Origin of the sequence: Bacillus cereus group sp. BceL291, from assembly GCF_051776705.1 — a bacterium.
GTDB lineage: Bacteria > Bacillota > Bacilli > Bacillales > Bacillaceae_G > Bacillus_A > Bacillus_A cereus.
Map to the genome: position 1 here is coordinate 1 of NZ_JBPWAP010000049.1, position 40,601 is coordinate 40,601.

Here is a 40,601-nt window from a genome sequence, read left to right on the forward strand (position 1 = left end):
ATACAGAAAGATTCCAAGAAAAACTTCACGGCCTTTCCCCGATAGAATATCGGGAAAAGGCCGTGGCATAATACTCTTTTTATTACTGTCTACTTGACAGGGAGATGACCAATGGGCATCTTTTTTTAGGCTAACGCAATATAAATATCCAATTGAACGTTGTTTGGATCTAACGCTCTTTCATCGTAAAGCTCAAAGTCTGTTGTGAAGGCACGTTTATTTTCTTTCGACCATTTCCAAATATATTCCCAAGCTTCACAAACGACTTCAGCAACTTGTCCCTTTCTTGTTGTAAATACCGCATATGTAGCGGCAGGTATTGTTAAAGTTGTCATATTTTCAGGAACGTCTTCTAATGAAGAAACAGGCATACCGATTGTAAATTGATATGTACCGGTTTCATCTGATTCGTAGTTTGAGTAGAAAGCGAATGTTTCTTTCGTTTGTTGATTTGGGATGTGATGCATCATTTGTTCTTGAAAGTATCGGTTCCAAAGTTGTGGAATGTTTCCTTCAGTAGATGCCTCTTTTTCATTAGTCGTCGTAACCGAAACGCCGATTGCGTGGAAAGCTTCTTTTTTTACGATAATAGGTTCGTGTAGCATAAAAAATTCCTCCTTTTTTTTAAAAAAAGAACGTTTGTTCTTGTTTAATATAACATATTTTTACATGTAACGGTTGTTATTTTTAGAAAATTTTAATCATAAAAAACAAACTGAAAATAACTAAAAAATGGTAAATTTTCTATTGTATGTATAAATAGGATGAGGAGTATGTTAAAATTTTTAAGTATCCTTTAACTGTTATATAAACCTATACAGCACGGTGTTTTTACTATATTAAAAGTATGGTAAAGGTTTGTATAAGTGTCCGGTATATATGTTATTTTTGATAAATTAAAATAGTAATATTCTATGAGATTTATATTGTTGACATTGGGATTTCAACGATACATTTTCGTAGGTCGGATTGTTGCGAGTGGATATATATTGCTATGTATTCGGCTACTAAATGAAAGGGTTACTGAAATGAAGTAGGCGGATAGCAAGTATATAGAAAGGAGAAAGGTAGAAAATATGAAGCAAGTATTGAAGTGTTTTAATGTCGTAACAATGATCACACTTCTTCTATCCATCATATTGCCTTCGCCCAGTGCTTTTGCTACAGAGATAAATAAAAAAAGCTGGGATGAGTTACAAGGAAATGATGTGAAAATTAAGGCAGATCAAGTGAATGCTGAAATGTATAAGGGAGAAGTAGCGGAGAGGGAGCACGTATTTCAATATAAGATTGAAAATACGGGAGATACACCAATCCGAGAATTAGTAATTAAACAAAATAATGACAATGGAATTGAGTTTCTTTCGCAATCTGTGAAAGTAAACGGAGAGAAGTTACTTGAAAATAAGGTAGCGGATTTCTATGTAGAGGAAAAAGATAATGGAGGAAAGGTTCTTTCTTCTAATCTTAAAATTCAAGATTTAAAATCACATGAAAAAATGACTGTATTAATAAAAGCTCGTCGTGCGCAACATTTTAATAAAGAGTATAAGCAAAAAATTAGTGTGCAAAAGGATCAACTACAAATAGGAAACATGTCTGTAGATGTTGAAGGGCTTCCTTCTGAAGAGAAGTTAGAAGCTAATACCGATGATGAGGCTGACAGTAGTAAGAAAGCTATCGGATCAACAACTGATTCAAAAACTAAAGAAGTGGATGGAAAATTAAAAGTATCTGTAGAAGATAAAAATACATCTGCACAAAAAACAGAAATAGAGAAGATAAAACAACCTGAGGCTGAGAAGCAACTAGAAAAAGAGAAAAAGCAATCACCTTTAGCAGTAAAGCAGAGTGATGCAGAAGTACAAGCTGCATCAGAAAATGCTTCGAAGGTTCAAATCCAAACAGGAGATAAACAAGGATTTGGAGACCCGTTGTATTCTACAATTGCTCCTGGTAATTTAGTACAGACTGGTAATGTGACGCTTGGTTTGACATCTGATCATTATGGCAGACAAAGTATGGGTTATAAAACGAATAAAATGACGGTTGATGTTGATAACGATGATAGTACTTTTAATTCGTCAACAGGTGCATTTCCTAACATTCCTGCTGGAAGTAAAGTGAAAAAGGTTTACTTATTCTGGACAGCAGCAATGGGGTTACCAGGAAATATCGCTGATAGAAAGGTTACCGAGGATCAAGTAAGGCAACCAGTCAAAATGAGAATGGGAAATAAAGAATATGCAGAGGTAACTGCTGATAGCATAAGAAAAGCTGATTATCTACCTTATATTTCTAATTACTCAGGTAGTGGCGCAGGATATGTAGCGTATGCAGATGTAACAAATATAATTGCACAGCAAGGTATTTCTCAAACGTTGACAGTTGCAAATGTGCCACAAATTAAAGATGTAACAGGTGGCGGCTATTACTGGGGTAACTGGAATCTTATATTAGTTTATGAAAACTATAAAGAAACAGTAAAAGACATGAAGATTTGGGAAGGGCTAGTCTCTCAAAAAAGTACAGCCTGGACAGATATTAGTGTTAATAAAATAAACACACCAAAAGAAGGCGCTTTTAAGGCGAAATTTAGTTATTTTTCATCGCAAGGTGATCCAGCTGATAATGATGGATATGCCTATGATTATGGAGAGTATGATTTTGGGTTAGGGTATCAAAAGTTTAAAAATATTAAAGGTAAAGATAATGATGTTAATGACTCATCTATGACAGAAGTACAAGTAGATGGCACTAACGAATTTGTTACGAAAAAATACCCAGGATATAATCCAGATTGGACAAATTCTTTCAGTACAGATATTCATACGTATCACCTTGAAGGACCCACTCAAGTAAAGAATGATTTGAAAGAAGGAAAAATACGTTTTAGAGCATATGGTGGTGGCGGTGATATTTACGTATTAAATAACGCCACATTCGTTACAGAACATAATGCTCCAAACTTACAAGTTGATAAAAAGGCATTAGATAGTACCGGTAAAGAAGTTAAGGAAATTAAAGCTGGTGAAGAGTTTACGTATCAAATTGAAGTGAAAAATGATACGAAAAATAATCAAGCGCCGGTATCGAATGTAAAAGGTTTTGATAAATTAGATGACCGTTTAGAGTATGTTCCAGGGTCTATTCAATATGTTTCTGGAAGTAATAAAGGAAATAAAACAGATGATGCAAGCGATGATGAAGCGGAGTTTGTAAATAATCAAATTGATTTCCGTGTTGGTGAAGGTGCTAATGCTAAAGACGGCGGTGTTTTAAAGCCGGGTGAAAGTACCGTTATTACATTCAAAGTAAAAGTGAAAGATTCTGTACAATCAGATACAACAGTAAAAAATGTCGTTGTTGTAAAGGGACAAGATAGTGCCGAGATAAAGTATGAAACTGAGGACGATGCAAATGTTACGGTTACTACCCCAAAAGAAGTTCCAGGGGAAATAGAGGCGAGAAAAATGGCTTCTAATAAAACACCGAAGTTAGGTGAAGAGGTAGAGTATCGTATTACATTTAAAAATAAGACAAAAGATGGACGTCTAGATGTATTGACCATTGAAGATGAATTACCAAGTAGTCTTGAATACGTGAAAGATAGTTTGAAAGCCGAAGGTGCAAAACCAGAGCCAGTAGAGCTGAAGTTTGAAAATGGAAAAGTAATTGCAAAGTATCCAGAAATTATGGATATGGAAGAAAGAAGTATCGTCTTTAAAACAAAAGTAAAAGAAACTGCAAAAATTGGTGAAGAAATTGTTAATAAAGCAACCGTTAGAGATAAAACAAATCCACCAAAGAATCTAGAAGAGAAGATTACACCACAGCATAAGGCCGGTAAAATTGCTGCAAAGAAAAAAGCAACAAATAAGAAGCCGAGGCTAGGAGAAGAAGTTGAATATCAAATTAGCTTCAAAAATACGGTGGAAAACGGAAAACTAGATGCAGTTACAATAGAAGATGAAATTCCAGCTAACTTAGAATTTGTTCAAGGCAGTGTGAGAGCTGAAGGTGCTGCACCAAATCCAGTAGAGTTAAAAGTAGAAAATGGTAAGATAATCGCAAAATATCCAGAGATTACGGATACAAAAGAGCGAAGCATTGCCTTTAAAGTGAAAGTAAAAGAAGAGGCAAAAGCGGGAGAAACGATTGTTAATAAAGCGGTTGTGAGTGAGCCAAATGGACAAACTGAGCATCCAGAGGAAAAGATTACGCCGGATTATAAATACGGTAAAGTGGATGTAGAAAAAAGCGTAACGAATCAAACACCAAAACTAGGAGAAGAAGTGGAATACCGAATTACATTTTATAATACGGTAGAAAACGGAAAACTAGAAAAGGTGCTAGTAGAAGATACACTACCTAAAGGTGTTGAATACGTGAAAGATAGTTTGAAAGCTGAAGGTATAAAACCAGAGCCAGTAGAACTAAAAGTGGAAGATGGCAAAGTAATGGCCAAGTATCCAGAAATTACGGATACAGAAAAAAGAAGTATTGTTTTTAAAGTGAAAGTAAAAGATTCGGCAAAAGTAGGGGAGGCAATCGTAAATAAAGCAATTGCAAAAGATCCGAAAAATGAGCCTGTTGAATCGAAGGTTGTTATTACACCGCAAAGTAAAAAAGGTGAAATTGCTGCTACAAAGGTAGTTAATAATAAGAAGCCGAAGTTAGGTGAAGAAATCGAGTACCGCATTAGTTTTCATAATACGGTTGAGAACGGAAAACTAGAAACGGTGCGAGTGGAAGATACAATTCCAAAAGGTCTTGAATATGTAGAAAATAGCATCAAGGCCGAAGGAGAAGCACCTGAACCAGTAGAATGAGCTGTTGAAAATGGGATAGTCAAAGCTAAGTATATCGATATTATGGATATGAAAGAAAGAAGTATCGTCTTTAAAGTAAAGGTGAAGGAAGAAGTAAAAGTAGATAAAGAGATTGTCAATAAAGCAATTGTTGATGATACGAAAAATCCACCGATTGAACCGGAGGAAAGAATTACTCCGCAACATAAGGATGGAATAATTGATTCAAAGAAGACAGTAGATAATCCATCACCAAAACTAGGAGAAGAAGTAGAATACCGAATTAGCTTTAAGAACACGGTAGAAAATGGAAAACTAGAAAAGGTAATAATAGAGGATACAATTCCTAACGGTTTAGAGTATGTAAAAGGCAGTGAAAAGGCTGAAGGTGATAAACCAGCTCCATTAAAGTTAAGTGTGAAAGATGGAAAAGTTATTGCTGAATACGACAATATTACGGATATGAAAGAAAGAAGTATTGTCTTTAAGGTAAAGGTGAAGGAAGAAGCGGAAGTGGGGAAGGAAATCATCAATAAGGCAATTGTTGATGATATGAAAGATCCGAAAGAACCAGAAGCGAAAATTACACCATTACACAAAGATGGAAAAATTAAAGCGAAGAAAATCGTAAATAATGAAACACCGAAGTTAGGAGAAGAAGTAGAATACCGAATTAGTATGAAAAATACGGTAAAGAACGGAAAGCTAACAGACGTGACAGTAGAGGATACTTTACCAGAAGGTTTAGAGTATGTAGAAAATAGTTTGAAAGCAGAAGGTGCCGGAATAGATTCAGTAGAGCTGAAATTTGAAAACGGTAAAGTAATGGCAAAATATCCAGAAATTACGGATACAGAAGAAAGAAGTATCGTTTTTAAAGTGAAAGTAAAAGAAGAAGTAAAAGTCGGTAAAAAAATCATTAATAAAGCAACTATTGATGATTCGCAAAATAAGCCAGTTAATCCGACAGCGGAAATTACTCCTCAGTATAAAGATGGAAAACTTGAAGCAAAAAAGATAGTAAATAATGAAACGCCGAAGTTAGGAGAAGAAGTGGAATACCGAATTAGCTTTAAAAATACGGTAGAACATGGAAAGCTAACAGAGGTAAAAATAGAAGATGATTTACCAAATGGATTAGAGTATGTGAAAGATAGTTTAAAAGTAGAAGGTTCTAAGCCAGATCCAGTGGAATTAAAATTTGAAAACGGTAAGGTAATGGCAAAGTATCCTGAGATTACAGATACAAAAGAGAGAAGTATTACCTTTAAAGTGAAAGTAAAAGGTAAAGTGAGCGATTCAATTGTTAATGAAGCGATTGTGAGCGATACGAAACATCCGCCAGAAACACCGACAGCAGAAATTATTCCGCAACATAAAGACGGAAAAGTGAAAGCGAAGAAGACGGTAAATAATGAAACGCCGAAGTTAGGAGAAGAAGTAGAATACCGAATTAGTTTTAAAAACACGGTAGAAGACGGAAAACTAGCAGAGGTGAAAATAGAAGATACTTTACCAGAAGGTTTAGAGTATGTAGAAAACAGTGTGAAAGCAGAAGGTACTAAGCCGGATCCAGTAGAATTGAAAATGGAAAATGGTAAGGTAATGGCGAAGTATCCAGAGATTACGGACACAGAAGAAAGAAGTATCACTTTTAAAGTGAAAGTAAAGGAAGAAGTGAAAGTCGGTAAAAAAATCGTTAACAAAGCAATTGTTGATGATACGAAAAATGAACCAGAAACACCGACGGCAGAAATTACTCCGCAGCATAAAGACGGAAAAGTGGAAGCGAAGAAGACGGTAAATAATGAAACGCCGAAGTTAGGAGAAGAAGTAGAATACCGAATTAGTTTTAAAAACACGGTAGAAAACGGAAAGCTAGCAGAGGTAAAAATAGAAGACAATTTACCAAATGGATTAGAGTATGTGAAAGATAGTTTACGAGCGGAAGGTACTAAGCCGGATCCAGTAGAACTGAAAGTGAAAGATGGAAAAGTAATCGCCAAATATCCAGAGATTACGGATACAGAAGAAAGAAGTATCGTCTTTAAAGCGAAAGTAAAAGAAGAATTTAAAGTTGGTGAAGGCCTTGTCAATAAAGTAGTTGTTGATGATACAAAAGATCCAACAACTTCAGAAGTAACAATTACGCCAGAATATAAAGACGGTAAGCTTAAAGCAGAGAAATTTGTAAACAATAAAAAACCGAAATTAGGAGAAGAAGTAGAATACCGAATTAGTTTTAAAAACACGGTAGAAAACGGAAAACTAGTAGAGGTTACAGTAGAAGATGAAATTCCAGCTGGATTAGAGTACGTGGAGAACAGTTTACAAGCAGAAGGTTCTAAACCAAGTCCGGTAGAATTGAAATTTGAAAACGGCAAGGTAATGGCAAAGTATCTAGAAATTACGGATACAAAAGAAAGAAGTATTATCTTTAAAGTGAGAGTAAAAGAAGAGGCAGAAGTAGGCAAGGAGATTGTTAATAAAGCAATCGTAGTAGATACAAAAAATGAGCCCGAAGAGCCTCATGTGGAAATTACTCCGCAATATAAAGATGGTAAAATTGCTGCGCAGAAAGTGGCGAATAATCATAAACCGAAACTAGGAGAAGAAGTAGAATACCGAATTAGTTTTAAAAACACGGTAGAAAACGGAAAACTAGCAGAGGTAAATATAAAGGATGCATTACCAAATGGTTTAGAGTATGTGGAAGGCAGTATCACGGCAGAAGGTTCTAAACCGAAACCAGTAGAGCTACATGTGAAAAATAATAAGGTAATGGCAAAGTATCCAGAAATTACAGATACAGAGGAAAGAAGCATTGTCTTTAAAGCGAAGGTAAAAGAAAGCGTAAAAGTGGGAGAAGAAATCGTAAATGAGGCAATTGTAGATGATACAAAGAATCTGCCCGAAGAGCCTTATGTACCGATTACACCACAATATAAAGATGGGAAAATTGAGGCAAGAAAAGAAGTAAGTAACCATGAACCGAAGTTAGGTGAGGAAATCGAATATCGAATTATTTTTAATAACACGGTGAAAGATGGAAAACTAGCAGAGGTAAAAATAGAAGATAAAATTCCAGCTGGATTAGAGTTTGTAGAAGGAAGCGAAAAAGCTGAAGGTGAAGAGCCAAAACCAGTGGAGTTGAAAGTAGAAAATGGTAAGGTAATGGCAAAGTATTCAGAGATTATGGATACGCAAGAAAGAAGTATTGTCTTTAAAGTGAAGGTAAAAGATTCGGTTACAATAGGGAAGGACATTACAAATAAAGCGATTATCCATGTTGATGATCCGAACCATCCAGTAATTGATCCGACAGCAAAAATTACACCACAATATAAAGATGGTAAAATTGCTGCTCATAAAAAGGTGAATAATCATAAACCGAAGCTAGGTGAAGAAATCGAATATCGAATTTCATTTAATAATACGGTGAAAGATGGAAAACTGGCAGAGGTTAAAATTGAGGATGAAATTCCGTTTGGTTTAGAGTATGTGAAAGATAGTCTAAAAGCAGAAGGTGATAAGCCGGCCCCAGTAGAGTTGAAAGAAGAAGCTGGTAAGGTTAGTGCGAAGTATGAAAATATCACTGACATGAAAGAAAGAAGCATTATCTTTAAAGTGAAGGTGAAAGATTCCGTTGAAGTGGACAAGGCAATTGTAAATAAAGCAATTGTTGATGATACAAAAAATCCACCAGAGCGACCAGAAGTAGATATTACAACGCAGCATAAAGATGGTAAATTTAAAGCTAATAAAAAGGTAAGTAAAAAAGATCCAAAGCTAGGAGAAGAAGTAGAGTACCGAATTAGTTTTAAAAATACGGTAGAAAACGGAAAACTAGCAGAAGTGAAAATTGAGGATCAACTACCAAATGGATTAGAGTATGTGAAGGATAGTTTAAAAGCAGAAGGTAATGAACCAAATCCGGTAGAGTTAAAAGAAGAAGCTGGAAAAATTACAGCGAAGTATGAAAATATTACTGATACAGCTGAGCGTAGCATTATCTTTAAGGTAAAAGTAACAGAAGCAGTAAAAGTCGGGAAGAAAATCGTGAATACGGCAATTGTGGATGATGATAATCCGAAGAATCCTCCGCAAAAACCAGAAGCGATTATTACACCGGAGTATAAGAATGGAAAAATAAAAGCTGAGAAAACAGTAAATAACCCAGCTCCAAAATTAGGAGAAGAAGTAGAGTATCGAATTACGTTCCGTAACGTAGTTGAGCACGGAAAATTAGCGAAGGTGAAAATTAAGGATGAATTACCAAACAGTTTAGAGTTTGTAGAAGGTAGCGGAAGAGCTGAGGGGGATAATCCAAAACCGTTGCATGTAAAAGTGAAAAACGGCATAGTAATCGCAGAATATCCAGAAATTACGGATACGAAAGAAAGAAGTATCGTCTTTAAAGCAAAAGTGAAAGAAAAAGCTAAAATTGGCGAAGCGATTGTGAATACGGCGGTTGTGGAAGATACTATAAATCCACCAGAGAAACCGAATGTCGCGATACAACCTCAACATAAAGAGGGTGTATTACAAGCTGAAAAGACAGTGAGTAACCATGAACCGAAGTTAGGAGAAGAAGTAGAATATCGAATTAGTTTTGAAAATACAGTAGAAAACGGCAAACTAACTGAGGTAAAAGTAGAGGACGAAATTCCAGCTGGTTTAGAATACGTACAGGATAGTATAAAGTCTGATGGGCCGGAACCAAATCCAGTAGAACTTAAAGTTGAGAATGGAAAAGTAACAGCAAAGTATCCAGAAATTACGGATACGAAAAAAAGAAGTATCATCTTTAAAGTGAAAGTACAAGAAACGGTACAAGTAGGAAAAGAAATTATAAACAAGGCGGTTGTGGATGATAATAATCCGACAAATCCACCAGTTGAGTCACTTATACCAATTACACCTCAATATAAAGATGGGAAACTAGAGGCAAGGAAAGAAGTAAGTAACCATGAACCAAAGCTAGGGGAAGAAATCGAATATCGAATTACTTTTAACGGCACAGTAGATGGCGGGAAGTTAGTTGATGTAAAGATTGAAGATGAAATTCCGTCTGGTTTAGAGTATGTGAAAGAAAGTCTGGAGGCCGTAGGTGATAAGCCTGTGCCAACAGAACTTAAAGTCGAGAATGGAAAAGTAACAGTGAAGTATCCAGAAATTACGGATACGAAAGAAAGAAGTATCATCTTTAAAGTAAAGGTAAAAGAATCAGTAAAAGTTGGAGAGGAAATAACAAATAAAGCGATCATTCATGTAGATGATCCAGATCATCCAGTTATGGAACCGACAGCGACAATAAAGCCAGAATATAAAGATGGTAAGTTAAAAGCGACGAAGACAGTAAATAATAAAGAACCGAAGCTAGGAGAAGAAGTAGAATACCGAATTAGTTTCAAAAATACGGTAGAAAACGGCAAACTAGCAGAGGTAAAGGTAGAAGATGAAATTCCAGCCGGTTTAGAGTACGTGCAAGATAGCATTAGATTTGAAGGGGCTGAACCAAATCCAATAGAGTTAAAAATGGAGTTTGGAAAAGTAATAGCAAAGTATCTAGAAATTACAGATACGAAAGAACGTAGTATTATTTTTAAAGTGAAGGTAAAAGCAGCACCAAGTAAAGGGATAACAAATAGAGCGGTAGTGGACGATAAAATAAATCCACCACTTGAGCCTACAGTTACAATTTTACCGAAAACAAAAGAAGATCTTAAGATACCAGAAGAGCCGAAAGAACCAGAAGTGAAACCGGAGGAACCGAAAGAACCAAAAGAACCAGAAGTGAAACCAGAGGATCCGAAAGAGCCGAAGGAACCAGAAGTGAAACCGGAAGAGCCGAAAGAACCGAAAGAACCAGAAGTGAAGCCGGAAGAGCCGAAAGAACCAGAAGTGAAGCCGGAAGAGCCGAAAGAACCGAAGGAACCAGAAGTGAAGCCGGAAGAGCCGAAAGAACCGAAGGAACCAGAAGTGAAGCCGGAAGAGCCGAAAGAGCCGAAAGAACCGAAAGAACCGAAAGAACCGAAAGAACCGAAAGAACCGAAAGAACCGAAAGAACCGAAAGAACCAGAAGTGAAGCCAGAAGAGCCGAAAGAATCGAAGGAACCAGAAGTGAAACCGGAGGATCCGAAAGAGCCGAAGGAACCAGAAGTGAAACCGGAGGAACCGAAAGAACCAAAAGAACCAGAAGTGAAGCCAGAAGATCCGAAAGAGCCGAAGGAACCAGAAGTGAAACCGGAAGAGCCGAAAGAACCAGAAGTGAAACCGGAGGAACCGAAAGAGCCGAAGGAACCAGAAGTGAAACCGGAGGAACCGAAAGAACCAAAAGAACCAGAAGTAAAGCCAGAAGATCCGAAAGAGCCGAAGGAACCAGAAGTGAAACCGGAGAAACCGGAAGTAAGACTGGAAAAGTTAATTAAAGAACCGCAAGTAAAAGTAGAAAAAGAATTACCGAAAACAGGGGCAGCACATTCATGGATGATGTCAGTTGGTGCGGGAATTTCATTCTTAGTTGGCGGAGTATTATTCGTATTAGGTAGAAGAAGAAAACAATAATTTTTTAGACGAAAAGCACACTGAGTTCGATAGTTTATTGGACTCAGTGTGCTTTTATGTTATATAAAAGGAAAGCTCCTTCCACGTATGGAAGGAGCTTTATTTTTGCATATTAAAACATACTTGAGCTATGCATCGGTTGAAGTTTTGCATTTGGATCGAAGTAAGCTTTTGCATTGTTTACTGCTGTCGGTGCTTCGCCAAATCCACAAGCGATAAGTTTTACTTTTCCTTCATATGTACAAATGTCACCAGCAGCGTAAATGCCAGGAATATTTGTTTCCATTTTTGAATTTACAAGGATGCTGTTTTTTTGTATATCTAAGCCCCAGTTTTTAATTGGGCCAAGAGAAGAAACGAAGCCGTAGTTTACGATTACGTCATCAACATCGATGATAATTTTTTCCTCCGTTTTTACATGTTGAAGAACGACTTGTTCAATCTTTTCATCACCAATGAGTTCTACTGGAACGTATGGTGTACTTACTTCTGCACGAGAATTCATTAAGCTTTCTACGCTATGTTCATGCGCACGGAATTTATCACGACGATGAACGATTGTAACTTTTTCAGCAATCGGTTCTAACATCATTGTCCAGTCTACTGCTGAGTCGCCACCGCCAAATACTACGACGCGCTTACCAGCAAATTTATTCATATCATCAACGAAATAATGTAAGTTTTTCTTTTCGTATTTCGCTGTACCTTCTAATTCTAAGCGGCGTGGTTGGAAAGCACCATTGCCAGCAGTAATAATAACTGATTTAGAATAGTGAGTTTGCTTATTCGTAACAAGTTTAAATATACCGTCAGCTTGTTTCTCAAGCGTATCGACAGCTTCTTCTAAACAAACAGTTGGGTCAAATTTCTTCATTTGCTCTTTTAAGTTATCAACTAATTCTTGTGCGCGCACTTTTGGAAATCCAGCCACATCATAAATGTATTTTTCAGGGTAGAGTGCGGATAATTGTCCGCCAAGTTGAGGTAAGCTTTCAATGATTTTTACACTTGCTTGTCTCATACCGCCATAAAATGCTGTGAACAGTCCCGTTGGACCACCACCAATAATTGTTATGTCGTAAACTTTTTGATTTTCTGCCACTTTCATTCCCCCTATAGATGGAATTTTGATATTGATTTCATATATTGTTCATATGTACACGAAAATCCTGCAAATGATGACACTTTCAAATAAATGATAGCATATTTGAGTTCATAATACTTCTGAAAACGACTGAATTGTGTGTAAGTTTTCGCATAGGTTCTTTTTTATTGTATAAAATATACAGAAAGGAAAATACATGAAAAAAAGGCTAAAAAACCCTTGAAAACGCTATGTTATTTTAAAATATTGATAATTCTCCAGACGCTTGAATTCTGGAATAAAACCGACTAATATAGGGAAGTATTATGTTAAATTTCTATGACAAAATTCGTACGATTTTTTGACTGCGTTTTGTTATGATATAGAATGTGATAAATTCCACATTCTTGACAAATAGAGTTTTTAGTACTTGGTATTATTTTTTATTACTATTATATAAAGAAAAGGGTTGTGATTTGGTGAAGACTCCAAAAATCGTAGTTTTAGGTGCAGGTTATGGCGGGATGATTACGACTGTTCGTCTGCAAAAAGCATTATCTGTAAATGAAGCTGAAATTACGCTAGTAAACAACAACAGCTATCACTACCAAGCGACTTGGTTACATGAGAGCGCAGCTGGTACATTACAAGATGAAAAAATCTGTCTAGATATTCAAGACGTTATTGATACAAATAAAGTGAACTTTGTACAAGACACAGTAGTAGAAATTAAAGCTGCTGAAAAACGCATTATCTTAAAAGATGGTGAGTTAGAGTATGATTACTTAGTAATTGGTCTTGGTTTCGAATCAGAAACATTCGGAATTACAGGATTAAAAGAGCATGCATTCTCAATCGCTAACATTAATGCAACTCGTGAAATTCGTGAGCATATGGAAGCTAGTTTCTCTAAATATGCAACTGAACAACGCGATGAGTTAGTAACAATCGTTGTTGGTGGTGCTGGATTTACTGGTATCGAGTACGTAGGTGAGCTTGCAAACCGTGTTCCTGAACTTTGCAAAGAGTATAATGTACCACGTGAAAAAGCACGTATCATCTGTGTAGAAGCTGCTCCAACAGCACTTCCAGGTTTCGATCCAGCGTTAGTAGAATACGCTGTAAAACAGCTTGAGAAAAAAGGTGTAGAATTCCGCATCGGTACAGCAATTAAAGAAGCAACTGAAGAAGGTATTATCGTTGCGAATGGCGATGACACTGAATTAATTAAGTCTGAAACAGTAGTTTGGGCTGCAGGTGTTCGTGGTAATGGTATTGTGGAAGAGTCTGGCTTTGAAGCAATGCGCGGACGTGTAAAAGTTGATGAGTACATGCACGCTCCAGGATACGAAGATGTATTCATGGTTGGTGACGCAGCGTTAATCATTAATGAAGAAATTAACCGTCCTTACCCACCAACAGCACAAATTGCAATTCAACAAGGTTACAATATTGCACACAACTTAACTGTATTAGTTCGTGGCAAGGGCGAAATGAAGAAATTCGCATTCGATAATAAAGGATCTGTATGTTCTTTAGGTCATGACGATGCAATGGGCGTTGTTATGGGTAAAAAGTTAACAGGTTGGAAAGCTTCCTTCATGAAGAAAGTAATCGATAACCGTTACCTATTCTTATTAGGTGGACCTTTATTAGTTCTTAAAAAAGGTAAATTAAAGTTCTTTTAATATATAGTAGAAAAAGCAGAAACGGCTAAGAGCTGTTTCTGCTTTTTTCATATTAAAAATATAGTATAATATATAAAAAAGAAAGAATATTCTGTCCATTCTGATGGAGGAGGTTATTACATCATGGAGAAACGAGGGAAGGTATGGCTAGCTGTTAGTGGTTTAGTAGCTACAAAAGATGGTAGGTGGCTATTTGTTAAGAAGAAATACAGTGGATTAAAAGGGAAATGGTCTTTACCGGCTGGTTTTGTAAATGAAGGTGAGACGGTTGATGAAGCTGTGAAACGCGAAGTGTTAGAAGAGACAGGCATTGTCGCTCATGTGAAGGGGATTATTGGTGTTCGATCGGGTGTTATTCGTAATGAGATTAGTGATAATATGATTATTTTCCTTTTGGAACCTGAAGGAGAAAATATTATTGTACAGGAGAAAGAATTGTCTGAAGTGGCGTTCTTACATCCGGATAAGATTGTAGACGATCCGAATACGTCTGTGCTTATTAAATATTTGTTAGAAGGAAGATCAGAACTACATCTTGAAGTGGACAAAACATTAAATCCAGGTGAACCATTTGGTTATACAGCTTATCACGTATTTACGGCACGTGCGAAGGAGAGGGGAAAAGAGTGAGTATACCGGTACTACTTATTTCAATGATGTTATTCTTTATTTTGTTCTTTGGAATTGGATTTTTACTCAACATGATTTTGCGAGCTACTTGGGTAATGGTTATTGTGTATCCGATTGTTTGTATGCTTATTATTAATAAAGCGAGTATGTGGGATTATTTTTCAAAACCGAAAGAAACATTTTCTTCATTTGGGACAAGTGTATCGCACTTAGGACAAGCAGACGTATTTATTCTATCTACTGGATTAGTAGGGGCTGCTTTAGCAGGAGTCGTAATCAAGAAACTTCGGAAAAGCGGATATCAAATGTTTTAATCTCCAATTAAGTTGGAGATTATTTTTTTGCATATTCCTTCATCGTATAGGGAATGATTAACGATGAAGGAGTGTGGAATATAAAAATGTTAAAACGATATTGTATTCGCATTATGATGACTTGTTTACTTGCAATTGCATTATGCGTAACATGGAATGCTTTCACAGGAGTTTCTTTATTAGAGATTGTAAAGATATATGAAGGAATGAGTGCAAAAGAAGTACATGCAGCAGAAGTTAAGAGAAATGTTGCTCCGAGTAAAGAAGTGATAAATGCTTTAGAGCAGGCAAACGACTGGTCTAAATATCGTTCAATTGAAATGACTGCAACAGGTTATACATCGGGGATTGAGTCAACTGGTAAGAGGCCAGGGCATCCAGAGTATGGTATTACATATTCAGGTGTCAAAGTGAAAAGGGATTTATATTCCACAATTGCTGCGGACTTACGCGTATTCCCGATTGGAACGATTCTCTTCGTGCCAGGTTACGGGTATGGTGTAGTAGCTGATAAGGGCGGTGCAATAAAAGGAAACCGTCTTGATCTATATTATGATACGGTGAAAGATGTTTATAGCCAATGGGGTAAGAAAAAAGTAAATGTGTACGTAGTAAAAGTAGGAAATGGTAAATTTACAGAAGAAGAGTTAACGATGTTAAATCAAGACGAAACGATGCAAGTGTTTCGTGGTCAATATTTAAAACAAAGATAGTCTAGTCGTAATTACGCTAGACTTTTTTTCTTGGCTTATTTCATGATAGAGGAGATTTTGGATCTGCGATTTTACACGCCATATAACTGTAGTTAGAATTATCGCATTTTATCGAAAATAAAGTTATAATGGTGGTAGAGAAATTTAGGGGGTCTGAACATGTTTCAAGTACAAAAAGAATTAGCAGGTCATGAAGCGGTAATTGTTGCTTTATTTGAAGAAGAGAAAATGAGTAGTTTTGTACAAGAACTGGACAAAGCGTTTGAAGGGCAATTACAAGTTTTACTAGAAGAGAAAGAATTATCTACGAAGAAAAAGGCCATTTCGAAAGTACATAGCTTAGGGAAAATAAATGTGAAACGTTATTACTTTGTTGGTTTAGGAAAGAAAGAATCTTACACGACAGAAACGTTACGTGCGGCTCTTGGTAAGGCGTTTAAAACACTGCAAGCAGCAAAAGTACGAGATGCAGCAATCTTACTTGATTCTTTCGTAACAGAGAAATTAGACGCGATTGATGTCGCTCATATTGCGGCAGAGGTACAAGGCCTTGGTACATATGAGTTACAAACGTATAAATCAGATAAAAAGGATCGTGTAGAGTTAGAGAAGTTCACGGCTATTACAGCGGAAGATGCACAAGAAATTGAAGCAGCATTAACAGTTGGCTACGTACATGGACGTGCAACAAATTCAGCTCGTACACTTGTAAATATGCCGCCAAACGTATTAACAGCGACAAAGCTTGCTGAGTATGCTGTTGAATTAGCGGAGAAATATGATATGGACTATAAAGTTCTTGAGAAAGAAGAGATGGAAGACCTTGGTATGGGTGCGTTACTTGCAGTAAACCAAGGTAGTGTAGAGCCACCAAAAATGATTGCTCTTATTTATAAAGGAAAAGAAGAGTGGACAGATGTCATTGGGTTCGTTGGAAAAGGTATTACATACGATACTGGTGGTTATTCTTTAAAACCACGTGAAGGCATGGTTGGTATGAAAGGTGATATGGGCGGTGCAGCTGCTGTATTAGGTGCGATGGAAATTATCGGTGAACTTCGCCCAGAACAAAATGTGATCGCTGTTATTCCTTCAACTGATAACGTTGTAAGTGGTACGGCATTTAAGCCAGACGATGTAATCACATCTATGAGCGGAAAAACAATTGAAGTATTAAATACGGATGCAGAAGGTCGTCTAGCTTTAGCTGACGGTATTACGTATGCGAAAAAACTTGGTGCAAACTACCTTGTTGATGTTGCAACATTAACAGGCGGTGTAATTGTTGCACTTGGAAACTATACGACAGGCGCAATGACAAATAATGAAGAGTTATTTGAGCAAGTGCTAGAGGCTTCTATGGAAACAGATGAGCCAATTTGGCAACTACCGATTTTTGATCGTGATAAAGAACGTGTGAGAAACAGTAAGTTTGCTGATTTAAATAACTCACCAGGCCGTGAAGGACATGCGGTTATGGCAGGTACATTCTTAGGCGAATTCGCTGAAGATACACCATGGGTACACTTAGATATCGCTGGAACATCAGAAACAAAAGGTGCGCACGACTTAGGTCCAGCTGGAGCAACTGGCGCAATGGTACGTACACTTGCAACACTTGTGGAGCGTTTTGGAGAAGAATAAGAGTATAAGTGAAGACTGTTCCGATATTTTGGAACAGTCTTCTTTTTTATAGGTTTGTTTATCCCACTATTTGCCGGGTAGTAAGACCCATAACTCAAAATTCAGCGAAAGGAAAGCAGTTAGGTCGGATTGCCGGTAAACGCTCGATTGGTGAGGGCTGATTAAAGTTTCACTTTATAAAGAAATCGTATACAAAACCCCATTTAAAGCAAAAGAAGTACGGCCCGTTTCTTCAGAGACAACTAATATAAGTGCATCACTCTTTTCAGATAAGCCAATTGCAGCTCTGTGACGTGTTCCTAGCTCAGGATCAACTTCTGTACTTTTCGTTAAAGGAAGAATATTAGCAGCTGAGACAATATGATTATTTTTTACGAGAACGGCACCGTCATGAAGAGGGTTACCTGGATAAAATATTGATTCGAGTAATGGTGCAGTTAAATGAGCGTTTAATGTCGTTCCAGTTTGAATGAGAGCTTCAAGCGTCTCGTTTCGTTCCACAACGATAAGAGCACCATGTTTTCTGGCGCTTAAATGTTGGATAGCTGTCGTAATAAAAGATGAACTTTCCGTATAAGGTGATAAATATGCCTGAATATAGTATGTAGCTGCCAATGTTTGTACATTTGCTAACATATGATGAATATCTTCCATTTTGCATAAAATACATTCGTCTTCTTTATCGATTGCGTTCTTCATAATCGATAGTTCTTTTTCAGCAATTTCAATCATTTGCTTTGTTTGTATTTTGAGCTCTTCTGACAAGCCCCATTCGTGCATAATCCTCATTCCCTTTAGTGGAGTATTTAACAATAGTGTATACAAATATTCCTAGTAAAATCCTGCTAGATTTTATAAAATATTGAGATACAGCATGTTTTTTTCATATAATAAAGGTATGACGAGCGAGAGGAGAGAGAAGAATGAATTGGAAACAAGAATTTAGTCGCTGGCTTTCTTACGCACAATTAGATGCAGAATTAAAAGAACAGCTAGAAAATATGAAGCAAGATGAGAAGAAAATCGAGGATAGCTTTTATAAAAATCTAGAGTTTGGCACAGGTGGTATGCGTGGTGAACTTGGTGCTGGTACGAACCGTTTAAATGTATATACAGTTCGTAAAGCAACAAAAGGATTAGCAAGCTTTATTGAAAAATTAGGTGAGGAAGCGAAAAAACGCGGTGTTGTTGTAGCCTATGATTCTCGTCATAAATCACCTGAGTTCGCAATGGAAGTTGCTGCTACACTTGGTGCACGTGGTATCACAACATATGTGTTTGAAAGCTTACGTCCAACGCCAGTACTTTCTTTCGCAGTTCGTCATTTACATACAGTAAGTGGAATCGTTCTTACGGCAAGCCATAATCCGCCTGAATATAACGGATACAAAGTATACGGTGAAGATGGTGGACAGTTACCTCCAAAAGAGGCAGATGAGTTAATTAGCTACGTAAATGCAGTAGAAGATGAATTAACAGTTGAAGTCGCTGATGTAGAGCAATTAAAAGCTGACGGTTTATTACATATTATTGGACAAGAAGTAGATGATGCATATGCTGCAGAATTGAACAATGTCATCATTAATAAAGAAATGGTACAAAAGGTTGGTAAAGACTTAAAAATCGTCTTTACACCATTACACGGAACATCAAATATTTCTGTACGCCGTGGTTTAAAAGAAGTTGGATTTACAGATGTAACAGTTGTAAAAGAACAAGAGTTACCAGATCCAAACTTCTCTACAGTAAAATCACCGAACCCAGAGGAGCACGCAGCGTTTGAGTATGCAATTCGTGACGGTGAAAAGGTAGGCGCAGATGTATTAATCGCAACTGATCCTGACGCAGACCGTCTTGGTGTAGCAGTGCGTAATCATAATGGTGAGTTCCAAGTATTAACAGGAAACCAAACAGGTGCATTAATGCTTGATTACTTACTATCTCAAAAGAAAGAAAACGGAACGCTTCCAGAGAACGGTGTCGTATTAAAAACAATCGTAACGTCTGAAATTGGTCGTACAATTGCAAAAGCATACGGTTTAGATACAATTGATACGTTAACTGGATTTAAATTTATCGGTGAGAAAATTAGACAGTATGAAGAAAGTGGACAATATGAATTCCAATTCGGTTATGAGGAAAGCTATGGTTATTTAATCCGCCCATTCTGCCGTGATAAAGATGCAGTACAATCTGTTCTATTTGCATGTGAAGTAGCTGCATACTACAAATCACAAGGGAAAACGTTATATGACGGTCTATTAGAAGTATTTGAGAAGTACGGCTTCTTCCGTGAAGACCTTGTATCGTTAACGTTAAAAGGAAAAGATGGAGCGGAAAAAATCCAAGAGATGATGGCAACGTTCCGTGAGAATCCTCCGAAAGAAGTGGCGGGCTTAACAGTCGTAGCAGTTGAAGACTATAAAGCGAGCGTTGTTACATCTTTACAAGATGGACATAAAGAAGAGATTCACTTACCGAAATCAAATGTGTTAAAATATCAATTAGAGGATGGTTCATGGTTCTGCCTACGCCCATCTGGAACTGAGCCGAAGATTAAGTTTTACTTCGGTGTAAAAGATAGTTCTTTACAAAATAGTGAACAAAAGTTACTTACTATTAAAGAAGACATTATGAATCGTTTATAATACAAAGTAATTTTAAGTAGTAAGGAACAAAAGGGAGCGAAATCTCCCTTTTGTTTTATGTAGGAAATGCTTGCTATTGATTCCGACAGGAGAGAGGGTATTTTGTGATGAAAAAAGTAAGAAAAGCGATAATCCCAGCAGCTGGATTAGGAACACGTTTTTTACCAGCAACGAAAGCAATGCCGAAAGAAATGTTACCGATAGTAGATAAACCAACGATTCAATACATTGTAGAAGAAGCAGTGAAATCGGGAATCGAAGATATTATTATTGTTACTGGTAAAACAAAGCGCTCTATCGAAGATCATTTTGATAACGCATTTGAACTAGAACAAAACTTATTAGAGAAGAAAAAATATGAGTTGCTTGAAAAAGTACAAGCTTCTTCAAAAATGGTAGATATTCATTACATCCGTCAAAAAGAGCCGAAGGGACTAGGACATGCTGTTTGGTGTGCACGTAAATTCATTGGTGATGAGCCATTTGCAGTGTTACTAGGTGATGATATTGTCCAAGCTGAGAAACCGTGTTTACGTCAATTAATGGATGAGTATGAAAAAACACTTTCTTCTGTTATTGGTGTACAAACTGTTCCAGAGTCGGAAACACATCGCTATGGAATTATCGATCCATTAGAACAAGAAGGTCGTCGTTACCAAGTTCGCAATTTCGTTGAGAAACCAGCACAAGGTACAGCTCCTTCAAACTTAGCGATTATGGGGCGCTACATTTTAACGCCTGAAATCTTTATGTTCTTAGAACAGCAACATGTCGGTGCTGGTGGTGAAATTCAGTTAACAGATGCAATCCAAAGCTTAAATGAAATCCAACGTGTATTTGCCTACGATTTCGAAGGAAAGCGCTACGACGTAGGTGAAAAGCTAGGATTCGTTCAAACGACAATCGAAATGGCTCTGCAACACCCAGAATTACGTGATGACATGGTTGCGATGATGAAGAAAATTTTAGAAGAACAAGCGAATCAAGAGTCATAATAAAAAATGAGTTATTTCAGTATACTGAAATAACTCATTTTTTTATTATGAAATCGTCGAATGAGAATGCTGATAAGCAGAACGACGCACAGCATAATATATGCGAGGTGCGATAATAGCACCGATAATTGTAAATGCAATATCTTTTACTGCAAACCACATCATAATCATCCAAGCAGCTTTATAGCTCATATTACCGCCCATAAAGAGATTGACTGCCCCGTACATGTAAGTAGTACCGATTATATAAGTTAAAATAATTCCTGTGAAAGAGGCAACTGCAAATGTAATGAATGTTGGTCTTTCTTTTTGTTCTACTAGTTTTCCGGATACGTAAGCAACGATAATAAATGCGATAATAAAACCACCAGTAGGATCTAAAAGTGCTCCAAATCCAGCTTTGAAGTTAGCGAAGATTGGTGCGCCGGCTACGCCAACGAGCATATATACAGTCATGGATAAGGCACCAAGTCTACTTCCAAGAAGAAGACCTGCTAAAATTGCGAAAAATGGTTGCATAGATAATGGGATGCCTGCTACTTGAAGGAATGGTGCCCAAGATACAATATTTGCACCGATTGCCATAAGAGCAACGAACATGGCAGCTAATGCTAAATCTAAAACATGAAATCTTCTCATAATGTTAACCTCCTGTTGTTTTTAGGTTAACATTATCGTAGCGAAAATATTTACTTGTTGTCAATCAAAATATTTTGATAAGAAGGCTTTAAATAGTCTCTTAGCAACGTATATGGAATACGAAATTGCGGAATTCCACTTGAATAGGGAGCAATCTCATATAAAGGGAAATAAATGACGAGATTGTCTGGCTCTAAAAAGAAGTGGAATTTTTTCATACTCATTACTTTTTCAGTTGCATCAGGAAAATAAATGCTTTCATTTTGTTTAATTTGTCGTACAATCTCCGCACGGATTACATCTTTATATTTATCCTTTTGTTCAAATAAATCGTCTAAGTGCAGTACCTTTTTTTCGTTTAAATCGAATGTATTTGCCTTCCACGTATAAAGACCGTGTGCTCCACCAGTATATTGATAGTAATTCACATATAGGCTAAGAAAAGGTGGTTTGTTTAAAGAGACTTTATAATCAACATTTGCTACGTACGGATGAAATGGTGTACTAGATCCTTCTGTCTCTTTATAATATTTTTTTGCTTCTTTTTCTAATTTGGTTTTAAATTTGTCAGTGGATTTTTTGTAGTATAAATTGAGTTTATTTTGAAATTTAGAGTCAGAAAATTCGTGAAAAGAAGGCCTGTTTATTTGATATTCTATATAAGGTTTCTTACCTTTTTGCGTTACAGTCTTAACATCGATTGTCAGGTTAGATGCTTTGGCTGTTATTGCACAATTTGGTACAATAGTCAGCAAGGAGAACATAAGCAGTAATATACAAAATTTCTGTTTCATTTAGGTGAAGCCTCCTTATATAAGTGTTATAAGTAGTTTGAAAATAAATAGGTAAAATTATACATTTAATTAAAGTAAGAGAAGGGGGAAGCGATATGGCAAAAACTTTAATGGATTCACTTGGAATTGAGTTGTTAGAGATGACAGAAGATAAGGTGGTTGCTACGATGCCTGTTGATGAGCGTACGCATCAGCCATTTGGATTTTTACATGGTGGTGCATCGGTTGCATTAGCAGAAACAGTGGCAAGTGTTGGTTCATATAATTTAATTGATCAAGAAAAATGTATTTGTTTCGGATTAGAAATTAATGCGAACCACATTCGCTCAAAGAAAGATGGAATTGTAACAGCGATTGGAACACCAATACATAGAGGACAATCGACAATGGTTTGGGATGTTCGCATTATTGATGAAAATGATGATTTACTATGTATATCAAGATGTACAGTAGCAATTAAAGAAAAACGTGAAAAATAAAAAAGAGGCGCTCTTATGAGCAGCCTCTTTTTCTTATAATTAGAACTGGATTTTCTTCTCTAAGAAACCTTTTAGTTCGCTAATTGGCATACGAACTTGTTCCATTGTGTCACGGTCACGTACTGTAACAGCTTTGTCTTCAACTGAGTCGAAGTCGTATGTGATACAGAATGGTGTACCGATTTCGTCTTGACGACGGTAACGTTTACCGATAGAACCAGTTTCATCAAAGTCTACCATGAAGTCTTTAGCTAATTCTGCGAATACTTCAGTAGCACCTTCAGATAGCTTTTTAGATAATGGTAAGATAGCTGCTTTGTATGGTGCTAAAGCAGGGTGGAAACGAAGAACTGTACGAGAATCGTTTTCTAATTGCTCTTCTTCATATGCATCACATAAGAATGCTAATGTTACGCGGTCTGCGCCTAAAGATGGCTCGATGCAGTATGGTACGTAACGCTCATTCGTTTGTGGATCGATATAGTTAAAGTCTTCGTTTGAGTGTTCCATGTGACGTTTTAAGTCGAAGTCTGTACGAGATGCAACGCCCCAAAGTTCGCCCCAACCGAATGGGAATTTGAATTCAATGTCAGTTGTTGCATTACTGTAGTGAGATAACTCTTCTTCACCGTGGTCACGAAGACGCATGCTCTCTTCAGACATACCAAGTGAAAGTAACCAGTTTTTACAAGTTTCACGCCAGAATGCAAACCACTCTAAATCTTCACCAGGCTTACAGAAGAATTCAAGTTCCATTTGTTCAAATTCACGTGTACGGAATGTGAAGTTACCAGGTGTGATTTCGTTACGGAAACTCTTACCGATTTGGCCGATACCAAATGGAAGCTTTTTACGCATAGAGCGTTGAACGTTTTTGAAGTTTACGAAAATACCTTGTGCTGTTTCAGGACGAAGGAAGATTTCGTTTGTGCTAGACTCTGTAACACCTTGGAATGTTTTGAACATTAAGTTGAACTGACGGATTTCAGTAAATTCTTCACTACCGCAATCAGGACATTTTACTTCATGTTCTTTCATTAAGTCAGCCATTTGGTCGAAAGTAAGACCGTCAACAACCATTTCGATGCCTTTTGCATCTAAAGCATCCTCAATTAATTTGTCAGCACGGTGACGAGCTTTACATTTTTTACAGTCGATCATTGGATCGTTGAAGTTACCAACGTGACCAGAAGCGATCCAAGTTTTAGGGTTCATTAAAATAGCTGCGTCTAAACCAACGTTGTGTGGAGATTCTTGAATGAATTTTTTCCACCAAGCTTTTTTAACATTATTTTTTAATTCGATTCCAAGTGGACCGTAATCCCAAGTGTTTGCAAGACCACCGTAAATTTCAGAACCAGGGAAAACAAAACCGCGATGTTTCGCTAAGTTTACAACTTGTTCCATTGAATACATAAGAAAATCCTCCTTTTGAAAGTTAACGTATTGGCGATGACATACTCTGATACTTTGGAAACGAGCAGTATATGCTAAAAGGAACATAAAAAAAACGCTCATCCCAAGGCTTATTTGCCTAGGGACGAGCGTTTGCCCGCGGTTCCACCCTAGTTGATACACAAAAGGTGCATCCACTTTATCATGTATTGCTCGAGACTGCCGTTTCCTTGCGTCTTCAGGCTTTCACTATCCCTGAATCGCTTTTTATGCAAGTACTTATAAGTCCGTCATCGCTACTTATATTAATAATAATGAACATATTCTAACACGTTCTTTTTTAAATCTCAATAGAGGAACGCGTCTATCTATGATAGAGTCTCGCCTATTTTTTCATTATTTATTCCGTAATTTTGCTTAATATGCTTAATTGCTTCACGCTTACTTAATGGAGCGAGCTCATTGTTTTGCACGTATTCCCAAACTACGTCCTGATTTGTTTTTGCATATTCACGAAGGACCCAGCCAATTGCTTTTTGAATGAAAAATTCTTTTGAAGAATGTAGTTGTCCAATAATCCAGAAAAGAAGTTCTTCATCCATCTTTTGTTTATATTTGAGTTGGAATAAAATAGTGGCACGTTGTAACCAAATGTTATCTGATGCAATCCATTTTGGGATATAGGTAGAAATCAATTCTGGATGTTGCAAAAAGATATTACCTAAAAATGTAGGTACGATGCTATCGACAGTGTCCCACCAAGATTTTGTTACAATCAATTCTTCTAAGAAGGGGATATGTGTTTCGTTTATATGCTTTTTATATTTTTGCATAATATCAAGTGCAGCCGCTTGGAATGCACGTTCTGGTAAGTCCCAAAGTTCACGTACGATAATTTGGAAGTCTCTTTTATCTGGGAGAGTATGTATTTGAATGATGTCTTTTAATAATTGGCGTCTTTCCGGTGTTTGAATACCTAGAAATGGGAAGTGATTTTTCATATAACGAGCCATAGGTTCTGCTTTGTCAAGATTTTGATGAGCTGTAAAATGCTCTTGTAATGCTTTTACAAATGGATGCATACGTGTTTCTCCTCTCTTATTCTCTTTCTTCTCTTATTATACAAAGAGTTTGGATAAATTTTAAAACATAACTTGCAATGTAATGAAATATGTTGAAAGTAGAGAGGAGAGGATAAGATGGAGGATCAAGGCGTACTAGCAGGTTTCTTTGCTCTTAGTTTTGCGTTTATTCTTGTTATATTGATTTGGGCAATTATTTCATATTTGTTAACGGCTTTTGCACTTTATTCGATGGCGAAAAATGATGGTGCAACGGACGGGGTGCTTGCGTTTATTCCGTTTTTGAATAGTAAGACGTGGGGGGACTTAGCGAAAGATAAATTACCAGATTTTTTGAAAGAAGAAGCAGGGTGGAAAGTATTCGGCATATATGTTGCATGTTTCATTTTTAATTTCGTACCAATTATAAGTTTACTAGCAACAGCTGTATCGATTGTATTGTCCATTTATCTTATCTACGCTATTTTAGACAGATACGGAACGAACTCTATATTATTTACGATTATTCATGTAATCACATTTTCGGTGTTCTTACCGATTCACTTATTTATTATTCGAAATGAACCGGTGAGATATAAAGAGTAGATTTTTCATTTTTGTTGATAAGTAGCTATAAGTAAAAAAGCGCCCTGATTATCAGAGCGCTTTTTCTACTACATAAGGTAGCGTAAATAAATATAAATGTGAGAAATGATTAATGAAACGATCATAATTGGGAAACCGACTTTTAGGAAGTCCATGTAACTAAATTTATGTCCTTCGCGGCTCGCGATACCTGCAACGATTACGTTAGCAGAAGCTCCGATTAATGTTCCGTTTCCGCCCAGACAAGCACCTAGTGCTAATGCCCACCATAATACATCGATTTGTGCGTCAGATGGTGATAAGCCTAGCCCAACTGCCATATCGTTAATAAGTGGAATCATTGTTGCGACGAATGGGATGTTATCAATTGTTGCAGAGGCGATACCAGATACCCATAAAATAAGGATGGATGCGTAAGAAATATCTCCGCCTGTTATACCAATTACTTTTTGAGCTAACATTTTGATAAGACCGATATCGATAAGTCCTCCAACAAGTACGAATAACCCTGCGAAGAAGAAGATTGTTACCCACTCTACGCTTGCAAATACTTCTTCAATTTCATGCTCTTTCACACCAATTAACATAAGTACAGTAGCACCAGTTAAGGCGATAATAGCGGCATCGATATGGAAAATAGAATGAGTCATGAAACCTACAATTGTAAGTCCAAGTACCGTTAAAGATTTTTTCATTAATACTGGGTCTTTAATGTATTGTTTTTCATCTAAGCTCATTAATTTTTTAACTTGTACAGGATCGGCAATTAATTGTTTGCGATACATGAAGTAAAGTATTATCGCTGTAACTGCAATAATAATAATTACAATAGGTGCTAGATTCAATAGGAAAGCATTGAAGTCTAAATGCTTATTTGCAGAACCAATCATAATGTTAGGTGGATCACCAATTAATGTTGCTGTTCCTCCAATGTTTGAAAAAATAATTTCAGAAAGTAAATAAGGAACAGGATTTACTTGCAGTATGCGCGTAATAGATAAAGTAACTGGAACAACAAGAAGTACAGTTGTAACGTTATCTAAAAATGCGGAGCCAAGCGCGGTAAGTAAGGAAAGTGAAATTAAAATTTTAATTGGATTTCCTTGTGCCCCTTTTGCTGCTTTAATGGCAACGTATTGGAAGACACCTGATTTACTCGTAATGTTCACCAAAATCATCATACCGATGAGTAGCGTAATCGTTCCCCATTCAATATGTTTCGTAAAGGCGTTATGTAAATCGACGACCCCCACAATTACCATGAGTGCTGCACCAAGAAGTGCGATGACAGCGCGATTAATTTTTTCAGAAATAATAATGGCATATGTAATTAAAAAGACTGCGATAGCAAAATAATACTGCCAGTTAGCGAGTTCTTGCGTTGTTTCGTGCAAAAATCTCATCTCCTTTCATTCACTTTTTCTTAGTGTGTCAAAAATGCTCTAGAAGAAACACACATAACGTCATTATAAAGTAGGAAAATGGCGGATGTAAATGAAAGGAGAGATTTTGTCATATTTTCTGCATAGGTCATTTTTTCTTATTTTTTAAAATATTTGTGGGCATTTGACATATATATAAGATACATCCAATCTGAATATTTAAAATGGAATTAGCATTCGAGCTTGTTCGTGTAGGAGTGTCAAATAGAAAGGAATGACAAAAATGATAAGGAAGGGATCGTATGGATGAACAACGATTTTTATTTTTAGACTTTGAGTTTACGATGCCCCAGCATAGAAAGAAACCGAAAGGATTTTTTCCAGAGATTATTGAGGTAGGACTCGTTTCAGTTGCTGGCTGTAAGGTAGAAGATACGTATTCATCACATGTTAGGCCGAAAACATTTCCCTCTTTAACGGATCGATGTAAGAAGTTTTTAGGAATAAAACAAGAAGTCGTGGATAAAGGGATTTCATTTCCTGAACTCGTTAAGAAGCTTTCAGAATACGAAACGAAATGTAAACCGACAATTGTAACGTGGGGAAATATGGATATGAAAGTGCTGAAGCATAATTGTGAAATGGCAGGGATAGCTTTTCCATTCTTCGGACAGTGTCGTGATTTATCTCTTGAGTATAAGAAGTTTTTTGGAGAAAGAAATCAAACAGGATTATGGAAAGCAATTGAGGCGTATGGAAAAGTAGGGACAGGGAAGCATCATTGTGCGCTTGATGATGCAATGACGACGTACAACATTTTTAAACTAGTAGAAAAAGATAAAGAGTATTTAGTAAAACCAGCACCTCCAACATTAGGAGAACTTGTTGATTTTTCAAAAGTGTTAAAGAAAGTGAGCACACAGTAACGACCAAATTGCACATTATGTAATTTGGTCGTTTTGTTTTTTAGAGTTTGTAGTCTTTCTTTAACTGTTCTAATGTTTCTAGACTACGCTCTGCAAAAGGTGAATCATCTTCAGAAAATGAATTCATTTGAGTTTCTAATGCTAATTTTAGTGAATCTGTATAATCCGGAATTTCTCCTTCATATTTCTTCACCATTTGTTCTGGAATGTTCGTTTGCTCACGAAAAGCTAAAGCACGTCTTTCGTGGAAAAATGGTACGTCAGCTTGTTTTACGTTATGTAAGTCACCTTGCACCGGATGTTTTAAAACAGCTAATACTTTTACGACGTAACTGCCAGGGCGGCTATTTGTAACCTCACCAATGTATTTTCCTGTTTTATAAATACCAGTAACGATTTCACCAATTTCAAATGTTTCTCTCATATTTTTCACCTCAAGTTTATAGTAAGGAAAGTGAGGGAAGGAGTCAAAGAAATCCTTCGTTTTCAGAACGCCCCTTGAGAATATGGGGAGGTTGCACTATAATTTAAAATAATATAACAGAAAATTCTGATGTTTTATAAATCCTATAATAAGGAGTGTTCTATATGATGCCTTTATATTTTCCGGAAGATAAAACAGAATATATTATTCCGGGGATTGTTTGCGTTCTATTTATTATCGGTGCTATTGCCACGTGGCGCATGTTTATTCGTATATCAAAAAGAGAAGCAGACCGATTACAGAAAGTTGAAGAAAAACTATTAGCTGAAAAGAAACAGTAACTCATTTTTGTATGTTTCCTTCTATGCTCGGACAATCTAAGGGCAGAATATATTTTGGAGGGAATAAAATGAAAAAACGGCTTTTTTTCAGTTGTTGTTTACTATTTCTGATGGCAGGTTGTGACCAAGGAAAGCCGAAAGAAATTGACGTGAAATTACATAATGCTTCAGGTGATGAAGTGGGGACTGCGAAAGTAACTCAGCAAACAAGCGGAGTGAAAATTAAGATTAAAGGGGAAGGTTTCACGCCAGGCCCGCACGGCATACATGTGCACGAAATTGGTGAGTGTAAAGCACCACGATTTGAATCATCTGGGAATCATTTTAATCCTGATAATAAAAAGCATGGACTCCTTAATCCGAAGGGTGCAGAAAACGGTGATTTACCGAACGTAGTTGCAGATGGTTCTGGAAAGATTAAAGCAGAAATCGATGCACCTCACATTACACTTGAAGAAGGGAAAACGACGATTCATAGAAAAGATGGAGCGTCTATTATTATTACAGAAAACCCTGATGATGGTATGACACAACCGACAGGTAAATCAGGGGATCGAATTGCTTGTGGCGTAATTGTAAAAAAAGCATCGGATATGAAGAAAAAGTAAAAGCTACCGTGAATGGTAGCTTTCTTTGTGAAATGTAATTGAAAATATATCAGCGATTATTGGAATATATCGACTGTAACTCAAATTATATCGGCGATTATTGGAATATATCGACCGTAACTTGAAATATATCGATTTACCGACAAAATATGACAAAGGAGTCTGCCCTAAGAATGATTCGGGACAGACTCCTTTCTTATTATGAAAACGTATGACGCAGTCTGTTTAAAATTTCTTCTAAAACAGATCGTGGACAGCCGATGTTAATTCGAATATGTTCTTCGCCACCTAACCCGTATTTCTCACCAGGTTCAACGATGATTTTTCCTTTTTCCTCAAGTAGTGCGGTACGCTCGTTTTGAGAAAGCTTTAGACGAGAACAATCAATCCATAATAAAAAGCTACCTTCTGGCTTCGTTACGGAAAGAGCAGGTATGTGAGTTTTAATATATTCACAAGCAAATTGAGCATTATCTTCTATATATAATCGAATTTCGTTTAGCCAATCATTACATTCTGTATAGGCGCTTTGCATTGCTGTATAAGCGAAGATATTTAACCCGTGGAAGCCTTGTCTATACTGGATGGCTGTAAAGGCATGACGGAGCTTTTCGTTTGGAATGATAATGATCGACGCTTGTAATCCAGCGATATTAAATGTTTTACTTGGAGCCATGCAAGTGATAGTGCGCTCTGCTAATTCTTCAGATAAGGAAGCGAACGGTGTATGTGTATGGTCTGCATAAATGATATCGGAATGAATTTCATCTGCCACAACGATTACGTCATATTTAGTACATAACGATCCGAGCTGCACAAGTTCCTCTTTCGTCCAAACGCGTCCGATTGGGTTATGAGGGCTACAAAGAAGCAAGAGTTTGATGCCTTGCTGAAACTGCTTTTCTAAATGCTTGAAGTCTATCACATATGTATCATTTTGTTTCTGTAATGGACTCACGCATAACTGCCTGTTGTTTGTTGTGACCATTTCGAAAAATGGAGGATAAATAGGTGGTTGTACGAGAACAGATTCGTTTTCTTTGGTGAAAGCCTGTATGCTCGTACTAAGAGCTGGAACGATTCCGGCGCTAAAGACAATCCATTCTTTTTGAATATCCCAGTTGTATTGTTGTTTTGTCCAGTTACAAATAATATCTCCAATATTTTCGGGAGGAAGTGTATAGCCAAAAATCGGATGTTCGATTCGTTGTTTTAAGGCAGTTTGAATTGGTTTTGGTACTTCAAAATCCATATCAGCAATCCAAGCATGGATAAGTTCTTCGTTTTTATATGTATCCCATTTTATACTATGCGTTCCACGTCGATTGATTGCTTTATGAAATAGTTGCATAAGTTTGCTCCCTTCTTCTGTAAAACCAATAAGTTATGAAAGTTCTCTCTCTTCTTATAGAATAGCTGATGTGATAGGATAAAGAAAAGTATTAAAAAGTGAAAAGGCGGGAAGCGAATGGGTACATATGAAAAGATGACAGAGGTTGTGAAGAATTGGGATCCGTTTCAAATGGGACCGGAGTTTTATGAAACAGAAGCGAGCGATGTTGTGAGCGTCATAAGTGTGTTTGACGATCCAAAATATATCGCAAAGAAGATTCAACATATATACTTTATGTCTTTTGAGGAAGTACCTGCGCTTGAAAAATGTGAGAAATTAGCTGTGGAATTACTTGTAATAAAAGAAGGCGGAAGCTGTTCATTATAGGCTGTCGGGATTTCCGACAGCCTTTTTTATATTATCCCGCTATCTGCTGGGTAGTAAGACCTTCACCTCAAAATTTAGCGGAAGCAAAGAAGTTAGGTGGAGGCTGATTAAAGTTTCATTTTATTGCGCGGAAAAAGCGATAATTTCTTCATAAACATGTTCAGGCTTTTCTTCAGGTAGTAAATGTCCTGTATTTTCGTAAGAAATAAATTTTGAATTCGGTAAATCTTTGTGTAGACGATGACCTACATGTACAGGGACGACGCGGTCTTTTTCACCCCAAATGAGTAGGATAGGTGTTTCGATTTTTTGTAATTCAGTTGAAGATAAGTCACCTTCACGGTCTCGTATCATGCGAGTTAAAGCGGGAAATATACGGTCGTCATAAAAAGGAGCGGAGTAACCTTTTTTCATTTCATCGTCAATTAATGAGTGATCATGAACGACATTCATTAAGTTATGAACAATGCCGCGCCTTATAATCCAGTTCTTTACGTATAAATGAAAGAACGGTAAATAAGAAGAGTATAGTAAAGGTAAGGTTGCGCGCGCTAAATAGCTCGAGCTACATAGTAAAATCGTCTTTGAAATGAGTTCAGGACGTATACGGTTTACATAGAGAGAAATTTGCCCACCCATAGAATGCCCAACTAATACAATGTTTGAGAGAGATAAATGTTCAATTAAATCAATAATAATCGTTGCTAAATTGTGATAAGAATACTTAAACAGATGAGACTTATCACTTTTTCCGAACGGTGGCAAATCAAGAGCAATGACTGTTCCTTCCTTCGATAGTAAAGGAATTAGACGGCGGTAACTGAATGAGGAAGATAAAAAGCCGTGAACGAGTATGAAAGTAGGACGTTCTGTTTTATTATCATGTTCATACAATTCGTAATGAACAGTAGTGCCGCGAGTGGAAAAAGTGAAATAAGGACAAGTATATTTATGATTCATTTTTTGTCACTCCATTGATTTTTGTTCATATCATCTCCAAGGAAGAAGAAAATATGTTAACAAAAAAAGGCAAGATGACGATGTCATCTTGCCTTTCGTTTATTCAGTATTACCCGCGAACAATATTAGGCGGTGTTTTTCCTTGTAACCCTGCAACTAAATTTTCAGCGGCGGTCATGGCCATTTGCTGACGAGTTTTTAATGTTGCAGATCCGATATGTGGTAAAGTCACAACATTTTGTAATGATAAGAGTGGATTATCTTTTTGAATCGGCTCTTGTGTAAATGTATCGATACCTGCTGCAAAGATTTTCTTTTCTGTTAAAGCATGGATTAACGCTTTTTCATCTACTGTTTTGCCGCGAGAAGCATTAATGAAGATTGCTGTGTCTTTCATTAATGAAAATTCCTTTTCTCCGATAAGGTGATATGTTTCATCTGTTAATGGAGTAAGAAGAACAATAAAGTCAGACTGATTCAGTAGCGTCTGTAAATCACAATATGTAGCATCGAATTTTTGTTCAGCTTCTTCTTTACGACGGCGGTTATAGTAAAGAACATTCATATCAAATCCGAATTTTGCTCGTTTTGCAACGGCTTCTCCAATTCGGCCCATACCGATAATACCAATTGTGCTATGGTGTACATCTAGTCCGAAGTGTTCTTTTCCGATTTCAGCGTTCCATTCACCATTTTTCACGTAAGAATCGAGTTCGCAAACGCGGCGCCCAGCTGATAGCATAAGGGCGAAAACGAGATCAGCTACTGTATCATCTAATACGTATGGTGTATTTGTTCCGATAACATTTCGGTTTTTCATCGCTTGTAAATCAAAATTATCGTAACCGACAGAAATGTTGCTCACTACTTTTAAGTTAGGAGCTACTGTCAGTAATTCTTCATTAATAGCAGATCCGAAATTTAATAACCCATCTTTATCTTGTATTTTCTCTAATAGAATATCACGAGGTACTTTCTCATTTTGATCCCATTTTTCATAATCACAGTGTTCTGATAAATAGTTTTCTACAAATGTTGGAACTGGTTCAGCAATATAAACTTTTGGTTTCACGGTTCCATCCCCTTTCGCTTTATCCCGCATTTTTCCGCTGATTAAAGTTTCACTTTATTTTGACATAATTCAATAGAAAAATCTTCTTTTCAAACTTGAAAGGGTATTTGTATAATTTAGACACAAACGAAAAGGAAGGATGATTTATATGGTGACAGAAAAAGAATTAGAATTATTAGCTTGTCTTGAAAAGAGTAGTCGATTATCTGTAGATACATTAGCGAAGCTGTTAAATATAGAAGTAGAAGAAGTAAAGAAGATGGTTGCGAGATTAGAAAATGAAAAGATTATTGTGGATTATGTAACACATATCGATTGGACGAAAGTGAAAGAACATACAGGTTTAACGGCAATGATCGATGTGAAAGTTACGCCAAAGCATGGCGTTGGATTTGATGCGGTTGCTGAGCAAATTTATCGTTATTCAGAAGTGAAATCCGTTTATTTAATGTCAGGGACATATGATCTTTCTATTACATTAGAAGGGAAAACGATGGGGGAAGTAGCGATGTTTGTTTCTGAGAAATTAGCAACAATTGAATCTGTCGTTTCTACAACTACTCATTTCATTTTGAAGAAGTATAAACATGAGGGTGTTATTTATGAAAAAGACGATGATGATAAGCGAATTGTGGTGACACCATGAAGCAATTTGAACTATCTAGATCAGCAGAATCTTTAAAACCATCTGGTATTCGAAAATTTTTTGATTTAGCAGCAAATATGAAAGGTGTTATCTCCCTCGGGGTAGGAGAGCCAGATTTTGTTACCCCTTGGAATGTAAGGCAAGCATGTATTCGTTCTTTGGAACAAGGGTATACGTCATATACAGCAAATGCAGGATTATTAGAGCTCCGTCAAGAAATAGCAAAGTATCTAAAAAAACAATTTGCAGTATCTTATGACCCAAGTGATGAAATCATTGTTACAGTTGGAGCGAGCCAGGCGTTAGATGTAGCGATGCGCGCCATTATAAATCCTGATGATGAAGTGCTCATTATTGAACCAAGCTTCGTTTCTTATGCACCACTTGTGACATTAGCTGGAGGAGTTCCGGTTCCTGTGGCGACTACTTTAGAAAACGAGTTTAAAGTACTACCAGAACAGATTGAAGCAGTTATTACAGCGAAAACAAAGGCGATTTTGCTTTGTTCACCAAATAACCCGACAGGTGCAATGCTAAATAAATCCGAGCTTGAAGAAATAGCAGTGATTGTTGAGAAGTACAATCTAATTGTATTATCTGATGAAATTTATGCAGAGCTTGTATACGACGAAGTATATACAAGTTTCGCGAGTATTAAAAATATGCGTGAGCATACGATTTTAATTTCGGGATTTTCAAAAGGGTTTGCGATGACAGGATGGCGTCTCGGTATGATTGCAGCTCCTGTTCAATTTTCAGAATTAATGCTCAAAATCCATCAGTATTCAATGATGTGTGCACCGACGATGTCTCAGTTTGCAGCACTTGAGGCGTTACGCGCAGGGAACGATGAAGTGATTCGAATGAGAGATAGTTATAAGAAGCGTCGTAACTTCATGACGAAATCTTTCAATGAAATGGGCTTAACGTGTCTTGTGCCAGGCGGAGCATTTTATGTTTTCCCTTCTATATCTTCAACAGGATTATCTTCAGCGGAATTTGCAGAACAGTTATTGCTGGAAGAAAAAGTGGCTGTTGTCCCTGGTACCGTATTTGGCGAAAGTGGTGAAGGTTTTATTCGTTGTTCTTATGCAACATCGCTTGAACAACTTATGGAAGCAGTGAAGAGAATGGAACGGTTTGTAGAGAATAAAAAAAGGACAAAACGTAATACGTTTTGTCCATAAAAGGGGGGGAATACTAGAAAGCCATGTGTTAGTAGTCTATCCCAATATTGGATAATTATACTCCTTTAAGGGAAATTTTTCATGAATTTTGAATGAGTTCTGTCATAGTGGTATAATTTACTAATATAAGGTATACGCATTCTAGATAACGTTATCTAGAATGCGTACTAACCAATCGGATATTTAAAATAAATATATCTGCTTTGCTCTCTATAATTGTAGAGAGAATGGTAAACGTATGGGAGTGTTTCATATGTCAGAACAATATACAACAGGAGTGGTTGTAACAGGGAAAGTGACTGGAATTCAAGATTACGGTGCGTTTGTAGCGTTAGATGCAGAAACACAAGGGCTTGTGCATATATCTGAAATTACAAATGGATATGTAAAGGATATTCATGACTTTTTAAAGGTCGGCGATACAGTAGAAGTAAAGGTACTTTCAATTGATGAAGAGCACAGAAAAATGAGTTTATCGTTAAAAGCGGCGAAAAGAAAACAAGGAAGGATTCTTATACCGAACCCATCTGAAAACGGATTTAATACGCTGCGAGAAAAGTTGGCAGAATGGATTGAAGAGTCCGAGTTAACAAAGTAAAAGAGGAACGCATATGAGCGTTCCTCTTTTACTTTATCTTATGATATATATTTGCAAATATGATTGCATGCAATCATATTCGTATGTCGGAGGTGAAAGGACATACTGATTATCGAATTTCGTTTGTTTCTGGGTGCGTACCAAGATTTTCAGATGGTTTAAACAGTAAACCAAGGTTGATAAGCCCAGATATACCAACGATGCCGTAAATAATACGTGCAAGAGCTGAATTTTGTCCACCGAAAATGGCTGCTACTAAGTCAAACTGGAAAAACCCGATTAGTCCCCAGTTCACAGCGCCAATTACAGTAAAGACTAATGCGATACGTTGTAAAGTACTCATGAAAAAGCCCCCCTTAATTGTGAAGCATGAGCAAGCGATGAGTTAATTAACTCTTTTATAGAATGGGGTAGTTATGTTGTTTTTATACATAAAAAATGTTTGAAAGAAGATGTATATACATCTATACCGAAAAATGCGAATTTTTATGCAAAAAATGAACTTTTTCTAAAAAATATATATTGGTTACGTTTACAATGTTTGAATCGCTTGATTTACAACTTCAGTTTCGCTAAAGTGAATACAGAAATACATATCCATAATTGGAGGGAAAAAGATGAGTACACATGTAACGTTCGACTATTCTAAAGCGTTATCCTTCATCGGTGAACATGAAATCACTTATTTACGTGATGCAGTGAAAGTAACACATCACGCAATCCACGAAAAAACTGGAGCTGGGAACGATTTCCTTGGGTGGGTAGACCTTCCGCTTCAATATGACAAAGAAGAATTTGCTCGCATTCAAAAATGCGCAGAAAAAATTAAAAATGACTCTGACATTTTACTTGTTGTAGGTATCGGTGGTTCTTACTTAGGAGCACGTGCAGCAATCGAAATGTTAAACCATTCTTTCTACAACACGCTTTCTAAAGAACAACGTAAAACTCCACAAGTGCTATTTGTTGGACAAAACATTAGCTCCACTTACATGAAAGATTTAATGGACGTATTAGAAGGTAAAGACTTCTCTATTAACGTTATTTCCAAATCAGGTACAACAACAGAGCCAGCACTAGCATTCCGTATCTTCCGTAAGTTATTAGAAGAAAAGTATGGAAAAGAAGAAGCTCGCAAACGTATTTATGCAACTACAGATAAAGCGCGTGGTGCATTAAAAACATTAGCTGATAACGAAGGTTACGAAACATTTGTTATTCCAGATGATGTTGGAGGTCGTTTCTCTGTATTAACGCCAGTTGGTTTATTACCAATCGCAGTAAGTGGCTTAAATATTGAAGAGATGATGAAAGGTGCAGCTGCTGGTCGTGATGACTTCGGAACATCAGAACTAGAAGAAAATCCAGCTTACCAATATGCAGTAGTTCGTAACGCTTTATACAATAAAGGAAAAACAATTGAAATGCTTGTTAACTATGAACCAGCACTTCAATACTTCGCTGAGTGGTGGAAACAGTTATTTGGTGAAAGTGAAGGAAAAGATCAAAAAGGTATTTTCCCATCTTCAGCAAACTTCTCAACTGATTTACACTCATTAGGTCAATACGTTCAAGAAGGTCGTCGTGACTTATTTGAAACAGTCCTTAAAGTAGGTAAATCTACACATGAACTAACAATCGAATCAGAAGAAAACGATTTAGACGGATTAAACTACCTTGCTGGTGAAACTGTAGACTTCGTAAACACAAAAGCATACGAAGGTACATTACTTGCACATAGCGACGGGGGAGTACCAAACTTAATCGTCAATATTCCTGAATTAAATGAGTACACATTCGGTTACCTTGTATACTTCTTCGAAAAAGCATGTGCGATGAGCGGCTACTTATTAGGCGTGAATCCATTTGACCAACCTGGAGTAGAAGCATATAAGAAAAACATGTTTGCTTTACTTGGTAAACCAGGATTTGAAGAATTAAAAGCAGAATTAGAAGAGCGTTTAAAATAATAAAAAGCGACCGGATTCCGGTCGCTTTTTATTATTTTATCGAAAAGTCCATCAGTATATTCAAACTAAAGTGGGTATGCTAAAGGAAAAGTCTAGGAGGGATGGGCTTGATTCCGATTCAATCAAATTTAGAAGGACGTACATATGCGTTATATAAATTAGAAGAGATTATGAAACCACTTGGATATAGCATTGGTGGTAATTGGGATTATGATAAAGGATGCTTCGATTACAAAATCGATGAAGAAGATGGGTATCAATTTTTACGAGTGCCATTTACAGCCATTGATGGAGAACTAGATGTACCAGGCGTAATAGTTCGTCTTGGAACGCCGTATATTCTTTCGCACGTATATCAAGACGAACTAGATGATAATGTGAATACTTTAACAGCTGGAACAAGTGGAATGGATCAATTTGCTGAGCCGAAAGATCCAGATGGAGATGTGAAAAGAAAATATATCAATATTGGGAAAGTGCTCATGCAAGAATTAGAGCGTCATTTTACTAATGGTGAATAACAATGAGTATGTCGCTTTCAATGAGAACAAAGGAATGAACTGGATTAATCATATATTGTTCGTCGCGCTTTATACCTAGTAAGAGAATGTTTTGCTTTAAAAGAGTATAGCTACAATTGGCAAAAGTTTGTCCGGTGCAGGACGATGGAAGCTCCATCAGTTGTAATTTATTATCAGAGATTTCGTCGTAAAGTGAAAATAGTACACCTGAAATGGAAGGGAATAAAAGAGAAGCGGTAAATACATAGCTCGTTAATTTATTTCCTTCTATAATTTCTGACGCGCCAGCTCTCGTTGCATTTTGTATTTGTTCAGAAGTAAGAAGTTCAGCGATGCAGTGAATGTTTGGGTTGAGCCCTTTTGCAGTTAAAATATTTAAAATGGACTGTGTATCCGCTAAGCTTTCATTTTTTTCTTTATCCGCTGTTATTAATATGGTGTGTGCCGTTGCAATATTAGCCTTTAATAAAGTTTGATCGTGATGCGGACAACCTTTTATAAATTCTAAATGATGAAATGGTTTTGGAAGTAAAGAAAGTGTTTCATCAATTAAAACGATATCAAGGTTTGGTTGTAATACGTGCATTTGCTTTACAACATGTTTTGCGCGCTCATTCCAGCCAACGATAATCATATGACCGTTAGAAGTAGCGGCTTCTTCACCTTTAATTTTCATATATTGTTTACTAATCATCTCGGTAGCAAACAGCACCATATAATAAGAACAAAAGCCAGTTCCTAATAAAATAATACTTATACCTATTAGTTTTCCTATCGTCGTATGGGGAGCAAAGTCGCCATATCCAACTGTAAAAATGGTAACGATTGACCACCAAATTCCGTCAAACCATGTAGTGAAATGAAAAGGTTCTAATCTATGTATAAGAAAACCGGAAAAAGCAGTCAGTACAATAATAAAACAAATTAAACGAAAAATAATGGAATCACGAAATGTATCTACTAAATTCGGACGGGATTTCAATTGCCTATTCCTCCTTACTTTGTAGGACTACATTCATTGTTGCCATTATAGAAAAAAGAAAAACTCTCTAATTAAAGAGAGTTTGTTTTACGTTACATACTTTCCACTTCAGTTTGTTGGACACTTTCAAGATGCTGGAGAGCATAGTAAACATCAGCGGTATGTCTTTTTTGATCAATGGACAGTTTAAGATGTAAATAGTGAGAACCGTTTTCTAATGTTTTAAGCTTCATATTCTTAACTTTTATATCCATTTCTTTTATTTCTTCAATTACGATTGGGATATTGTCCATATTTCGTACAACAAGTTTCACAGCGATATCACGTTGACGAAATGATCTAGGGCCTACATATTTCATTGCGAGTGGTATAAGTTCGACACTAATCATAAGGAAACACATTCCGAATATCGCTTCAATATAGAATCCGGCCCCAACAGCAATACCAATACCAGAAGCACCCCAGATCATAGCGGCAGTCGTGAGCCCTGCAATGCTATCGTTGCCTCTTCTTAAAATTACGCCAGCACCTAAAAAACCAATTCCTGATACAATTTGAGCGGCAAGTCGAAGTGGATCCATATTCATATGATCGGTATGTGGTAAGTTATAAGCTGCTTTAATAGAAACAATCGTTAGGAGGCAACTAATAATAGAAATAACTAAACACGTTTTTAAACCAAGTGGTTTCCGTTTTAATTCGCGTTCTAAACCAATGGCAAATCCTAAAATAGCCGAGAGACCTAGTTTGATTAATAAATCGGTATAGTCCATATATATTCCTCCTTGTATGATATGCTATATGAATAAAACGCTTATTATAGAAAGAAACGTCTTTTGATAGAGTAACTTTATATAAAATATATGTAGGAATTGCTCATACATGAAAGAGATATTTCGTTTAAGTATATGATATAAAAAAAGAAATGTGGGCAGTTTTAAAAAAAGTTTATAAAAGGTGTTGCATTTCATTTTTCACCATGATATATTAATAACCGTCGCTGATGCGGAAACGCAGAAAACGACAAAAAAGAAATTGAAAAACTTAGTTGACATCGAAAAACGAAGATGTTAACATAAGGAAGCCGCAAATGAGCGACCAAGTAGTTCTTTGAAAACTGAACGAAACAAACAACGTGAAACGTCAATTTTTATTTTAGATGCTAGACAAACTAACTTTATTGGAGAGTTTGATCC

34 protein-coding genes and 1 pseudogene are annotated in these 40,601 nt (G+C 36.7%); 20 read left to right on the forward strand and 15 right to left on the reverse strand.

Annotated elements, in window-relative coordinates; genetic code table 11:
- On the forward strand, nucleotides 1-71 hold a 71-nt coding region (locus ACS2CR_RS24355; protein WP_325782447.1), incomplete at its 5' end, for an IS3 family transposase.
- A 54-nt stretch (nucleotides 72-125) separates the two neighbouring features.
- Here the strand turns inward: ACS2CR_RS24355 and ACS2CR_RS24360 are convergent.
- Nucleotides 126-605 (reverse strand): GyrI-like domain-containing protein, encoded by a 480-nt coding sequence (locus ACS2CR_RS24360; protein ID WP_053514380.1) that lies wholly within the window; start codon nucleotides 603-605, stop codon nucleotides 126-128.
- Nucleotides 606-1,076: 471 nt separating this feature from the next.
- Between ACS2CR_RS24360 and ACS2CR_RS24365 the strand changes: the two are divergent.
- Nucleotides 1,077-11,378: pseudogene (locus tag ACS2CR_RS24365) on the forward strand (isopeptide-forming domain-containing fimbrial protein).
- Nucleotides 11,379-11,490: 112 nt separating this feature from the next.
- On the opposite strand, the gene ACS2CR_RS24370 reads toward ACS2CR_RS24365, so the two are convergent.
- On the reverse strand, nucleotides 11,491-12,480 hold the full coding sequence (locus ACS2CR_RS24370; RefSeq protein ID WP_053514382.1) for an NAD(P)/FAD-dependent oxidoreductase: 990 nt from the start codon (nucleotides 12,478-12,480) through the stop codon (nucleotides 11,491-11,493).
- 461 nt (nucleotides 12,481-12,941) lie between these two features.
- On the opposite strand from ACS2CR_RS24370, the gene ACS2CR_RS24375 reads away from it, so the two are divergent.
- The 5 genes from ACS2CR_RS24375 to pepA all read left to right on the forward strand — a co-directional run bounded on the left by ACS2CR_RS24375 (nucleotide 12,942) and on the right by pepA (nucleotide 17,451).
- Nucleotides 12,942-14,150 carry an NAD(P)/FAD-dependent oxidoreductase gene (locus tag ACS2CR_RS24375; RefSeq protein ID WP_000856612.1) on the forward strand — a complete coding sequence of 403 codons (1,209 nt, stop codon included), beginning with the start codon at nucleotides 12,942-12,944 and terminating at the stop codon, nucleotides 14,148-14,150.
- A gap of 123 nt (nucleotides 14,151-14,273) precedes the next feature.
- Entirely contained in the window at nucleotides 14,274-14,780 is a 507-nt protein-coding gene (locus tag ACS2CR_RS24380) for an NUDIX hydrolase (RefSeq protein ID WP_000415321.1), read from the forward strand.
- A complete protein-coding gene (locus ACS2CR_RS24385; RefSeq protein ID WP_000027016.1) occupies nucleotides 14,777-15,094 on the forward strand; it encodes a YuiB family protein in 318 nt (105 codons plus the stop codon). The genes ACS2CR_RS24380 and ACS2CR_RS24385 overlap by 4 nt, the downstream gene beginning before the upstream one ends.
- An 86-nt stretch (nucleotides 15,095-15,180) precedes the next feature.
- A complete protein-coding gene (locus ACS2CR_RS24390; RefSeq protein WP_000920098.1) occupies nucleotides 15,181-15,807 on the forward strand; it encodes a 3D domain-containing protein in 627 nt (208 codons plus the stop codon).
- Nucleotides 15,808-15,966: 159 nt separating this feature from the next.
- Entirely contained in the window at nucleotides 15,967-17,451 is a 1,485-nt protein-coding gene (gene pepA / locus ACS2CR_RS24395; RefSeq protein ID WP_000487942.1) for a cytosol aminopeptidase, read from the forward strand.
- Nucleotides 17,452-17,625: 174 nt separating this feature from the next.
- Here the strand turns inward: pepA and cdaS are convergent, their stop codons facing one another.
- A complete protein-coding gene (gene cdaS, locus ACS2CR_RS24400) occupies nucleotides 17,626-18,231 on the reverse strand; it encodes a sporulation-specific diadenylate cyclase CdaS (protein ID WP_053514383.1) in 606 nt (201 codons plus the stop codon).
- Between the two features lie 143 nt (nucleotides 18,232-18,374).
- Between cdaS and ACS2CR_RS24405 the strand changes: the two genes are divergently transcribed.
- A complete protein-coding gene (locus tag ACS2CR_RS24405; RefSeq protein ID WP_053514384.1) occupies nucleotides 18,375-20,099 on the forward strand; it encodes a phospho-sugar mutase in 1,725 nt (574 codons plus the stop codon).
- 107 nt (nucleotides 20,100-20,206) lie between these two features.
- Nucleotides 20,207-21,094, forward strand: coding sequence for a UTP--glucose-1-phosphate uridylyltransferase GalU (galU, locus tag ACS2CR_RS24410; RefSeq protein WP_002097988.1), 888 nt, complete (start codon nucleotides 20,207-20,209; stop codon nucleotides 21,092-21,094).
- Nucleotides 21,095-21,139: 45 nt separating this feature from the next.
- Here the strand turns inward: galU and ACS2CR_RS24415 are convergent, their stop codons facing one another.
- Together ACS2CR_RS24415 and ACS2CR_RS24420 are read right to left on the reverse strand one after the other, a co-directional pair.
- Nucleotides 21,140-21,733, reverse strand: coding sequence for a biotin transporter BioY (locus ACS2CR_RS24415; RefSeq protein ID WP_016118807.1), 594 nt, complete (start codon nucleotides 21,731-21,733; stop codon nucleotides 21,140-21,142).
- Between the two features lie 50 nt (nucleotides 21,734-21,783).
- The gene (locus ACS2CR_RS24420; protein ID WP_000810318.1) at nucleotides 21,784-22,527 is read right to left on the reverse strand and encodes a DUF3298 and DUF4163 domain-containing protein; all 744 of its coding nucleotides are present in this window, start codon (nucleotides 22,525-22,527) and stop codon (nucleotides 21,784-21,786) included.
- A gap of 95 nt (nucleotides 22,528-22,622) precedes the next feature.
- Here ACS2CR_RS24420 and ACS2CR_RS24425 point away from each other — a divergent pair, with 95 nt between their 5' ends.
- Nucleotides 22,623-23,006: a hotdog fold thioesterase gene (locus ACS2CR_RS24425; RefSeq protein WP_001140612.1), complete on the forward strand. Its 384-nt coding sequence runs from the start codon at nucleotides 22,623-22,625 to the stop codon at nucleotides 23,004-23,006.
- A gap of 39 nt (nucleotides 23,007-23,045) precedes the next feature.
- Here the strand turns inward: ACS2CR_RS24425 and ACS2CR_RS24430 are convergent, their stop codons facing one another.
- Together ACS2CR_RS24430 and ACS2CR_RS24435 are read right to left on the reverse strand one after the other, a co-directional pair.
- The gene (locus ACS2CR_RS24430; protein WP_000287147.1) at nucleotides 23,046-24,422 is read right to left on the reverse strand and encodes a glycine--tRNA ligase; all 1,377 of its coding nucleotides are present in this window, start codon (nucleotides 24,420-24,422) and stop codon (nucleotides 23,046-23,048) included.
- A gap of 347 nt (nucleotides 24,423-24,769) precedes the next feature.
- On the reverse strand, nucleotides 24,770-25,483 hold the full coding sequence (locus ACS2CR_RS24435; RefSeq protein WP_153602746.1) for a DNA alkylation repair protein: 714 nt from the start codon (nucleotides 25,481-25,483) through the stop codon (nucleotides 24,770-24,772).
- Between the two features lie 117 nt (nucleotides 25,484-25,600).
- On the opposite strand from ACS2CR_RS24435, the gene ACS2CR_RS24440 reads away from it, so the two are divergent.
- Nucleotides 25,601-26,068, forward strand: a complete 468-nt coding sequence (locus tag ACS2CR_RS24440; protein WP_000390061.1) for a hypothetical protein — start codon at nucleotides 25,601-25,603, stop codon at nucleotides 26,066-26,068.
- A gap of 68 nt (nucleotides 26,069-26,136) precedes the next feature.
- Here ACS2CR_RS24440 and ACS2CR_RS24445 read toward each other — a convergent pair whose 3' ends face one another.
- A complete protein-coding gene (locus ACS2CR_RS24445) occupies nucleotides 26,137-27,462 on the reverse strand; it encodes an ArsB/NhaD family transporter (RefSeq protein WP_000545231.1) in 1,326 nt (441 codons plus the stop codon).
- A gap of 290 nt (nucleotides 27,463-27,752) precedes the next feature.
- Here ACS2CR_RS24445 and kapD point away from each other — a divergent pair, with 290 nt between their 5' ends.
- Entirely contained in the window at nucleotides 27,753-28,376 is a 624-nt protein-coding gene (gene kapD / locus ACS2CR_RS24450) for a 3'-5' exonuclease KapD (protein WP_000344358.1), read from the forward strand.
- Between the two features lie 40 nt (nucleotides 28,377-28,416).
- On the opposite strand, the gene ACS2CR_RS24455 is transcribed toward kapD, so the two are convergent.
- Nucleotides 28,417-28,800, reverse strand: coding sequence for a kinase-associated lipoprotein B (locus tag ACS2CR_RS24455; protein WP_001209340.1), 384 nt, complete (start codon nucleotides 28,798-28,800; stop codon nucleotides 28,417-28,419).
- A 164-nt stretch (nucleotides 28,801-28,964) separates the two neighbouring features.
- On the opposite strand from ACS2CR_RS24455, the gene ACS2CR_RS24460 reads away from it, so the two are divergent.
- Both ACS2CR_RS24460 and sodC read left to right on the forward strand, forming a co-directional pair.
- A complete protein-coding gene (locus ACS2CR_RS24460) occupies nucleotides 28,965-29,141 on the forward strand; it encodes a hypothetical protein (RefSeq protein WP_000982755.1) in 177 nt (58 codons plus the stop codon).
- Nucleotides 29,142-29,209: 68 nt separating this feature from the next.
- Nucleotides 29,210-29,749, forward strand: coding sequence for a superoxide dismutase [Cu-Zn] (gene sodC, locus ACS2CR_RS24465; protein ID WP_000746503.1), 540 nt, complete (start codon nucleotides 29,210-29,212; stop codon nucleotides 29,747-29,749).
- Nucleotides 29,750-29,948: 199 nt separating this feature from the next.
- On the opposite strand, the gene ACS2CR_RS24470 is transcribed toward sodC, so the two are convergent.
- Entirely contained in the window at nucleotides 29,949-31,100 is a 1,152-nt protein-coding gene (locus ACS2CR_RS24470; protein ID WP_001175817.1) for a MalY/PatB family protein, read from the reverse strand.
- Nucleotides 31,101-31,217: 117 nt separating this feature from the next.
- Between ACS2CR_RS24470 and ACS2CR_RS24475 the strand changes: the two genes are divergently transcribed.
- Nucleotides 31,218-31,469: a YugE family protein gene (locus ACS2CR_RS24475; RefSeq protein WP_053514388.1), complete on the forward strand. Its 252-nt coding sequence runs from the start codon at nucleotides 31,218-31,220 to the stop codon at nucleotides 31,467-31,469.
- A gap of 120 nt (nucleotides 31,470-31,589) precedes the next feature.
- Here ACS2CR_RS24475 and ACS2CR_RS24480 read toward each other — a convergent pair whose 3' ends face one another.
- Together ACS2CR_RS24480 and ACS2CR_RS24485 are read right to left on the reverse strand one after the other, a co-directional pair.
- A complete protein-coding gene (locus ACS2CR_RS24480) occupies nucleotides 31,590-32,429 on the reverse strand; it encodes an alpha/beta fold hydrolase (RefSeq protein ID WP_001015858.1) in 840 nt (279 codons plus the stop codon).
- Nucleotides 32,430-32,538: 109 nt separating this feature from the next.
- Nucleotides 32,539-33,531: a 2-hydroxyacid dehydrogenase gene (locus ACS2CR_RS24485; RefSeq protein ID WP_002005894.1), complete on the reverse strand. Its 993-nt coding sequence runs from the start codon at nucleotides 33,529-33,531 to the stop codon at nucleotides 32,539-32,541.
- Between the two features lie 118 nt (nucleotides 33,532-33,649).
- On the opposite strand from ACS2CR_RS24485, the gene ACS2CR_RS24490 reads away from it, so the two are divergent.
- The 3 genes from ACS2CR_RS24490 (at nucleotide 33,650) to yugI (ending at nucleotide 35,932) form a co-directional block, all read left to right on the forward strand.
- Nucleotides 33,650-34,147: an Lrp/AsnC family transcriptional regulator gene (locus ACS2CR_RS24490; RefSeq protein ID WP_000255696.1), complete on the forward strand. Its 498-nt coding sequence runs from the start codon at nucleotides 33,650-33,652 to the stop codon at nucleotides 34,145-34,147.
- Entirely contained in the window at nucleotides 34,144-35,334 is a 1,191-nt protein-coding gene (locus ACS2CR_RS24495; protein ID WP_153602745.1) for an aminotransferase, read from the forward strand. Before ACS2CR_RS24490 ends, ACS2CR_RS24495 begins: the two co-directional genes overlap by 4 nt.
- A gap of 253 nt (nucleotides 35,335-35,587) precedes the next feature.
- Nucleotides 35,588-35,932 (forward strand): S1 domain-containing post-transcriptional regulator GSP13, encoded by a 345-nt coding sequence (gene yugI / locus ACS2CR_RS24500; RefSeq protein WP_000003764.1) that lies wholly within the window; start codon nucleotides 35,588-35,590, stop codon nucleotides 35,930-35,932.
- Between the two features lie 109 nt (nucleotides 35,933-36,041).
- On the opposite strand, the gene ACS2CR_RS24505 is transcribed toward yugI, so the two are convergent.
- Nucleotides 36,042-36,275: a DUF378 domain-containing protein gene (locus tag ACS2CR_RS24505; protein WP_000105788.1), complete on the reverse strand. Its 234-nt coding sequence runs from the start codon at nucleotides 36,273-36,275 to the stop codon at nucleotides 36,042-36,044.
- Between the two features lie 274 nt (nucleotides 36,276-36,549).
- Between ACS2CR_RS24505 and ACS2CR_RS24510 the strand changes: the two genes are divergently transcribed.
- Together ACS2CR_RS24510 and ACS2CR_RS24515 are read left to right on the forward strand one after the other, a co-directional pair.
- On the forward strand, nucleotides 36,550-37,902 hold the full coding sequence (locus ACS2CR_RS24510; RefSeq protein WP_000103658.1) for a glucose-6-phosphate isomerase: 1,353 nt from the start codon (nucleotides 36,550-36,552) through the stop codon (nucleotides 37,900-37,902).
- A 107-nt stretch (nucleotides 37,903-38,009) separates the two neighbouring features.
- Nucleotides 38,010-38,423 carry a YugN-like family protein gene (locus ACS2CR_RS24515; protein WP_000612334.1) on the forward strand — a complete coding sequence of 138 codons (414 nt, stop codon included), beginning with the start codon at nucleotides 38,010-38,012 and terminating at the stop codon, nucleotides 38,421-38,423.
- On the opposite strand, the gene ACS2CR_RS24520 is transcribed toward ACS2CR_RS24515, so the two are convergent.
- On the reverse strand, nucleotides 38,410-39,405 hold the full coding sequence (locus tag ACS2CR_RS24520) for a potassium channel family protein (protein WP_016110869.1): 996 nt from the start codon (nucleotides 39,403-39,405) through the stop codon (nucleotides 38,410-38,412). The two genes, ACS2CR_RS24515 and ACS2CR_RS24520, sit on opposite strands and share 14 nt — an antisense overlap.
- Nucleotides 39,406-39,497: 92 nt before the next feature.
- Nucleotides 39,498-40,178 (reverse strand): MgtC/SapB family protein, encoded by a 681-nt coding sequence (locus ACS2CR_RS24525; protein ID WP_000386676.1) that lies wholly within the window; start codon nucleotides 40,176-40,178, stop codon nucleotides 39,498-39,500.
- Between the last annotated feature and the right edge of the window lie 423 nt (nucleotides 40,179-40,601).

Bases quoted from the DNA above. Each gene is read 5' to 3' on its own strand.
- pepA (WP_000487942.1), top strand. From the start codon at position 15,967: ATGTTTCAAGTACAAAAAGAATTAGCAGGTCATGAAGCGGTAATTGTT.
- ACS2CR_RS24480 (WP_001015858.1), bottom strand. From the start codon at position 32,429: ATGAATCATAAATATACTTGTCCTTATTTCACTTTTTCCACTCGCGGC.
- ACS2CR_RS24435 (WP_153602746.1), bottom strand. From the start codon at position 25,483: ATGCATCCATTTGTAAAAGCATTACAAGAGCATTTTACAGCTCATCAA.
- yugI (WP_000003764.1), top strand. From the start codon at position 35,588: ATGTCAGAACAATATACAACAGGAGTGGTTGTAACAGGGAAAGTGACT.
- ACS2CR_RS24420 (WP_000810318.1), bottom strand. From the start codon at position 22,527: ATGAAACAGAAATTTTGTATATTACTGCTTATGTTCTCCTTGCTGACT.
- ACS2CR_RS24475 (WP_053514388.1), top strand. From the start codon at position 31,218: ATGGGTACATATGAAAAGATGACAGAGGTTGTGAAGAATTGGGATCCG.
- sodC (WP_000746503.1), top strand. From the start codon at position 29,210: ATGAAAAAACGGCTTTTTTTCAGTTGTTGTTTACTATTTCTGATGGCA.
- ACS2CR_RS24525 (WP_000386676.1), bottom strand. From the start codon at position 40,178: ATGGACTATACCGATTTATTAATCAAACTAGGTCTCTCGGCTATTTTA.
- ACS2CR_RS24460 (WP_000982755.1), top strand. From the start codon at position 28,965: ATGATGCCTTTATATTTTCCGGAAGATAAAACAGAATATATTATTCCG.
- ACS2CR_RS24455 (WP_001209340.1), bottom strand. From the start codon at position 28,800: ATGAGAGAAACATTTGAAATTGGTGAAATCGTTACTGGTATTTATAAA.
- ACS2CR_RS24415 (WP_016118807.1), bottom strand. From the start codon at position 21,733: ATGAGAAGATTTCATGTTTTAGATTTAGCATTAGCTGCCATGTTCGTT.
- ACS2CR_RS24380 (WP_000415321.1), top strand. From the start codon at position 14,274: ATGGAGAAACGAGGGAAGGTATGGCTAGCTGTTAGTGGTTTAGTAGCT.
- ACS2CR_RS24490 (WP_000255696.1), top strand. From the start codon at position 33,650: ATGGTGACAGAAAAAGAATTAGAATTATTAGCTTGTCTTGAAAAGAGT.
- ACS2CR_RS24485 (WP_002005894.1), bottom strand. From the start codon at position 33,531: ATGCGGGATAAAGCGAAAGGGGATGGAACCGTGAAACCAAAAGTTTAT.
- ACS2CR_RS24405 (WP_053514384.1), top strand. From the start codon at position 18,375: ATGAATTGGAAACAAGAATTTAGTCGCTGGCTTTCTTACGCACAATTA.
- ACS2CR_RS24495 (WP_153602745.1), top strand. From the start codon at position 34,144: ATGAAGCAATTTGAACTATCTAGATCAGCAGAATCTTTAAAACCATCT.
- ACS2CR_RS24390 (WP_000920098.1), top strand. From the start codon at position 15,181: ATGTTAAAACGATATTGTATTCGCATTATGATGACTTGTTTACTTGCA.
- ACS2CR_RS24430 (WP_000287147.1), bottom strand. From the start codon at position 24,422: ATGTATTCAATGGAACAAGTTGTAAACTTAGCGAAACATCGCGGTTTT.
- ACS2CR_RS24510 (WP_000103658.1), top strand. From the start codon at position 36,550: ATGAGTACACATGTAACGTTCGACTATTCTAAAGCGTTATCCTTCATC.
- ACS2CR_RS24470 (WP_001175817.1), bottom strand. From the start codon at position 31,100: ATGCAACTATTTCATAAAGCAATCAATCGACGTGGAACGCATAGTATA.
- ACS2CR_RS24425 (WP_001140612.1), top strand. From the start codon at position 22,623: ATGGCAAAAACTTTAATGGATTCACTTGGAATTGAGTTGTTAGAGATG.
- ACS2CR_RS24360 (WP_053514380.1), bottom strand. From the start codon at position 605: ATGCTACACGAACCTATTATCGTAAAAAAAGAAGCTTTCCACGCAATC.
- ACS2CR_RS24505 (WP_000105788.1), bottom strand. From the start codon at position 36,275: ATGAGTACTTTACAACGTATCGCATTAGTCTTTACTGTAATTGGCGCT.
- kapD (WP_000344358.1), top strand. From the start codon at position 27,753: ATGGATGAACAACGATTTTTATTTTTAGACTTTGAGTTTACGATGCCC.
- galU (WP_002097988.1), top strand. From the start codon at position 20,207: ATGAAAAAAGTAAGAAAAGCGATAATCCCAGCAGCTGGATTAGGAACA.
- ACS2CR_RS24440 (WP_000390061.1), top strand. From the start codon at position 25,601: ATGGAGGATCAAGGCGTACTAGCAGGTTTCTTTGCTCTTAGTTTTGCG.
- cdaS (WP_053514383.1), bottom strand. From the start codon at position 18,231: ATGCACGAATGGGGCTTGTCAGAAGAGCTCAAAATACAAACAAAGCAA.